General features: G+C 68.2%; 55 protein-coding genes and 1 tRNA gene (2 of these 56 only partly in view). 33 read left to right on the forward strand and 23 right to left on the reverse strand.

Annotated features, from left to right (window positions below):
• On the forward strand, nt 1-1,063 hold the 3' portion of the coding sequence (odhB, locus tag GGQ87_RS03705) for a 2-oxoglutarate dehydrogenase complex dihydrolipoyllysine-residue succinyltransferase (protein WP_168045349.1). Its footprint begins 488 nt before the window's first position; only the last 1,063 of its 1,551 coding nucleotides appear in the window; its start codon lies beyond the left edge, outside the window; its stop codon occupies nt 1,061-1,063.
• Between the two features lie 7 nt (nt 1,064-1,070).
• Nucleotides 1,071-1,472, forward strand: coding sequence for a putative signal transducing protein (locus tag GGQ87_RS03710; RefSeq protein ID WP_168045350.1), 402 nt, complete (start codon nt 1,071-1,073; stop codon nt 1,470-1,472).
• On the opposite strand, the gene GGQ87_RS03715 is transcribed toward GGQ87_RS03710, so the two are convergent.
• Together GGQ87_RS03715 and GGQ87_RS03720 are read right to left on the reverse strand one after the other, a co-directional pair.
• The gene (locus tag GGQ87_RS03715) at nt 1,469-2,698 is read right to left on the reverse strand and encodes a CaiB/BaiF CoA transferase family protein (protein WP_342448294.1); all 1,230 of its coding nucleotides are present in this window, start codon (nt 2,696-2,698) and stop codon (nt 1,469-1,471) included. The two genes, GGQ87_RS03710 and GGQ87_RS03715, sit on opposite strands and share 4 nt — an antisense overlap.
• Nucleotides 2,656-2,922: a DUF6356 family protein gene (locus GGQ87_RS03720; protein WP_168045351.1), complete on the reverse strand. Its 267-nt coding sequence runs from the start codon at nt 2,920-2,922 to the stop codon at nt 2,656-2,658. Before GGQ87_RS03720 ends, GGQ87_RS03715 begins: the two co-directional genes overlap by 43 nt.
• A gap of 141 nt (nt 2,923-3,063) precedes the next feature.
• On the opposite strand from GGQ87_RS03720, the gene GGQ87_RS03725 reads away from it, so the two are divergent.
• From GGQ87_RS03725 to GGQ87_RS03755, 7 genes are all read left to right on the forward strand, one after another.
• Nucleotides 3,064-4,254, forward strand: a complete 1,191-nt coding sequence (locus GGQ87_RS03725) for an acyl-CoA dehydrogenase (RefSeq protein ID WP_168045352.1) — start codon at nt 3,064-3,066, stop codon at nt 4,252-4,254.
• A gap of 13 nt (nt 4,255-4,267) precedes the next feature.
• Complete coding sequence (locus tag GGQ87_RS03730; RefSeq protein WP_168045353.1) at nt 4,268-4,669, forward strand: acyl-CoA thioesterase; 402 nt, start codon at nt 4,268-4,270, stop codon at nt 4,667-4,669.
• Between the two features lie 58 nt (nt 4,670-4,727).
• Entirely contained in the window at nt 4,728-5,315 is a 588-nt protein-coding gene (gene def, locus GGQ87_RS03735; protein WP_168045354.1) for a peptide deformylase, read from the forward strand.
• Nucleotides 5,315-5,542: a hypothetical protein gene (locus tag GGQ87_RS03740; RefSeq protein ID WP_168045355.1), complete on the forward strand. Its 228-nt coding sequence runs from the start codon at nt 5,315-5,317 to the stop codon at nt 5,540-5,542. Before def ends, GGQ87_RS03740 begins: the two co-directional genes overlap by 1 nt.
• A 26-nt stretch (nt 5,543-5,568) precedes the next feature.
• The gene (gene fmt / locus GGQ87_RS03745; RefSeq protein WP_168045356.1) at nt 5,569-6,495 is read left to right on the forward strand and encodes a methionyl-tRNA formyltransferase; all 927 of its coding nucleotides are present in this window, start codon (nt 5,569-5,571) and stop codon (nt 6,493-6,495) included.
• Nucleotides 6,495-7,247 (forward strand): tRNA pseudouridine(38-40) synthase TruA, encoded by a 753-nt coding sequence (truA, locus tag GGQ87_RS03750; protein WP_168045357.1) that lies wholly within the window; start codon nt 6,495-6,497, stop codon nt 7,245-7,247. The genes fmt and truA overlap by 1 nt, the downstream gene beginning before the upstream one ends.
• A 188-nt stretch (nt 7,248-7,435) precedes the next feature.
• On the forward strand, nt 7,436-8,821 hold the full coding sequence (locus GGQ87_RS03755) for an SPFH domain-containing protein (protein WP_168045358.1): 1,386 nt from the start codon (nt 7,436-7,438) through the stop codon (nt 8,819-8,821).
• Nucleotides 8,822-9,039: 218 nt separating this feature from the next.
• Here GGQ87_RS03755 and GGQ87_RS03760 read toward each other — a convergent pair whose 3' ends face one another.
• Nucleotides 9,040-9,177 (reverse strand): entericidin A/B family lipoprotein, encoded by a 138-nt coding sequence (locus GGQ87_RS03760; RefSeq protein WP_168045359.1) that lies wholly within the window; start codon nt 9,175-9,177, stop codon nt 9,040-9,042.
• Between the two features lie 97 nt (nt 9,178-9,274).
• Between GGQ87_RS03760 and GGQ87_RS03765 the strand changes: the two genes are divergently transcribed.
• On the forward strand, nt 9,275-10,936 hold the full coding sequence (locus GGQ87_RS03765; RefSeq protein WP_168045360.1) for a thiamine pyrophosphate-binding protein: 1,662 nt from the start codon (nt 9,275-9,277) through the stop codon (nt 10,934-10,936).
• 9 nt (nt 10,937-10,945) lie between these two features.
• Complete coding sequence (locus GGQ87_RS03770; RefSeq protein ID WP_168045361.1) at nt 10,946-11,392, forward strand: hypothetical protein; 447 nt, start codon at nt 10,946-10,948, stop codon at nt 11,390-11,392.
• 6 nt (nt 11,393-11,398) lie between these two features.
• On the opposite strand, the gene GGQ87_RS03775 is transcribed toward GGQ87_RS03770, so the two are convergent.
• Entirely contained in the window at nt 11,399-12,484 is a 1,086-nt protein-coding gene (locus GGQ87_RS03775) for an NAD(P)-dependent alcohol dehydrogenase (RefSeq protein WP_168045362.1), read from the reverse strand.
• 98 nt (nt 12,485-12,582) lie between these two features.
• Between GGQ87_RS03775 and polA the strand changes: the two genes are divergently transcribed.
• Both polA and GGQ87_RS03785 read left to right on the forward strand, forming a co-directional pair.
• A complete protein-coding gene (gene polA, locus GGQ87_RS03780; protein ID WP_168045363.1) occupies nt 12,583-15,504 on the forward strand; it encodes a DNA polymerase I in 2,922 nt (973 codons plus the stop codon).
• 150 nt (nt 15,505-15,654) lie between these two features.
• Complete coding sequence (locus tag GGQ87_RS03785) at nt 15,655-16,779, forward strand: phospholipase D family protein (protein WP_168045364.1); 1,125 nt, start codon at nt 15,655-15,657, stop codon at nt 16,777-16,779.
• Here the strand turns inward: GGQ87_RS03785 and GGQ87_RS03790 are convergent.
• On the reverse strand, nt 16,776-19,652 hold the full coding sequence (locus GGQ87_RS03790) for a DNA methyltransferase (protein WP_168045365.1): 2,877 nt from the start codon (nt 19,650-19,652) through the stop codon (nt 16,776-16,778). The genes GGQ87_RS03785 and GGQ87_RS03790 overlap by 4 nt on opposite strands.
• A 98-nt stretch (nt 19,653-19,750) precedes the next feature.
• Nucleotides 19,751-20,023, reverse strand: a complete 273-nt coding sequence (locus GGQ87_RS03795) for a hypothetical protein (RefSeq protein WP_168045366.1) — start codon at nt 20,021-20,023, stop codon at nt 19,751-19,753.
• A 728-nt stretch (nt 20,024-20,751) separates the two neighbouring features.
• Here GGQ87_RS03795 and GGQ87_RS03800 point away from each other — a divergent pair.
• Entirely contained in the window at nt 20,752-21,939 is a 1,188-nt protein-coding gene (locus GGQ87_RS03800; protein WP_168045367.1) for a BaiN/RdsA family NAD(P)/FAD-dependent oxidoreductase, read from the forward strand.
• Nucleotides 21,940-22,012: 73 nt separating this feature from the next.
• Nucleotides 22,013-22,339 (forward strand): TFIIB-type zinc ribbon-containing protein, encoded by a 327-nt coding sequence (locus GGQ87_RS03805; RefSeq protein WP_209282389.1) that lies wholly within the window; start codon nt 22,013-22,015, stop codon nt 22,337-22,339.
• Here the strand turns inward: GGQ87_RS03805 and GGQ87_RS03810 are convergent.
• On the reverse strand, nt 22,336-24,054 hold the full coding sequence (locus GGQ87_RS03810) for a hypothetical protein (RefSeq protein ID WP_168045368.1): 1,719 nt from the start codon (nt 24,052-24,054) through the stop codon (nt 22,336-22,338). The genes GGQ87_RS03805 and GGQ87_RS03810 overlap by 4 nt on opposite strands.
• Before the next feature lie 173 nt (nt 24,055-24,227).
• Here GGQ87_RS03810 and GGQ87_RS03815 point away from each other — a divergent pair, with 173 nt between their 5' ends.
• The 6 genes from GGQ87_RS03815 to GGQ87_RS03840 all read left to right on the forward strand — a co-directional run bounded on the left by GGQ87_RS03815 (nt 24,228) and on the right by GGQ87_RS03840 (nt 28,229).
• Nucleotides 24,228-24,932, forward strand: a complete 705-nt coding sequence (locus GGQ87_RS03815) for a two-component response regulator ChvI (protein WP_168045369.1) — start codon at nt 24,228-24,230, stop codon at nt 24,930-24,932.
• Entirely contained in the window at nt 24,901-26,547 is a 1,647-nt protein-coding gene (locus GGQ87_RS03820) for a sensor histidine kinase (protein ID WP_168045370.1), read from the forward strand. Before GGQ87_RS03815 ends, GGQ87_RS03820 begins: the two co-directional genes overlap by 32 nt.
• A complete protein-coding gene (locus GGQ87_RS15350) occupies nt 26,544-26,990 on the forward strand; it encodes an HPr kinase/phosphatase C-terminal domain-containing protein (RefSeq protein ID WP_168045371.1) in 447 nt (148 codons plus the stop codon). The genes GGQ87_RS03820 and GGQ87_RS15350 overlap by 4 nt, the downstream gene beginning before the upstream one ends.
• Before the next feature lie 89 nt (nt 26,991-27,079).
• Nucleotides 27,080-27,484, forward strand: a complete 405-nt coding sequence (locus GGQ87_RS03830; RefSeq protein ID WP_168045372.1) for a PTS sugar transporter subunit IIA — start codon at nt 27,080-27,082, stop codon at nt 27,482-27,484.
• Complete coding sequence (locus tag GGQ87_RS03835; RefSeq protein ID WP_168045373.1) at nt 27,481-27,768, forward strand: HPr family phosphocarrier protein; 288 nt, start codon at nt 27,481-27,483, stop codon at nt 27,766-27,768. Before GGQ87_RS03830 ends, GGQ87_RS03835 begins: the two co-directional genes overlap by 4 nt.
• Complete coding sequence (locus GGQ87_RS03840; protein WP_168045374.1) at nt 27,765-28,229, forward strand: hypothetical protein; 465 nt, start codon at nt 27,765-27,767, stop codon at nt 28,227-28,229. The genes GGQ87_RS03835 and GGQ87_RS03840 overlap by 4 nt, the downstream gene beginning before the upstream one ends.
• Here the strand turns inward: GGQ87_RS03840 and GGQ87_RS03845 are convergent.
• Nucleotides 28,213-28,680: a peptidase S1 gene (locus tag GGQ87_RS03845; protein ID WP_168045375.1), complete on the reverse strand. Its 468-nt coding sequence runs from the start codon at nt 28,678-28,680 to the stop codon at nt 28,213-28,215. The two genes, GGQ87_RS03840 and GGQ87_RS03845, sit on opposite strands and share 17 nt — an antisense overlap.
• A 165-nt stretch (nt 28,681-28,845) precedes the next feature.
• Nucleotides 28,846-28,921 (reverse strand) — tRNA-Ala (locus GGQ87_RS03850).
• A gap of 155 nt (nt 28,922-29,076) precedes the next feature.
• On the opposite strand from GGQ87_RS03850, the gene GGQ87_RS03855 reads away from it, so the two are divergent.
• The 5 genes from GGQ87_RS03855 (at nt 29,077) to hisS (ending at nt 33,919) form a co-directional block, all read left to right on the forward strand.
• The gene (locus GGQ87_RS03855) at nt 29,077-29,403 is read left to right on the forward strand and encodes a YggT family protein (RefSeq protein WP_168045376.1); all 327 of its coding nucleotides are present in this window, start codon (nt 29,077-29,079) and stop codon (nt 29,401-29,403) included.
• A gap of 125 nt (nt 29,404-29,528) precedes the next feature.
• The gene (locus GGQ87_RS03860; RefSeq protein ID WP_168045377.1) at nt 29,529-30,407 is read left to right on the forward strand and encodes a 3-hydroxybutyryl-CoA dehydrogenase; all 879 of its coding nucleotides are present in this window, start codon (nt 29,529-29,531) and stop codon (nt 30,405-30,407) included.
• A complete protein-coding gene (locus GGQ87_RS03865) occupies nt 30,404-30,985 on the forward strand; it encodes a phthalate transporter (RefSeq protein ID WP_168045378.1) in 582 nt (193 codons plus the stop codon). Before GGQ87_RS03860 ends, GGQ87_RS03865 begins: the two co-directional genes overlap by 4 nt.
• 90 nt (nt 30,986-31,075) lie before the next feature.
• Nucleotides 31,076-32,344, forward strand: coding sequence for a DUF418 domain-containing protein (locus GGQ87_RS03870; RefSeq protein WP_245161409.1), 1,269 nt, complete (start codon nt 31,076-31,078; stop codon nt 32,342-32,344).
• A 69-nt stretch (nt 32,345-32,413) separates the two neighbouring features.
• Entirely contained in the window at nt 32,414-33,919 is a 1,506-nt protein-coding gene (gene hisS / locus GGQ87_RS03875) for a histidine--tRNA ligase (RefSeq protein WP_168045379.1), read from the forward strand.
• A 225-nt stretch (nt 33,920-34,144) separates the two neighbouring features.
• Here hisS and GGQ87_RS03880 read toward each other — a convergent pair whose 3' ends face one another.
• Entirely contained in the window at nt 34,145-34,405 is a 261-nt protein-coding gene (locus tag GGQ87_RS03880; protein ID WP_168045380.1) for a DUF6894 family protein, read from the reverse strand.
• A gap of 134 nt (nt 34,406-34,539) precedes the next feature.
• Entirely contained in the window at nt 34,540-36,681 is a 2,142-nt protein-coding gene (locus GGQ87_RS03885; protein ID WP_168045381.1) for a M13 family metallopeptidase, read from the reverse strand.
• A gap of 153 nt (nt 36,682-36,834) precedes the next feature.
• Between GGQ87_RS03885 and GGQ87_RS03890 the strand changes: the two genes are divergently transcribed.
• On the forward strand, nt 36,835-38,661 hold the full coding sequence (locus GGQ87_RS03890) for a cation:proton antiporter domain-containing protein (RefSeq protein ID WP_168045382.1): 1,827 nt from the start codon (nt 36,835-36,837) through the stop codon (nt 38,659-38,661).
• Nucleotides 38,662-38,872: 211 nt separating this feature from the next.
• Entirely contained in the window at nt 38,873-39,538 is a 666-nt protein-coding gene (locus tag GGQ87_RS03895) for a TetR/AcrR family transcriptional regulator (protein WP_168045383.1), read from the forward strand.
• Nucleotides 39,539-39,588: 50 nt separating this feature from the next.
• Here the strand turns inward: GGQ87_RS03895 and GGQ87_RS03900 are convergent, their stop codons facing one another.
• Nucleotides 39,589-40,707 (reverse strand): aromatic ring-hydroxylating oxygenase subunit alpha, encoded by a 1,119-nt coding sequence (locus GGQ87_RS03900; RefSeq protein WP_168045384.1) that lies wholly within the window; start codon nt 40,705-40,707, stop codon nt 39,589-39,591.
• A gap of 122 nt (nt 40,708-40,829) precedes the next feature.
• On the opposite strand from GGQ87_RS03900, the gene GGQ87_RS03905 reads away from it, so the two are divergent.
• Complete coding sequence (locus GGQ87_RS03905; RefSeq protein ID WP_168045385.1) at nt 40,830-41,777, forward strand: alpha/beta fold hydrolase; 948 nt, start codon at nt 40,830-40,832, stop codon at nt 41,775-41,777.
• A gap of 118 nt (nt 41,778-41,895) precedes the next feature.
• Nucleotides 41,896-44,019 (forward strand): transglycosylase domain-containing protein, encoded by a 2,124-nt coding sequence (locus GGQ87_RS03910; RefSeq protein WP_168045386.1) that lies wholly within the window; start codon nt 41,896-41,898, stop codon nt 44,017-44,019.
• 3 nt (nt 44,020-44,022) lie between these two features.
• On the opposite strand, the gene GGQ87_RS03915 is transcribed toward GGQ87_RS03910, so the two are convergent.
• The 4 genes from GGQ87_RS03915 to GGQ87_RS03930 form a co-directional block, all read right to left on the reverse strand.
• On the reverse strand, nt 44,023-44,523 hold the full coding sequence (locus tag GGQ87_RS03915; protein WP_342448295.1) for a DUF4844 domain-containing protein: 501 nt from the start codon (nt 44,521-44,523) through the stop codon (nt 44,023-44,025).
• Nucleotides 44,478-45,194, reverse strand: a complete 717-nt coding sequence (locus tag GGQ87_RS03920) for a YgjP-like metallopeptidase domain-containing protein (RefSeq protein ID WP_168045388.1) — start codon at nt 45,192-45,194, stop codon at nt 44,478-44,480. The genes GGQ87_RS03915 and GGQ87_RS03920 overlap by 46 nt, the downstream gene beginning before the upstream one ends.
• Nucleotides 45,160-46,440: a polyhydroxyalkanoate depolymerase gene (locus tag GGQ87_RS03925; protein WP_168045389.1), complete on the reverse strand. Its 1,281-nt coding sequence runs from the start codon at nt 46,438-46,440 to the stop codon at nt 45,160-45,162. The genes GGQ87_RS03920 and GGQ87_RS03925 overlap by 35 nt, the downstream gene beginning before the upstream one ends.
• An 83-nt stretch (nt 46,441-46,523) precedes the next feature.
• Nucleotides 46,524-47,165: an SCO family protein gene (locus GGQ87_RS03930; protein WP_168045390.1), complete on the reverse strand. Its 642-nt coding sequence runs from the start codon at nt 47,163-47,165 to the stop codon at nt 46,524-46,526.
• Between the two features lie 53 nt (nt 47,166-47,218).
• On the opposite strand from GGQ87_RS03930, the gene GGQ87_RS03935 reads away from it, so the two are divergent.
• The 3 genes from GGQ87_RS03935 to GGQ87_RS03945 all read left to right on the forward strand — a co-directional run bounded on the left by GGQ87_RS03935 (nt 47,219) and on the right by GGQ87_RS03945 (nt 49,869).
• Nucleotides 47,219-48,712: an ActS/PrrB/RegB family redox-sensitive histidine kinase gene (locus GGQ87_RS03935; protein WP_342448296.1), complete on the forward strand. Its 1,494-nt coding sequence runs from the start codon at nt 47,219-47,221 to the stop codon at nt 48,710-48,712.
• A 70-nt stretch (nt 48,713-48,782) separates the two neighbouring features.
• Nucleotides 48,783-49,337 carry an ActR/PrrA/RegA family redox response regulator transcription factor gene (locus GGQ87_RS03940; RefSeq protein ID WP_168045392.1) on the forward strand — a complete coding sequence of 185 codons (555 nt, stop codon included), beginning with the start codon at nt 48,783-48,785 and terminating at the stop codon, nt 49,335-49,337.
• Between the two features lie 61 nt (nt 49,338-49,398).
• Nucleotides 49,399-49,869, forward strand: a complete 471-nt coding sequence (locus GGQ87_RS03945) for a hypothetical protein (RefSeq protein WP_168045393.1) — start codon at nt 49,399-49,401, stop codon at nt 49,867-49,869.
• A 56-nt stretch (nt 49,870-49,925) separates the two neighbouring features.
• Here GGQ87_RS03945 and pnp read toward each other — a convergent pair whose 3' ends face one another.
• From pnp to GGQ87_RS03980, 7 genes are all read right to left on the reverse strand, one after another.
• Nucleotides 49,926-52,169: a polyribonucleotide nucleotidyltransferase gene (pnp, locus tag GGQ87_RS03950; protein ID WP_168045394.1), complete on the reverse strand. Its 2,244-nt coding sequence runs from the start codon at nt 52,167-52,169 to the stop codon at nt 49,926-49,928.
• Nucleotides 52,170-52,416: 247 nt separating this feature from the next.
• Nucleotides 52,417-52,686, reverse strand: a complete 270-nt coding sequence (rpsO, locus tag GGQ87_RS03955) for a 30S ribosomal protein S15 (RefSeq protein ID WP_168045395.1) — start codon at nt 52,684-52,686, stop codon at nt 52,417-52,419.
• Nucleotides 52,687-52,696: 10 nt separating this feature from the next.
• Entirely contained in the window at nt 52,697-53,629 is a 933-nt protein-coding gene (gene truB, locus GGQ87_RS03960) for a tRNA pseudouridine(55) synthase TruB (protein ID WP_168045396.1), read from the reverse strand.
• Nucleotides 53,629-54,072 carry a 30S ribosome-binding factor RbfA gene (rbfA, locus tag GGQ87_RS03965; RefSeq protein WP_168045397.1) on the reverse strand — a complete coding sequence of 148 codons (444 nt, stop codon included), beginning with the start codon at nt 54,070-54,072 and terminating at the stop codon, nt 53,629-53,631. Before rbfA ends, truB begins: the two co-directional genes overlap by 1 nt.
• A gap of 60 nt (nt 54,073-54,132) precedes the next feature.
• A complete protein-coding gene (locus GGQ87_RS03970) occupies nt 54,133-54,852 on the reverse strand; it encodes a DUF2459 domain-containing protein (RefSeq protein ID WP_168045398.1) in 720 nt (239 codons plus the stop codon).
• Entirely contained in the window at nt 54,849-55,523 is a 675-nt protein-coding gene (locus tag GGQ87_RS03975) for a hypothetical protein (protein WP_168045399.1), read from the reverse strand. The genes GGQ87_RS03970 and GGQ87_RS03975 overlap by 4 nt, the downstream gene beginning before the upstream one ends.
• A gap of 39 nt (nt 55,524-55,562) precedes the next feature.
• On the reverse strand, nt 55,563-55,625 hold the 3' end of the coding sequence (locus GGQ87_RS03980) for a hypothetical protein (RefSeq protein WP_168045400.1). Its footprint extends 450 nt past the window's final position; only the last 63 of its 513 coding nucleotides appear in the window; its start codon lies beyond the right edge, outside the window — the gene reads right to left on this strand; its stop codon occupies nt 55,563-55,565.

Raw genomic sequence — 55,625 nt, forward strand, 5'->3', positions numbered from 1 at the left:
GGTGTCCGCCCCCGCCGCCGGCGTCCTGACCATCGCCGCCGAGGCCGGCTCGACCGTCACCCCGGGCCAGCAGATCGGCTCCATCTCCGCCTCGGGCGGCGCCGCCGCTCCGGCCCCCGCAGCCCCCGCAGCCCCCGCGCCGTCGGCCAACGCCGGCTCGGCCCAGATCAAATCGGATGCGCCGCACCTGTCGCCCGCCGTCCAGCGCGTGGTCAGCGAGAACAACCTCGATCCGAAGGCCATCGAGGCCACCGGGCCCAAGGGCAACATCACCAAGGGCGACGCCCTGAACGCCATCAACGCCGCGCCGAAGGCCGCCGCTCCGGCTGCTGCGGCCCCGGCCGCCACGCCGCGCGCGGATCAGCCGCGCGAGGAGCGGGTCAAGATGACCCGGCTGCGCCAGACCATCGCCCGCCGTCTGAAGGAATCGCAGAACACCGCGGCCCAGCTGACCACCTTCAACGAGGTGGACATGACCAACGTCATGGCCCTGCGGACCCAGTACAAGGACGTGTTCGAGAAGCGTCACGGCGTGAAGCTGGGCTTCATGAGCTTCTTCACCCGCGCCGTGGTCCAAGCGCTGCACGAGATCCCGGCCGTCAACGCCGAGATCGACGGCACCGACATCATCTACAAGAACCACTACGATATCGGCATCGCCGTCGGCACCGAGAAGGGTCTGGTCGTGCCGGTCCTGCGCGACGCCGACCAGCTGTCGCTGGCGGGGATCGAGAAGGGCATCGCCGCCTTGGGCAAGGCCGCCCGGGACGGCGCCCTGACGCTGGAAAACCTTCAGGGCGGCACCTTCACCATCACCAATGGCGGCACCTACGGCTCGCTCATGTCGACGCCGATCCTGAATGCGCCGCAGTCCGGCATCCTCGGCATGCACAACATCGTCCAGCGCCCGATGGCGGTGAACGGCGAGGTCGTGATCCGGCCGATGATGTACCTGGCCCTCAGCTACGACCACCGCATCGTCGACGGCAAGGAGGCGGTGACCTTCCTCGTCCGCGTCAAGGAACTGCTCGAAGACCCGGCGCGGGCGCTGCTGGACCTGTAGGGACGGGATGGCGCTCGAATACGAGGTCGCGCGCTTCTCCACCCTCCCCGAGGGCGAACTGGCTGTAGCCGTGCTCCGGACGCACGGCATCGCCGCCCGTTTGCCTGACCGCGACATGGCCACGATCAACCCGGACCTGCTGATTGCGATCGGCGGCGTCCGGGTCGTCGCGCCGCATGATCAGATCGATACCGCGCGGCGGCTCATCGAGCGGATACGCGCGGGCGAATTCACCGACACCAGCGAAGACTGGCGGATCGATGCGGTCGATGGAAAAGTCGGCGATCTGCACGAGCATGAGATCACCGGCGCCATGGGCTGGTCGAAAAAGGTCGGGACCGTCGTGGTGATTCTCGCCTTCGTGGTCTTTCCCGTGGCTGGCTGCCTTTTTGGCGGCTTGCGCTACTAGGCTTTCCCGAGCCTTTTCAGCACCTCGTCCGTATGCTCGCCCAGCGCCGGCGGCGGCAGGTCATAGACCACCGGCGTAGCGGACATGCGGATCGGAGAGGCGACGGTGCGGACGGGGGCGGAAAGGTCGGCTCGGCTCTGCGTCACCTCCAGCCCCCGGTGCCTCGCCTGCGGTTCGTCGAAGACCTGATCGATGGTGTTGACCGGGCCGCAGGGCACGCCCGCCCCCTCCAGCGCCGTCATCAGCGACTTCATGGTCAGGCCTGCGGTCAGGGCCGAGAGCTCGGCGGTCAGCACCGCGCGGTGCTCGATACGCAGGGCGTTGGTGGTGAAGCGCGGATCGGCGCCGAGGCCCGCCGCGCCCAGCGCCTGCGCCAGCGCGCGGAACTGGCCGTCATTCCCCACGGCGATGACCACCATTCCGTCCGTGCACGGAAAGGGCTGGTAGGGCGCGAGGTTGGGGTGGGCGTTGCCCATCCGCGTCGGAGCCTTGCCGCCGACGAAGAAGTTCGCCGCCTGATTGGCCAGCATCGCCGCCTGCACGTCGAACAGGGCGATGTCGATATGCTGGCCCTGCCCCGTCGCCCGGGCATGCAGCAGGGCGGCCATGATGGCGTTGGAGGCGTAGAGGCCGGTGAACAGGTCGACCACCGCCACCCCCACCTTCATCGGCTCGGCGCCCGGCGATCCGTCAGGCTGGCCGGTGACCGACATCAGCCCGCCCATGGCCTGGATCATATAGTCGTAGCCGGCGCGGTGGGCGTCCGGCCCGTTCTGGCCGAAGCCGGTGATCGAGCAATAGACCAGCCGGCGATTGACGGCCGACAGGGCCGCGTGATCGAGGCCGTACTTCTTCAGCCCGCCCGTCTTGAAATTCTCCACCACCACGTCGCAGGATTTGCTCAGTTCCCGGACGATCTCCGCCCCCTCCGGCGTGGCGATGTCCAGTTCGACCGACTTCTTGCCCCGGTTGGCGCAGAGGAAATAGGCGGCATCGCCCTTCGATCCGTCGGCCTTGGTCGTGAACGGGGGGCCCCACATGCGGGTGTCGTCGCCCGCGCCGGGTCGTTCGATCTTGATCACCTCGGCGCCGAGATCGGCCAGCGTCTGCGTCGCCCATGGCCCGGCCAGCACCCGGCTGAGGTCGAGGACGCGAACGCCGGAGAGAGGGCCTTTGGTCGGGGTCAGAGGCCCGGATCCCAGACGCCGGCGTCGCGCATGCGGCACTCGCGGGCCTCTTTCGCGCGGCCGTCCAGCTCTTCGGCCATGCAACAGACCGCCTTCGAGACGGTCGCCTTGTGAAGGCCGGGGACTAGGGCGTGGAGGAAGGCGCAACCCGCCAGCTTGAGCAGGCGGAAGCCGAACCGCGACGACGCCGCCATATGGTGGAGGTAGCTCTCCTCCACCTCGCGCGGGTGATCGACGAACAGGCGATTCAGCGTGCGGATCATGGCGCCAGTCTAGCTTGGAACGGGCGCGGCCTCTACCCGTCGGCGCCATTCTGGCCTAAACCGCCCGCCAGAACAGGGGGCGCCCGTCACCATGCCGTGACGATCCGCAGGCCGCCCCGGCACGCTCAGGAAAGACGACCCATGGCCGAAGGCTCCGCTTCTCCCGCCAAGACCTTCCGCTGGGACGACCCGCTGGACCTGTCGGGCCGTCTCACTGACGACGAGCGGATGATCCAGGACGCGGCGCGGTCCTACGCCCGCGAGAAGCTGCTGCCCCGCGTGGTCGAGGCCTTCCGCGACGAGACCTTCGACCGCGCCATCATGACCGAGCTGGGCGAGATGGGCTTCCTCGGCGCCATGCTGCCGGAGCAGTACGGCGGCTCCAGCGTCAGCCACGTCGCCTATGGCCTGATCGCGCGCGAGATCGAGGCGGTCGACAGCGGCTACCGCTCGGCCATGTCGGTCCAGTCCTCGCTGGCCATGTACCCGATCTACGCCTTCGGCTCGGAGGAGCAGAAGATGCGCTTCCTGCCGCGCATGGCGGCGGGCGAGCTGGTCGGCTGCTTCGGCCTGACCGAGGCAGACGGCGGATCCGATCCGGCGTCGATGAAGACCAAGGCGGTGGCGGTCGACGGCGGCTACAAGCTCAACGGCGCCAAATACTGGATCACCAACTCTCCGATCAGCGACCTCGCTGTGGTCTGGGCCAAGCTGGACGACACGATCCGCGGCTTCATCGTCGAGCGCGGCATGGACGGCTTCACCACCGACAAGATCGGCGACAAGCTGAGCCTGCGCGCCTCCATCACCGGCGACATCGGCCTGAACGACGTCTTCGTGCCGGAAGAGAACCTGCTGCCGGCCGTGAAGGGCCTGCGCGGGCCATTCTCCTGCCTGAACAAGGCCCGCTACGGCATCGCCTGGGGCGCTATGGGCGCGGCCGAGGCCTGTTTCCACCTGACCCGCGACTATGTCGGCGAGCGCATGCTGTTCGGCCGCCCGCTGTCGTCGCGCCAACTGGTGCAGAAGAAACTGGCCGATATGCAGACCGAGATCTTCCTCGGCTTCGAGGGCGCGCTGGCGCTGGGCCGGCTGCTGGATCAGGGGGCCTGGGTCCCCGAAGCCATCTCGATGATGAAGCGCAACAACTGCGGCAAGGCGCTGGAGATCGCCCGGGTCGCCCGCGACATGCACGGCGGCGCCGGCATCACCGGCGAGATGCACGTCATGCGCCACGCCATGAACCTCGAGACGGTCAACACCTATGAGGGCGCGCACGACGTCCACGCCCTGATCTTGGGCCGCGCCATCACAGGCCAGAGTGCGTTCTGATGGGCGCCTTCTGATGAGCGAACCCGCGGGCCGGCTGGTCGGCCGGGTCATCGCCATGCCGGCCGACACCAACCCCGAGGGCGACATCTTCGGCGGCTGGCTGCTGGCCCATATGGACCTCGCGGGGGCGACGCCAGCGTTCGAGCTGGCGCAGGGCCGCTGCGTGACCGTGGCGCTGGACGCCATGGTCTTCCACCAGCCCGTCTCGGTCGGCGACGAGGTCTCGCTGCACGCCACGGTGTTGAAGTCCGGCCGCACCTCGATCCGGGTCCACGTCGAGGCGTGGAAGCGTTCCCGCAACGAGGCCCACGCCGAGGCGGTGCGCGTCACCGAGGGCGTCTTCACCTATGTCGCCATCGGTGACGACCGGAAACCGCGGGCGCTGCCGGGCGCGCTGCCGGGCGCTGCGGCATAACCCAGCGCGCCGGTCGGATATCTTGACGTTCGGGCCCGCTCCGCCTACGTCCCCGCCCATGACTGTCCGTCGCATCCTCACCATCGACAACGCCGCCGATCTGGCGGTGCTGAAGCAAGTCTCCCGCCCGGTCGAAGGGCCGGTGACCGACGAGCTGCGCGCCCTGATGGATGACATGCTGGAGACCATGTACGCCGCGCCGGGCATCGGCCTGGCCGCCGTGCAGATCGGCGACACGCGCCGGGTCATCGTCATGGATCTGGGCGACCGCGAAGGGGCCGGTGAAGATCTGGCTGAAGACGCCTCCGACGAAGCCCGCGCCGCCGACGACGAAGCCCGCCGCAACCCTCGCTACTACGTCAATCCCGAGATCGTCTGGGCCTCCGACGAACTGTTCCAGTACGAGGAAGGCTGCCTGTCGGTGCCCGACGTCTTCGACGCCGTCGAGCGCCCGGCCCGCGTCCGCATCCGCTACATGGACTACGAGGGCAAGGCGGTCGAAGAGGAGGCCGAGGGCCTCTACGCCGTCTGTATCCAGCACGAGATGGATCACCTCGAAGGGGTTCTGTTCATCGACCACCTGTCGCGCCTGAAGCGCGACCGGGCCGTGGCCAGGGTCAAGAAGGCCGCGAGGCTGGCCGCCTGATGGCCCGGCTCAAGCGAAACCGGGACCGCATCATCGACGCCTCCGGCCGCCGTCGCCTGACCCGCAACGAGAAGGTCGGCGTCGCCAGCCTGATCACCCTCGTCGGCGTCGCCGCCGTGGGCGTGGTGGCCGGCATCCTGCTCGACCGGCTGCTCGATTTCGACGACGCGCTCGACGCGGGCGGCGAATGGGACGAGGGCGGCGGCGTCCACACCCGCTGGCAGTAGGCCCGTCAGCCGTCTAAAGGCCTCCCATGCGCCTCGCCTTCATGGGAACCCCCGACTTCGCCGTGCCCTCGCTGGCCGAGCTGATCGCCAGCGGCCATGAGGTCGTGGCCGTCTATTCCCAGCCGCCCAAGCCGCGCGGCCGCGGCCAGAAGCTGACGCCCTCGCCGGTGCACGCCTTCGCCGAGACCATGGGCCTGCCGGTCTTCACCCCCGCCTCGATGAAGTCGGCCGAGGCCATCGAGACCTTCCGCAGCCTCGACGTCGATGCGGCCTGCGTCGTCGCCTACGGCCAGATCCTCAAGATCGAGGTGCTGGAGGCTCCGCGGCTGGGCTGTTTCAACCTGCACGGCTCCCTGTTGCCCCGCTGGCGCGGCGCGGCGCCGATCCAGCGGGCCATCATGGCCGGCGACACACAGACCGGCGTGCAGATCATGCGCATGTCGGAGGGCCTCGACGAGGGGCCGATCCTGCTGTCCGAAGTGCTGGACATCCGTCCCGACGACACCGCCGCGACCCTGTCAGAGCGTATGTCGCACACGGGCGCGACCCTGTGGTCCCGCGCTCTGGCCGCCATCGAACGGGGCGGTGTCGAGGGCACGCCCCAGACCGGCGAACCGACCTATGCCCGCAAGATCACGCCCGCCGAGGCGCGGATCGACTGGACCCGTCCGGCGGCGGAGATCGACGCCCACATTCGCGGCCTGTCACCCTTCCCCGGCGCCTGGTTCGAGGCCCCCGGCGTGGAGGGCCCGGTTCGCATCAAGGTGCTGATGTCCCGCGTATCCGGTCCCGGCGAGGGCGCGCCCGGCGAAGTGCTGGATGGAGGCCTGCGCGTGGCCTGCGGCGACGGCGTGGTTCGGCTGCTGACGGTTCAGCGGCCGGGCAAGGCCGCCCAGCCCGCTGATGAGATGCTGCGCGGCTTCGCTATCCCGGCCGGGACCGTTCTGGCCTGATGCCCCGCTATCGTCTGACGCTGGAGTACGACGGCTCGGGCTACAACGGCTTTCAGGCCCAGACCGACCAGCCGACGGTGCAGGGCGCGGTCGAGCGGGCGATCACGGCCTTCTGCGGCGAGACGGTGCGCATCGCCGCCGCCGGGCGCACCGACACGGGCGTCCACGCCACCGGTCAGGTGATCGGCGTCGATCTGGAGAAGGCCTGGCCCGCCCGCACCGTGATGAACGCCCTGAACGCCCATATGGTCGAGGAGGCCGTGTCGGTGCTGGACTGCGTCGAGGCGGAGCCGGACTGGCACGCGCGCTTCTCGGCCACCGGCCGCCGCTACCTCTATCGCATCCTCAACCGGCCAGGCCGTCCCGCATTGGATCGCGGCCGCGTCTGGCACGTCAGGAAGCCGATGGACGCCGACGCCATGCAGGCGGCGGCGCAGGCTCTTGTGGGCCTGCACGACTTCACCACCTTCCGCGACATCGCCTGCCAGTCGAAGTCGCCGCTCAAGACGCTCGACGTCGCCCGCGTCTCACGCGTCGGCGACGAGGTGCATCTCGTGTTCGAGGCCCGCAGCTTCCTGCACCGGCAGGTCCGGTCGATGACCGGCACCCTGGCCGAGGTTGGGCAGGGTCGTTGGGCGGTCGAGGATGTGGCGAAAGCGCTGGAGGCGAAGGACCGCGCCGCCTGCGGACCTGTCGCGCCGTCAGACGGCCTCTATCTGACGGGCGTCAGCTACGAGGGCCTGACCCAATAGATCACCGACCCCTCGGGTCCGCGTGCAGGCAGCAGGTCGATGGGGCTGATCTTCCGTCGCGGCCTTCGCGATGAGCCTTGGACGCCTGCCGCGGAGATGGCCAGCCGCCGGGCCGGGACCGGACAGCCTCCCGCAATGGTTGCTCTGCCCCGGGTATGCAGACATAGTCCCGCGATATCGGGGGTCCCATGAACATCTATATCATTGCCGGCGCAGTCGCGCTCGGCGTCTTCGCCATTGGATTCCTGCTCGCGGTCGTTCTGCGCCGGGTGGTCCCGACCAACGAAGTTCACATCGTCCAGCGCGGGCGGTCTCGCGTCAGCTACGGCGCCAGCCAGTCGGCCGGAAACGTCTACTACGAGTGGCCGGCCTTCCTGCCCCAGATCGGCGTTCTGGTGACCAAATTCCCGGTCTCGATCTTTGACGTGAACCTGAAAGACTACGAGGCCTACGACACCGGGCGCCTCCCGTTCCGCGTAGACGTGCAGGCGTTCATGCGCATCGCGGAGTCCGACACCGCCGCGGAAAAGGTCGCCAATTTCGACGAGCTGCAACATCAGCTGTCCGGCATCCTCCAGGGGGCCGTCCGGAGCGTGCTGGCCACCCACAAGCTCGAAGACATCCTCGAAGCCCGATCGACCCTGGCCGAGGCCTTTACCGCCCAGGTGGACAATCAGCTTCAGGCGTGGGGCGTCGAGACGGTCAAGAACATCGAGTTCATGGACATTCGCGACAGCGCCAATTCGCAGGTCATCGCCAACATCATGGCGAAGGAAAAGTCCCGCATCGATCGCGAGAGCCGGGAGGCCGTGGCGATGAACAGCCAGCTGGCCCGGACCAAGGAAATCGAGGCCGAACGCATCGTCGAGGTGAACCAGCAGGACGCCCTGCAGCAGGTCGGCATGCGGACGGCCGAGCAGGAAAAGCAGGTCGGCATCGCCAAACAGGTCGCCGAACAGCAGGTTCTGGTGGCCCAGAAGGACACCACCGAACGCGAGATGGATGTGAAGCTGGTCGCCGATACGCGCTCCGCCGACATCGCCAAGGGGGTGGCGGAAGTCCAGGCCGCGCAGGAGCGCGAGGTCACCATCATCCGGGCCGAGGGACAGCGCCGGCAGCAGGTCATCGGCGCGGAGGCTGAACGTCAACGACTGGAGCTGGTCGCGCAGGGAACACTGGCGCAGCAGAAACTCGACGCCGAAGGACTTCTGGCGCAGGGCCAGAGCCGCGCCGAAGCCGAGCGGCTGCTGCTCCTTGCGCCGGTCTCGACCCAGATCGAACTCGCCCGGGAGATCGGCGGCAACGACGGCTACCAGACCTATCTGGTGCGCGTGGAACAGATCAAGGCCGGGCAGACCGTGGGCGTCGCCCAGGCGCAGGCCCTGAGCGCCGCCGACATCAAGGTGATCGTGACCGGCGGCGACGTGCCCGCTGGCATGAACAGCATCACCGACGTGTTCAGCGCGAAAGGCGGCCAGGCCTTGGGAGCGATGCTGGAGGGGCTGGCTCAGACCGACGCCGGAAAGGCCGTGGTGGAGCGGGCCACGAAGGGCGCCGCAAAGCCGAAAGAGTAGCGCTGACCCGGGACGTCGGCCGTTCAGCAGATGGCCGCGCGCCATCGATGCGCACACGACCTGACCCCGGCCAGCTTTCCGCTGGAGCCTTGTCATCACGGCCGCTGGTCGGGAAACGCTCTCCTCCCGGACAATCGCGCTGCGATTTCCCGGAGCGTTGATCAGGTGGCGCAAGCCGTCCCGGATCGCCGCTTCGCGGCGTCCGGGATGACAAACGCTCAGTTCTTGGCGGTTTCCGCGCCGGTGGTGACGGCGCTGCCGGCGGCCGAGACATCGCGGCCGACGCCCGAGATGGTGTTGCAGGCCGAGACGGCCAGAGCCGCGGCGACCAGGGTCAGGGTGACGATCTTCTTCATTGGGCAATCCCCGTTTGCATTGAACCTTCACCGTGAACGCAAGCGTGGCCGTGGGGTTGCATGGCCAAGGTCGTGTTCGATCTGCTAGGTCGCGGGAATGACACAGCCCGCCAACACCGCCGCCCGCCGTCTGGTCGAGACCCTCGTCATCAACGGGATCGACCGCGTCTTCTGCGTGCCGGGCGAGAGCTATCTGGCGGTGCTGGACGCGCTGGCCGACGTGAAGGACCGCATCGAGGTCATCGCCTGCCGCCACGAGGCGGGCGCCGCCAACATGGCCGAGGCCTACGGCAAGCTGACCGGCAAGCCCGGCGTCTGCATGGTCACCCGCGGGCCGGGCGCGACCCACGCCTCCATCGGCGTGCACACGGCGCATCAGGACTCTACGCCGATGATCCTGTTCGTCGGCCAGATCGCCATGTCGGACCGCGGGCGCGGCGCCTTCCAGGAAGTCGACTACCGCGAGGTCTTCGGCGGCCTGGCCAAATGGGCGACCGAGATCGAGACCCCCGCCCGCACCGTCGAGGTGGTCGAACGCGCCTTCGCCACCGCCCTGCAGGGGCGGATGGGGCCCGTCGTCATCGCCCTGCCCGAAGACATCCTGCACGAGGACGGCGGCCCCGCGCCGATCCGCCCGGTGACACCGGCGAAGGCGGCCTTGGACGCGGCGTTTGTCGAACAGGTTCGCGACCGGTTGGCCAAGGCCGAGCGGCCGCTGCTGGTGCTCGGCGGTTCGGGCTGGACCGAGGAAGCCGCCGCCGCGATCGGCGACTGGGCCGAGCGGCTGGGCCTGCCGGTCAGCCTGTCGTTCCGTCGCAAGGACATCCTGTCGAACGACCGCACCAACTACGCCGGCGACCTCGGCCTCGGCTGCAATCCCAAGCTGACGGGACGGGCGAAGGCCGCCGACCTGATCATCGCCATCGGCGCCCGGCTCGGCGAGAACCCGACCCAAGGCTACACCCTGCTGGACCGTGCCCGCACGGCCGAGACTCTGATCCACATCCATCCCGGCGCCGAGGAGCTCGGCCGCGTCTGGACGCCTCTGCTCAGCGCCACCGCCGACAATTCGCTGGCAGCCCTCGCGCTGGCGACGATCGAACCGGGCCGCACCTGGGCCGACGAGGCCGCCGCCGCCCACGCGGACTATCAGGCCTTCTCGACCCCCGTGCCGGTCACCGGCGTGGTCAACATGAGCGAGTGCATGGCCCACCTCGGCGAGATCCTTCCGCCGACCGCCATCGTCACCAACGGCGCGGGCAATTTCGCCGCCTGGCTGCATCGCTTCTACCGCCACCGCGCCTGCCGTACGCAGCTGGCGCCGACCTCCGGCGCCATGGGCTACGGCTATCCCGCCGCCCTCGCCGCCAAGAGCGTCCACCCCGACCGCGACGTCATCTGCATCGCCGGCGACGGGGACTATCTGATGACCGGGCAGGAGATCGCCACGGCGGTCCAGTACGGCATCAACGCGGTCGTGGTGGTCGTCGATAACGGGACCTACGGCACCATCCGCATGCATCAGGAAACCCACTATCCGGGCGCCCAGCGGACCATCGCCACCGACCTGAAGAACCCCGACTTCGTCGCCTACGCCGAGGCCTTCGGCGCATTCGGCATCCGCTGCGAGCGGACGGAGGACTTCCCCGCCGCCCTTGAGGCCGCCCGGAACGCCGGTCGTCCGGCGCTCGTTCACCTGATAACCTCGGCCGAGGACATCGCGCCCAACCGCACGATCACAGGCCTTCGTTCACAGTAGGAGCTGACCATGCGTGCTGTTTCGATCCTGACCGCGACCGCCGCCCTGCTCGGGGCCTGCGCCACGCCGCCCATGGACCCGGACTCGCCGCCGATGGCCGACAACGGCAACGACTGCGCCGTCATCGCCGCCGTCGCCAAGGAGCACTACCGGTTCAACACCACCGACAACCGGCCGCCGCCGATCCGGTTCGAGGACGACTACGCGCCGCGCTGCGACTGGAGCCGGTACGGGCTCGCCTTCGAGGCCTATGATCCGGACCGCCCGGGCGATCCGCGCGAACGCGTCCGCTGGGTCAGCTTCGCCCGCCCCACCTATGACGGCCGCGGCGCCATGATCGCCACCGGCATCATGCACGGCCCCCTCGCCGGCATGGGCTACGAATGCCGCGTCATCTCCGGTTTTGCCGGTTGGACCGCTCCGGAAGGATCGTGCCGGAACACCTGGGTGTCCTGACCTGCTTCAGGTGAGCGTCGCCATGTCGATGACATAGCGGTAGCGCGCCTCGCCGTTTTCGACGCGGGTGAAGGCGTCGTTGATGTCCTTGATGTCGATGACCTCGACGTCTGGCGCGATGCCGTTGGAGGCGCAGAAGTCGAGCACGTCCTGCGTCTCGGCGATGCTGCCGATCAGGGAGCCGGCGACGCTCTGGCGATGGAACGCGAGCTTGGAGTTGTCGACGCCGTCGATCACGTCGAGATTGCCGACCACCACCAGGCTGGCGTCACGCTTCAGCAGGTCCAGCAGCGTCCCGACCTCATGCTTGTCCGGCACGGTCGATAGGATCAGATCGAACGAGCCCGCCAGCGGCGTCAGGCTGGTCTTGTCGGTCTCAACGAAGGCGGCGTGGGCGCCCATCCGCTTCGCCTCCTCGATCTTCTCGGGCGTCGAGGTCAGCACCGTCACCTCCGCGCCGATGGCGGCCGCCAGCTTCAGCGCCATATGGCCGAGGCCGCCGAAGCCGACGATGGCGACGCTGTCGCCCTTGCCGACGCCCCAGTGGTTCAGCGGCGACCAGGTCGTCACCCCGGCGCACAGGATCGGCGCGGCCGCCTTCGGGTCCAGTCCGTCGGGGATGGCGAGCACGAAATCCTCAGGCACGACGACGATGTTGGAATAGCCGCCGAAGGTGTTGTCGCGGCCGTACATGTTCTCGCCGTTGTCGGCCTCGGTCGCGGGGACCATGGGCCCGTTGTAGGTCGCCAGCCAGCCGTTCGGCCCCTCGCAATAGTTCTCCTCGCCGGACTCGCAGGGCTCGCACTGGCGGCAGCTGTCGATCATGCAGCCGACGCCGACGAGGTCGCCTTCCTTGAAGCGGGTGACCTCCCCGCCGGTCCGGCTCACGCGGCCGACGATCTCGTGACCCGGCACACAGGGATAGACGGTGTTCTTCCACTCGTTCTTCACCTGGTGGATGTCCGAGTGGCAGACGCCGGTGAACAGCACGTCGATGACGACCTCGTTCGGCTTCGGATCGTCGCGCTCGAACTCCATCCGCTCCAGTTTCGAGGTGGCGGCTTGGGCGCCGTAGCCGACGGTCTTGATCATGGATGTCTCCGGAATGTCGGGACCGAACCCGCGCGACCGGCGTCTTGTTCCGGCGACGGGGTCGTGACGCCGCCGCGCCCCCGCCCTATGTTCCGCCCATGACCGACACCGCTGCGCCCGAGACCCCCGACCGCCCCCAAGAACGCGAGTTGACCCAGGACGGCCCTGCGCTGCGGCTGTGGATGATCGACGCCTCGGCCTACATCTTCCGCGCCTACCACGCCCTGCCGCCCCTGACCCGCAAGTCGGACGGCCTGCCGGTCGGCGCGGTGCAGGGTTACTGCAACATGCTGTGGAAGCTGATCCGCGACATGAAGGGCGCCGACGGCCCGACCCATCTGGTGGCCATCTTCGACCATTCGGAGAAGACCTTCCGCAACGAGATGTACGACCAGTACAAGGCCAACCGCTCGGCCCCGCCCGAGGACCTGATCCCGCAGTTCCCGCTGGTCCGGCAGGCCACCGCCGCCTTCGGCGTCCACTGCCTCGAACTGCCCGGCTACGAGGCCGACGACCTGATCGCCACCTACGCCTGCCGCGCCCGCGACGCCGGCGGCGAGGCCGTCATCGTCTCCTCCGACAAGGACCTGATGCAGCTGATCGGCGGCGGCGTCGTCATGTGGGATCCGATGAAGGACCGCGTGCTCGCCGAGGACGCGGTGATGGAGAAGTTCGGCGTCACCCCCGACAAGATGATCGACCTGCAGGCCCTGATCGGCGACAGCGTCGACAACGTCCCCGGCGCCCCCGGCATCGGTCCCAAGACCGCGGCCCAGCTGCTCGACGAATACGGCGACCTCGACACCCTGCTGGAGCGGGCCGGGGAGATCAAACAGCCCAAGCGCCGCGAGACCCTGATCAATTTCCGCGAGCAGATCCTGCTCAGCCGCGAGCTGGTCAAGCTGACCTGCGACGCCCCCGCCAGCGATCCCATCGACGACTTCGCCGTTCGCGATCCGGACCCGGAGACCCTCGCGGCCTTCCTCGACGAGATGGAGTTCCGCGGCCTGCGGGCCCGGGTCGGCGACGGCAAGGCCCCCGCCCGCGACGGCACCGCCTTCGTCGCCCGGCCGAAACCCCTGACCGCCCCCGTCGTCACCCCCCGCTACGCCCCGGCCCAGCCGACGGCCGCGGTCGAGGGCCAGACCTTCGACCTCGAGGCCTACCGCTGCATCCAGACGCTGGAGGAACTCAACGCCTTCCTCGCCCGGGCGACCGAGGCGGGCGTCGTCGGCTTCGACACCGAGACGGACGCCCTCAGCGCCACCCACGCCGGCCTGTGCGGCGTCTCCCTCGCGATCGGGCCTAACGACGCTGCCTACATCCCCCTCACGCACGAGCACCCGCCGGTCGCCGGCGCCGGCGGCCTCGACTTCGGCGGCGAGACCGACCAGCGGGAGGCCCTGACGCAGATCGACAAGCCCACGGCCCTCGCGCGGCTCAAGTCGCTGCTGGAGAACCCCGCCGTCCTCAAGGTCACCCAGAACGGCAAATACGACCTCGCCGTCATGGCCCAGCGCGGCATCCGCGTCGCCCCGATCGATGACACCATGCTGATCTCCTACGTGCTGGAGGGCGGCCTCCACGGCCACGGCATGGACGAGCTGGCCCGGCTGCACCTCGGCCACGACCCCATTCCGTTCAAACAGGTGGCGGGCACGGGCAAGGCCCAGAAGAGCTTCAAACACGTCGAGCTGAAACCGGCCACCTGCTACGCCGCCGAGGACGCCGACGTCACCCTGCGGCTCTGGCGCATCCTGAAGCCCCGCCTCGCCGCCGCCCGCCTGACCACCGTCTACGAGACGCTGGAGCGCCCCCTGCCCGCCGTCCTGGCCGACATGGAGCGGGCCGGCATCCGCGTCGACCCGGCCCGGCTGAAATCCCTGTCCAGCGAGTTCGGCATGCGCATGGCCGAGCTGGAGACCCGCGCCCACGAACTGGCCGGCCGCCCGTTCAACGTCGGCTCGCCCCGCCAGATCGGCGACATCCTGTTCGGGGAGCTGAACATGACCGGCGGCAAGAAGACCGCCTCGGGCCAGTGGGAGACCGGCGCCGCCACCCTCGAAACCCTCGCCCTCACCCACGAACTGCCGCGCGTCCTGCTGGACTGGCGCCAGCTCAGCAAGCTCAAGGGCACCTATACCGACGCCCTGATCGAGGCCGCCGACCCTAACACCGACCGCGTCCACACCTCCTACCAGCTGGCCGCCGCCACCACCGGCCGCCTCGCCTCCTCCGACCCCAACCTTCAGAACATCCCGATCCGCACCGAGACCGGCCGCCAGATCCGCCAGGCCTTCATTGCCTCGCCCGGCCATGTCCTGATCAGCGCCGACTACAGCCAGATCGAGCTGCGCCTGCTGGCCCACATCGGCGACATCCCCGAGCTCAAGCGCGCCTTCGCCGCCGGCATCGACATCCACACCGCCACGGCCAGCGAGATGTTCGGCGTCCCTGTCGACCAGATGGACCCCGAGACCCGCCGCCGCGCCAAGGCGATCAATTTCGGCATCGTCTATGGCATCAGCGCCTTCGGCCTGGCCGCCCAGCTGAACATCGACCAGGGCGAGGCCGGCGCCTACATCAAGACCTATTTCGAGCGCTTCCCGGGAATTCGCAGCTACATGGACAAGACGAAGACGGAGGTGCGCGAGCAGGGCTTCGTCGAGACCTGTTTCGGCCGCCGCATCCACATCCCGGCCATCCATTCCAAGTCGGGCGCCGAGCGTCAGTTCGGCGAACGCGCCGCCATCAACGCCCCCATCCAGGGCGCCGCCGCCGACATCATCCGCCGCGCCATGGTGCGCATGCCCGGCGCGCTGGAGGCGGCGGGGCTGTCCACGACCATGCTGCTGCAGGTCCACGACGAACTGGTCTTCGAGGCCCCGGAAGCCGAGGCCGACCGCGCCATCGCCGTGATCAAGCGGGTGATGGAGGGAGCGGCGGAACCGGCGGTGGCGCTGTCAGTGCCGCTGGTGGTCGAGGCGCGGGCGGCGGGGAACTGGGACGAGGCGCACTAGACCTCTATCGCTCAGCGATGGGGACTCTTTGCAGTCTAAAGTTGTTGTTGACCGCAGACCTCGCTCCAACGAGCATTGGAATGTCGGGGAAACGCTATGCCAAGAGTCCAACTACTCACGCCGTTCGATCACGCCGTAGGCGCTCGTCGCTTGCTGGATGACCTGAGGGCAGACCTACAAGGGCAGCAGTTCGATGAGCTCAAGCTGGTGGTTGCCTACGCGAAAGCTGGACCGCTTATCAGACTGAAGCGCGACCTCACTGCATTCCGGGCTGCCGGAAAGAGCTTGTCTGTCATAGTCGGTGTGGACCAAAACGGAACCAGTCGCGAGGCGATGGAGCTAATTCTTGAGCTATTTCCAGAGGCCTATACGACCCGAGAAGCAGGAATTACTTTTCATCCCAAGTTCTACGTCTTCCGTGGACCCGCCTTGGCACGTGTCTACATCGGATCGAACAATCTGACGGTCGGCGGTACAGAAACCAACTTCGAAGCCTCCGTCGCGATCGACTACGAACTTCCCGGTGAACATGTAGACGCAGCTGAGTTCTCCACTGCGTGGAACCAGCTGCTTCCGGCGAATTGTCCAGCTACTGAGACCCTCACCCGCGCTTCCCTTGATGCGTTGGTGGCGCAGAACGTCGTGCTGGCAGAGGCGGCTATGCGGAAGCGGGGCGGTTTCTCGGGAGGAGCTGTCGGCTCGCCGAGCGCCAAATCGGGCTTACTACTAAGGCCTCCATCCCCGCTTCCAACCGGAGTCATGGTCAACCTCCCTGCGGGTCTCGCAGCAGGCGCGGCAGCACCCGCACGTCCCAATCCCCTTCCTACCGGCGGTCATGTTCTCCACATTCGCCCGCACAAGAACGGCGAGATTCACCTCAGCACGACAGCAGCGAGGCAACGTCCAGCATTCTTTGGTTTGCCTTTCACGGGCTTGGCTCAACCCAAAAAGGCGGGAAATCCTGCGTATCCGTTCCGTTACCCACGCCCACTAGTAGACTTCAGGGTGGTCGGTGCCGGAGGCGCAGAGCTTTACCGAGAACTGAACCATCCACTTTATATGATCAACTATGGGGAGAACGCTGAGCTCCGGATCACCAGTAGCGGCGTGGCCCGGGCTTCTCCGGCGATGTCTATCATGGTGATGAAGCCGAGCACCCGAGCACGTGTGGAGTACGACATTACGGTCCACACGCCAGCGAGTCCGGAGTATGCAGCTTGGGAGGCGCTCGCCGTCCAACGAATGCCAGGTGGACGACGGTTCGGCTGGATCTAGGGTCGCTCGAATATGAGAACTTGGTTTTTCGTGATCGAGTTCTTCATGTGCATCATACGTTCGGTGGTGACGTCGATGTCGATCGGATCATGAATGACGAATCCGAGGCTGTCAGCGATCTCAGAAATGTGGCGACAAGTCTCAATCGCGAACCAATCGTCGCCCAACTTCGTCTTGCTGTCTCCGACGACGTAGTAAGCCTTACCTCCCGCCTTCAAGAGGCGAGAAATTTGCCGAAGCGTTAGCTTGATGTCGACGAAGTAGCGCCAAAGCAGAGCGGGCATGTTGTCGCGTCTGAACCCTACACCTGCTGCTTTGTTTTCCTTCATTATGTGCCGGAGGGTATCCACGACCGGTGCAGGTAGAGAATCGCTGGCGCTTGTAGAGCCGAGTTCAATCTCTAGCGCATTTTTTACGCTTCGCCGGATCTCTCGCGACCCCGTAAGTGCTTCCTCGAGCACAGAGCGCTCGCTGGAGGGGACGCCGAGGATGGCGAGAATAGAGAGGCGGTCGGTATCGATGTAAGGCAGGGCGGTGGCATACGGGGGGCTCGTCACTACGCAATCGACCTCTCCATCGACGAGCCCCATATCATCGAGGAATGCCCGTCCACGGGAGTCGCCTTCCTGAATGACGGGAGCGAACTGCTGACCGGGGCATCTCGCAGCCGCTCGCCAGTATTTCTGCAGTCTGCGGCTTTGTTTGCTCAGGCGGGCTGCGAACAACTCCACCACTGGCGCGTCCTCCAACGGCTCCTTCCGCCGTCGAATACGGAGATCGCTAGGCTCTTGTTGAGAGACGTCGCGGATCACGCTGCTCGCGATGACCTCGAAAAAATCCACGAGGCGCGGCTCTCCAAACAGTCTGATCTGGCCCAGCAGCCAGTTGAGCTTGTCGAGAACTTTCGGCGGGAACCAACTCTCCAGTTCCGCGAGACTGCCCGCGGGGAACTCATCCCGACTGTGCTGATATTGAGTTTGGCGATCCACAGCGGCCAGCACCGAGGCAATGGCGCCTTCGACGAGGGAACGGTCCACTTGCAGGATGCCGGTCTTGGCTCTGGCGATCTTGGCCGCCAGCGGGTTCATATCCACGCCGTAGGCGCGATGACCGTTCAGGAAGCCTTCAAGGGGAACGGTGCCGCTTCCACAATATGGATCGAGCACGACGGACCCCAGGTCGACGCCTGACGCATTCAGTAGGCTCTTCGCAAGCTGAGGATAGAATTTGCCCTTGTACGGATGGATTCCATGGGTCGCATACTTGGGGTCTTTACGCTTGGTGGGGTCGCTGTCGCCGTTCTCTAGGATGTTCTGCCAAGTGCCCTGGAAATCCTCGTCTAAGATCGAATAACTTTTGGAGAAGGAGGCTCGACGTGCATTCCACAGGGCTGGTTGGCGCGCACTTGCGGCGATCGGTTTACCAACATCCAACGCTTTGACATCGAAACCAAGTCCACGGAGTTCTTCAGCGCGCAAACGCTCCTCGTACTCCCACATCCGGTAGGCCGGCGGCGCGAAAGTCACGCTCACGTGATCGTTTGGCTTCTGCAGAACCAGAAGCTGTTCGAGCCGAGCACGGCGTGCCGCCTGCGTGAATGACCGTTTCGTGTTGTGGATCGGTCGGTCAATGATGTCGGTGACTTCAAAGCCGACCTTTATCGCCGCGACGGCCAACGCTTCGGACGTTGAGAACTCTTCCCCCTTGAACACAGCGTCACCTACAACAAAGACCGCATACCGACCTGGTTGTAGAGCCCGGTAAGCTCCTTCGAGGACCCGGGTCATGTCCTCGCGATACTCGTCGAAGTCGGTTCCGTTCCTCTGGTGTTTAAGATGGGAACCGATTTCCAGGCCGCCGAACAATCGCGGGTCGTGGCCCAGCCAGAACAGGCGAAACCGATGATAGAGGTGGTAGTCGGTTGCATTCGGGTACGGCGGAGACGTCACGATCAAGTCCACCGAGGAAGGAGGGACAGCCTTCCCGATATCGGTTCTCGCGTCACCTTCGACAAAATTCGCCACAGGACCAGCAAGGGTTGGCGCCGCCGCCTCCAAGCGCTTGAGAACGGTGCGAAGCGATTCCAGATAAGCTCGGAGAACAAAGGTGGTCGGGAGCTCCTTTTCTTTAGACACATAGCGAGTCTCCGAGTCTTGGTTGGAAACCCGGGTAACAATTCGGGAGAAGGCCAGAAGAGCAACATCCTCCGAGCTCTCGCTTGTGGTCTGCCCGATAAGATGGCGAAGCAGCGCCAACTCCCCGATTGCGGCGCTGCAGAACCATTTTTCGATATTTGGAATGGCAGGCACATGGCACGAATGCTTGGCGATCAAGCCTTCGGACCAGTTGGACCCCCTGCCTTCGCCATTGGCGCGATAGCTATCAACTGCATTCCGAAGTTCCTCCAAAGGAGCGAGATCGTGCTCGCCGATCGCGAGGGTTTTCACCCTGCCGACGAGCGCGGACAGCGGGTTTGCATCAAACGAGATCGCTCGTCGCCTAAGTCGCACGGCTTCGACCGCTGTAGTTCCGCTCCCGCCGAACGGATCCATCACGACGTCGCCAGGCAACGAAAGTGCGCTGATCAACTTGGCGGGAATCTGTGGCGGAAACTTCGCGGGATAGGGATGCAGATCGTGGGTGAGGTAGCGAGTGTCCTCATCTGTAAATGCCCAATCGATACTCCTCAGAGTTTTGATGACATCGCTGGTTGCCAGAAGGTCGCTGACACAGGTCGGGCTCCGGGGGCCGCCAGTACCGGAAGCCGCAGGCACGAACTCGTCGATTTGGTGCTCAAGCCAAGAGGTGAAGCTCTCGCCCTGCAGGTCCAATTGTTCCGCCAGCGCGGCCTTCCTGACGTTGCTGGTCTCCAAGACAATCCGCTCTCGAGCCATGAATCTGCACTTTCATACATTTTCGCAGATCGTATCTTGAGCCGTTCCAGCCTCCAAGGCCAAACAACCAGACATTGTCAAGATATTTTGACTCTACCCTGCCCGCACAGCCAGCCCACCCGCCTCAGCTCGATCGAGGCGGCTTGCTGAAGGATGGCGCCGGGGGAGAGGCGTTCGATCTCGGCCAGGAGGGTGCGGATGCCGGCGCGGCCGTCGGCGCTGGCCAGGTCGAGGCCGCCGAGGGTCTCGAGCAGGCGGTCGGCCAGGAGACGGCTTTCGGGGAGGCGGTTGGCCCGGACGGGGACAGGGGGGACGGGGGCGGCGGGGTCTGGCTGCGGGGCCGGCTGCATGGCGTGAACTCCTGAACTGACGACCGACCCGGGGTTGAGTTAGACCCGCCGCGGGCGCGGGGGCAAGGGGGATGTTCGTGGTTTGTTCGGGGTGTCCACAACTCCGGTTCCTTCTCCCCTTGAGGGAGAAGGTGGCCCGCGCAGCGGGTCGGATGAGGGGTGAGACACCCATGCATGGCGGCGAGCCGCTGATCGTCGAGCAGCGAGACTGGAGGCTGCAGCCCCCTCATCCGGGCCTCCGGCCCACCTTCTCCCTCGAGGGGAGAAGGACGCAATTGCTGCGCTGCAAATCCGGGCTCTGTCTCCATACTTTGAACAGCCAACCCGCTGTTTCCGCTCGACAACCCTCTTTTCCCAGCGTCACGAACGCGCCGCAGGAGAGACCCGTCCCATAATGCGCCCGTCCCGTCGCAAGGGAGGCTCGCTCGGCCGGCGATCCGAAGCGGCGGCGGGAGCGGAGGGAGCGGGGACAGGGGCGAGGGGGATACTCGTCCGGTCCGGGGAGGGCTGCGCATGAGCCCCCCGCCCGCCGGAGGCGCTGCGGTAAGGCGTGAACAGCGCCACCCGACGCAAGCTTCCGGAAAACCCTGCGCGCGGAGCGTTCGTCTTTCGCCGAAACACAAACCCTTACGGTCTCCGGGCGGAAGCCCGGACGCTCCGCCCAGCCTCCCCTCTCACCGACGGAATCCCCGGCGGCGCCGAAGGCTGCCGCATGCTAGAGGCCGCCCATGAAGTCTGAACCCGTGGATGTCCTGATCGTCGGCGCCGGCGCGGCGGGGATGATGTGCGCCATCGAGGCGGGGCGGCGCGGCCGCTCCGTGCGGGTGGTCGACCATGCGCGGGCGCCGGGCGAGAAGATCCGCATCTCGGGCGGGGGGCGGTGCAACTTCACCAACCTCGGGACCGGTCCGGGGAATTTCCTCGGGGAGAATCCGCGGTTCGCGACCTCGGCCCTGAAGCGCTACACCCAGCATGACTTCGTCAAGCGCGTGGATCGGGCGGGGATCGCCTGGCACGAAAAGACGCTGGGTCAGCTGTTCTGCGACGACTCGGCCAAGCAGATCATCCGTATGCTGACGGACGACATGCGCGAGGCGGGGGCCAGGCTGTCGCTGGGCCTCTCCGTCGACCGCATCGCCCGCGCCGGCGACGGCTTCGAGGCGGCGCTGTCGGACGGCTCGGTGGTCCGGGCCTCATCGCTGGTGCTGGCGACGGGCGGCAAGTCGATCCCCAAGATGGGCGCGACGGGCTGGGCCTATGACGCCGCCCGGTCGTTCGGCCTGCGCGTCACCGACACCCGCCCGGCGCTGGTCCCGCTGACCTTCGAGGCCGGGCTGCTCGAGCGGCTGAAGCCTCTGGCCGGAGTCGCCGTCGACGCCGTGGTCAAGGGCGGCGGGGCCTCGTTCGAAGAGGCGATCCTGTTCACCCACCGCGGGCTGAGCGGGCCCGCCATCCTGCAGATCAGCTCCTACTGGCGCGAGGGCGAGGCGATCACCGTGGCCATGGCGCCGGGCGAGGACCTCTACGCCCGGCTCAAGGCGGCCAAGGAGGAGAACGGCAAGCAGATGGTGCACACGGCCCTCGGCCACGTGGTGCCCCGCCGGCTGGCCGAGAGCGTCTGCGAGCGCGAGGGCGTGCGGGGCAAGCTGGCCGAGGTCGGGGACAAGACGCTGCGCCGGCTGGAGGCGGCGGTGAACGGCTGGAGCGTCAAGCCGGTCGGCTCCGAGGGCTACCGCACCGCCGAGGTGACGCTGGGCGGGGTGGCGACGGACCAGCTGGACCAGCAGACCATGGCGGCCAAATCCGTGCCCGGACTGTATGTGATCGGCGAGGCGGTGGACGTCACCGGCTGGCTGGGCGGCTATAACTTCCAGTGGGCCTGGTCGTCGGGATGGGCGGCTGGCCAGAGCTGCTGAAACGCTGCCTTTGGTCGCATGGCCGGAACCGGCGGCGGCGCCCAGGTTTGTCGGTGGACCGAGGAGAGACGCCATGCCCCTGCTGATGTGCCCCAACGACAACGCCGCGATGCAGACGCTGGAGCGCGGCGGCGTCCAGTTCGACATGTGCCCGACCTGCCGCGGCGTCTGGCTGGACCGCGGCGAGCTGGAGAAGCTGATGGCCGGCGCCACCGAGGAGGGCCGCGCCTCCACCCCGCCCCCGCCTCCGCAACAGGCCGCGCCGCAGCCGTGGGCCGGGCAGCCCCAGCCGCAGCAGGCCTACCGCGAGCCGCCGCGCTACAAGGACGACCGCTACCGCGACGACGACTACAAATACCGCAAGAAGAAGCGCGACAGCATCTTCGATATCTTCGACTAGGCGGCGAGACCCGCCGCCCGCATCAGCGGTTTGAGCGGCGCCAGCGTCTCCGGCGCGGCGGCGAGGGCGGCGCGGTTGTCGGGGGCGCGGAACAGCTTGACGGCTTCGACCTTGGCCCGGTCGGCGGCGGGGCCCGGCGGGGCCGTTTCGCCGGCGGCCATGCGCAGCAGAACCGCCAGCTTCTGCTGCACCGGCGCGGGCGAGCGAGCCAGCATGGCGGTGATCTTCGCCTCGCCCTCGACCGTCCCCCCGACGGCGCCGATGGCGGTGATGATGTCGGTCTCGTCCCGCTCGGACAGGCCGCAGCCGCGCACGGCCCGCACCAGCCCGGCCAGCACGCCCAGCTTCTGTGCCGCGGTCTGGTCGGGGGCGGCGGCGCGCATCTCGCCCTCGAACCGCAGCGAGCCGACGCAGGCGGACAGCCAGCGGGCGGCGGCGCGCTTGTTGGCCGTCCCGGTGACGTTCTCGCACAGCCGCGTCAGAGCCTCGGCCTCGCACAGGACCGTCTTGCACTCCTTGACGTAGGCGGCGACGAAATCGGCGGTGACCAGGGCCTTGGAGCGCTCGTTGAAGGCCGACTGGACCTCCTCGAGCGTCAGCAGCCGGCCGGCGGTGGCGGTCAGGGCCGTGGCCAGGGTGCGCAGGATGTCGATCTCGCCCGCGGCGTCGTTGGGGCGCAGGCGGCGCGGGCTCATCAGTTCGCGGACGACCATCCGGGCCAGCGAAGCGGAGAGCAGCGGAAACTGCCCGTCAGCGACGCGTTCCCCGAGCCGGGCGGCGGGCCCGTCGACGATCGGCACCTGCAGCGCCAGCCTCGGGTCCTGGGCGATCAGGGCGGCGATCTCGCGCGGCGCCACCATCCGCACCACGGCGGCGAGCGAGGCGCCCTGATCAAGCGCGGGGCCGAGCACGTCGGCCAGATTGGTGCGGGCGGCGAACAGCTCGCACATCACCTGTTCGATCGGCACCATGACCATGGCGTGCGGCGGGCCGTCCATCGGCGCGCGCTCGGCGAGGTCCATCAGCCGGTCGAGCCGGGCCCGGCCGCCGCGCACGCCCTTGAGCGCGCCCGAGACGATGCCGCCCATGATGAAGGCGCGATCGGGCTGGCCGGCCAGACGGTGAGCCAGATCGGCCAGCGAATGGTTCTCCAGATCCGGGAACTGGTTCTTGCGGCCCGCCATCAGCACGCGTTCGATCGTCCGTTCGCTGAGCTTCTGATAGTGGCGCACCAGATCGTGTACCGGCTGGCCGACGGCCTGGCTCTCGGGCACCGCGACCTTCTGGATGGCGTGCTGCAGCTCGACGCCCGAGGCCTCCAGCTTCTCGGCCAGATCGGGGCGGTGCAGCAGTTCGAAGGCGGTGACGCCCTGGCGGTTCAGCCAGTCCTCAAGCACCCGGCCGATCAGGTCGCGTGCCATCGGGGCGTAGAGGTCCTGGGGCGAACCGCAGCGGGGGCCGGCCTCGTCCTCGGGCACGACACGCTTGCGCTGCACCTCGGGCGCGCCGCGGGTCAGGACCGTGACGCTGTTGAACTCCATGGTGTCGGGATCGAGCGTTTCCTTAGTCACCCGTACGGCGGCGGCGCGGTCGTCGCGCAGCAGTTCCTCGGCCGTCTCGATCGCATTGGCGCGGTCTTCCGTCGCCATCTGAAGGGTCCAGGGCGCGGGCGCTGTCTTGCGGATATAGACTTCGTAATGAACGGGGCCGGCCATGGAACGCTCGCACAAATGAGCGACCAGCATGGACCCAAGGCTTTAAGGTCGGGTTTCATTGCGCATTCAGGCGGCGCGGCCCATTTTGTCGCCGTATTCTGACCCAGTTGATTTAGAACGGTAACGCTTGCCGTGCGTTCAGTGCGGATCGGAAAGCCTGCAAGGAGAGCGCCTTGGCGAACATCACCCTGGTCGACGACGACGAAAACATCGTGGCGTCCGTCTCGCTGGCGCTGGAAAGCCATGGCCACAAGATCACCGCCTATCACGACGGCGCGTCCGGTCTGGAGGCGCTGGAATCCAATCCACCGGATCTGGCCATCCTCGACGTGAAGATGCCCCGCATGGACGGGATGGAAGTGCTGCGCCGCCTGCGTCAGACCAGCCAGATTCCGGTGATCATGCTGACCTCCAAGGACGAGGAGATCGACGAGATCCTCGGCTTCAACCTCGGCGCGGACGACTACATCCACAAGCCGTTCAGCCAGCGGCTGCTGATCGAGCGGGTCAAGGCGCTGTTGCGGCGCACCGGCGCCGACGGCGGCGAGCCGGAGCCGTCGGGCGAGACCTCCACCAAGGCGATCAAGCGCGGCAAGCTGTCGATGGACCCGGCCCGGCACGAATGCACCTGGGACGGCCGCCCGGTGAAGCTGACCGTCACGGAATTCCTGCTGCTGCAGGCGCTGGCCCAGCGGCCCGGCTTCGTGAAGAGCCGGGACAACCTGATGGACGCCGCCTACGACGACCAAGTCTATGTCGACGACCGCACCATCGACAGCCACGTCAAGCGGATGCGGAAGAAGTTCCGGGTTGTCGACCCCGAGTTCGACGCCATCGAGACCCTGTATGGCGTCGGATACCGTTATCGCGAGAGCTGAGCCGGAGGATCCGGCCGACGACGACCGCCCGCGCCGCCCCAAGCGGTTCGGCGGCTCGCGGCTGGGCGGCTTCATCCTCGCGCTCAACCTGCTCAGCCTGCTGATCCTGTTCGTCGGCGCACTGGCGCTGAACGAATGGCGGCGGGGCCTGATCGAGGCCCGGCAGGAGACGCTGGCGGCTCAGGCCGAACTGCTGGTGCAGGTGCTGGGCGAGCCGCAGATCGGGGTCACCCGGGGCGAGCCGACCCCCTATCTCGATCCCATCGAGGCCAGCCGCTGGCTGCGCGACAACTTCATTCCCGAAGGCCAGCGCGCACGCCTGTTCGACGTCGACGGCATCGTGGTGGCCGACAGCTATCTGGTGACGGAGGCAATCCCGGGCGAACCCCTGCCCCCGGCCCTGCCCGCCGGCAGCGCCCCCGCCGCGGCCAACGCCAGGGAGAAGGCCCGCGACGAGCGCAAGCTGGAACAGGCGCGCCGCGCCCTGGCCGAAGAGGTTGAGAACGCGCTGGAGGGCCGGTCGTCGGCGACCCTGCGGACCTCCGAGAGCGGCGACCGCGTGGTCTCGGTGTCGATCCCGGTGCGCCACGTGGAGCAGGTGCTGGGCGTCCTGACGCTGGAGGCCGGCGACGTCGACGAAACCTTGGGCGCGCAGCGGCGGGCGCTGATGCCGTTCGCTTTGGTGGCCCTGTTCGTGTCACTGCTGTCCTCCCTGCTGCTGCATCTGTTCGTGGCGCGGCCGGTAATGCGGCTGTCGGCGGCGGCGGACGCCGTCCGGTTGCAGCGGGCCCGGGCCATCTCCCTGCCCGACCTCGAGCATCGCAAGGACGAGATCGGCGATCTGGCCCGTTCGCTGGAGACGATGACCGAGACCCTCTCCGACAGGATGGACGCCATCGAGCGGTTCGCGGCCGATGTTTCGCACGAGATCAAGAACCCACTGACCTCGATCCGCTCGGCGCTGGAGACCCTGCCGCTGGTGAAGACCGAGGCGCAGCGCGAGAAGTTGACCGCCCTGCTGCAGCAGGACGTGCGGCGGCTGGACCGGCTGATCACCGACATTTCCAACGCCTCGCGTCTGGACGCCGAACTGAACCGCGACCGGCCGCGGCCCATCGACCTGACCGTTCTGCTGAGGGAGATCGTCGAGGTCTATGAGGCGGGGATCAAGCCGGGCGGCGGCGTCCATGTGACCTTCAGCGCCTCCGGGGCGGAGCACGCCATGATCCGCGGCCGCGACGGTCCGCTGGGGCAGGTGTTCCGCAACCTGATCGACAACGCCCGCTCGTTCAGCCCGCCGAACGGTCATGTGCGGATCAGCCTGTCGCGCGACGAGATCGATCCGGAACGGCCGGTGCGCGTCTGCATCGACGACGACGGCCCCGGCATTCCGCCCGAGAACCTCGAGACGGTGTTCGAGCGCTTCTACACCGCACGGCCGCGCGGCACGGCGTTCGGGACCAATTCGGGGCTCGGCCTGTCGATCGTCCGGCAGATCGTCGAGGCTCATGGCGGCCGGGTCTGGGCCGAGAACCGCAAGGGCGCCGACGGCGCCATCAGGGGGGCGCGCTTCGAGGTCGCCCTGCCCGCCGCGACGACGGGGCGGCGCCCGTGAGCCCCGAGGCCGGGGCTGCCCGGCAGCCGGTGCACGGCACGGTGGCGGCGCGCTGGACGCCCGCGGTGGGCTGGCGCGCCGTGCTGATCACCGGCCCGTCCGGCGCGGGCAAGAGCGATCTGGCGCTGCGGCTGATCGGCGCCGGCTGGCGGCTGGTGGCCGACGACTATGCGCATGTGACGGCCTCGGGCGGCCATCTGTACGCCATCGCGCCGGCGGTCATCGCCGGCTGTATCGAGGTGCGCGGCGTCGGCGTGGCCCCGGCCTGCGCGCGCGGTCTGACGCGGCTGGTGTTGGCCGTCGATCTGGTCGGGGGGCCCGTCGAACGCCTGCCAGAACCGGAACAGCGGAGCGTCGAGGGCGTGTCCCTGCCGGTGCTGCGGCTGAACGGATTCGAGGCCTCGGCGGTCGAAAAGGTCGCGGCGGCGATCGCCCGGCTTTAACCCGGCGCGGAGTTGGGCTATTCCGCGCGGCTTGCGGCCAGTCCACGGGACGGCCGGGACGCGGGGGCGCGAGTCTTGGTGAAGCCTTCATGATCGGCCTGGTGATCGTCACCCACGGAGGGCTGGCCTCCGAATTCCTGTCGGCCATGGAGCACGTCGTCGGCCCCCAGCGGGGCGTCGCGGCGATCTGCATCGGCCCGGAGGACGACATGGAGCGCCGCCGGCGCGACATCGTCGACGCCGCCCGGGCGGTGGACGACGGCGACGGTGTCATCCTGCTGACGGACATGTTCGGTGGCACGCCCTCCAACCTCGCCATCTCGGTGATGGAGGAGACCCACGCCGAGGTCATCGCGGGGCTGAACCTGCCGATGCTGATCAAGCTGGCCAGCGTGCGCGGCCGCGAGCCGCTGCAGGCCTGCGTGGCCCACGCCCAGGACGCGGGGCGCAAATACATCTCGGTGGCCAGCTGGGTGCTGCAGGGCGAGAAATGAGCGGCGAACCGGGCAAGGCGGCGGCGACCGCCAACATCTGCAACAGCCGGGGCCTGCATGCCCGGGCCAGCGCCAAATTCGTCAAGCTGGCCTCGAATTTCGACGCCGAGGTCCACGTCACGCGCGACGGCGTGACCGTCAACGCCCTGTCGATCATGGGGCTGCTGATGCTGGGCGCCGGCAACGGCTGCGGCATCGAGATCGTCGCCGAAGGCCCCGAGGCCGAGGCCGCGGTCGCCGCGCTGGCCGATCTGGTCGCCCGCCGGTTCGACGAGGACCAGTGACGACTGAGCCCTTCCTCAAGGTGCGCATCGTCCGTGCACCGAAGGGAGAGGCGCCCTTGTGGGTGCGGGAGGCATGGATTGGACTGGAGCTTCCGCTCGCCCTACCTGACGAGGTCACAGAAGAAACAAGCGGCGTCCTGAGCGGGCCGAACTCCTGGCTTGGCTACTGGTGGGCGCGGCTGCGCGGCAGAATTCATCAGACCAGCGGCTACGTGGTGAATTCGGCCCGGGCCATTGATATTCTCGCGCGCAGCCAGCCGAAGGCCGCCGACTGGTGGAGAGTCAACGCGCCGCGCTTCTGCGAACTGGACGCGGAGTTCATGTTCGACACGCCGGCCTGCGACCCCTCGCCCCGAACCCGTCGTCAACAACCCTTGGGGCTGAACGGAAAACGCCCCGACGGCGAACCGTCAGGGCGTCTGCAGGTCGAACCAGACGGTCCGCTTACGGCGTTTCAGTGATCAGCAGGGTGGCCGAGGCGGTGCCGCCGTTGAAGGTGCCGATCCAGATGTCGTAGGTGCCGCTGGACGGTTTGTTGAAGCGGACCTCGGCGTCGCCGTCGCCGTAGCTGTCGTCGTCGCAGTACCACTGGCCGTCCGGGCCGTTGATGATCAGGGTCGTGTCGGTCGACGAGCGGGTACGGAACACCAGCGGCAGGGAGCCGGCGTTGTAGGTGACCTCATAGTCCGGCGCATTGGAGATGTCGCCGACGCAGGCGCCCGGCAGGTTGGTGTCGGTATAGGCGTCGATCGAGCCGCCGGCGGTGATGTTGACCCGGTAGGGATCGGGCGTGAAGCCGGCGGTGAGGCGGATTTCGCCGTAGTTGGCGGTCAGGCCGGCGTTCTGGGCGACGGCGAGGCCGGGCGCGGCAAGCGCGGCTGCGAGCGCCAGCGCGCTGATGAGATGTTTCATGGTGGTTCCCCCGAAAGAAGTTTCGCTGTGGTCTCAGCCCGGTAACCAATCCACGCCAATCCCGCGGACTCGTCAAGCTGGGCGAACAGCGTTGTCAGGTTTCGTGGGAGGGTGTGGCGAACGGGAAACCACCCATCCTGCGAAGCGCGTCAGCGCGAAGCAGGATGGTGGAGCCGAGGGGAGTCGAACCCCTGACCTCGTCATTGCGAACGACGCGCTCTACCAACTGAGCTACGGCCCCGTTTCCCGGGTGCAGGCGAGCGGGCGAGATACGGGGGGGCGAGGGCAGTGTCAACGGGTCCCGCGTCCGTTCGCCCCGCTGGACCGGAAAACTTGGCGCGGCGCGCTGTGGCCCGCTATGTAGCGAATATCTGACAGGCAGGAGCGTCGCGGGGCATGGCCGCAATCATCGGGTTCATCTTCTTCGTCATCGACGCGGTGCTGGGATTGTTCGTCCTGGCGCTGGTCGTCTACGCCATCCTGAGCTGGCTGGTGGCGTTCGACGTCATCAACTACCGCAACCGCTTCGTCGCCTCGCTGTCGCACGCGCTGGACACCATCATCAGCCCGGTGCTGGCGCCGCTTCGGGCCGTCATTCCGCCGCTGGGCGGGATGGATGTGACGCCGATCATCGCCTGGATCCTGATCGCCGGTGTCCGCATCTATCTGCTGCCCGCGTCCAAGGCCGCCCTGCTGACCCTGACCGCCGGAACCTACTACTGAGGTGCGGGCGGGCCACGGCGCTGTGCGATTGCGAATAGAGCGGGCGCTTGATGCTTGCGCCACGCGGCGACCGTCCTAAGGTGCCGCTCCGATCGGGCCCAGCGCCCGCCAGTTCACCGGACTTCATGACCACGATCCGATCAGTCGCCATCGTCGGCGCAGGCCAGATGGGGGCCGGCATCGCCCAGGCCGTCGCCGCCGGCGGCTATGACGTGCTGCTGCACGACGCCGCGCCGGAACGGGTCCCGCAGGCCCAGGGCGCCATCGCCGCCAGCCTGTCGCGTCAGGTGACGCGCGGACTGACCACTCAGGCCGAGGCCGACGCCGCCCTCGCCCGGATCACCGCCGCGAAATCACTGGCCGAGGCCGCGAAGGCCGATCTGGTCATCGAGGCTGCGGTCGAGGACGAGGCGGTCAAGAAGGCCATCCTCGCCGATCTGGTCCCGCATCTGGGGCCGCAAACCCTACTGGCGTCGAACACCTCCTCGATTTCCATCACCCGGCTGGCCTCGGCGACGGACCGGCCCGACCGGTTCATCGGCCTGCATTTCATGAAGCCGGCGCCGGTGATGAAGCTGGTCGAGATCATCCGCGGCATCGCCACCTCGGCCGAGACCTATGACACGGCCGTGGCCTTCGCCGAGTCGCTGGGCAAGACCACGACCAACGCCGAGGACTTCCCCGCCTTCATCGTCAACCGCATCCTGGTGCCGATGATCAACGAGGCGATCTACACCCTGTACGAAGGGGTCGGGAACGTCGCCTCGATCGACAAGGCGCTGAAGCTGGGCGCCAACCATCCGATGGGGCCGCTGGAGCTGGCGGACTTCATGGGGCTGGACGTGGTGCTGGCCATTATGAACGTGCTCTACGAGGGGCTGGCCGACAGCAAATACCGGCCCTGCCCGCTGCTGGTGAAATACGTCGAGGCCGGGTGGCTGGGACGCAAGTCCGGGCGCGGCTTCTACGACTATTCCGGCGACACGCCGGCGCCGACCCGATGATCGGCGGCAAGCTTCCCCCGCTGGAGCGGCCCGAGGACTTCCCGGGCCAGACGCGCGTGGCATGGCGGCGCGAGCCGTACCGGATCGTGCTGGCCTCGGTGCTCGGGGCCCTGTGGCCGCCGCTGATCGCGACCCTGCCGATCTGGCCGCCCAGCAACTGGATGCCGGGACTGGAGATGGACTGGCGGCTCGGCGTGCTGCTGCTGGGCCTGCTGGCGGTCCCCGGCGGCCTGTGGCTGCTGGACAAGGAGCGCAAGCGGACGGGGCGGCCGGCGACGCGGCTGGGCGTAATCTGGCGCTTCATGTTCTACGGCGGCCTGCTGGCGGCGGCGCTGGGCGCACTGTTCGCCATCATCCAGTCGGTGCTGCAGTGGCTGCACGCCGCCAACGTCGGCGAGGCGATCGGCGGCAGCGAGACCTCGCTGCTGATCTACGGCGTCGGCGGCCTGTCAATCGCGGTGCTGGTGGGTGTCAGCTATGCGCTGTGGGCGGGGCTGTGCGCCGCCTTCATCGCCTTCCGTCCGCAGCCGGAGGTGCGCGACCGTCTCGGCCTGATGGGCCAGCGCGAGGCCGACTGAACCAGCCGGCGCCATTACGCCGAATTTAGTATCTGCGGCGACCGCAGCGTGTAAAGCTTCCTTGTCCATAGCCACGCGGGGGGAAACGCCATGGCCGCAGCCGAGATGACTCAGACGCAGCCGGCGCTTGCCCCGGTCGCGCCCAAGGACCGCATCTTCAATCTGGACATGCTGAGGGGCTGGGCGATCCTCGGGATCCTCGCGGTCAACGCCATGGCCTTCGCCTGGCCGATCTCGGCCGAGATGGGCGGAGCCAAACCCTTTGCGATGGAGGGGGCGAACCTGGTCGGCCACTGGGTCACCGACGTCTTCTTCGCCGACAAGTTCCGCACCCTGTTCACGATGCTGTTCGGCGTCTCGGTCTTCCTCGTCGGCGGCGAGCGCAGCGACGCGGCGCGCGGCAAGCTGTTGCGGCGTCGCCTGTTGTGGCTGGGCGTCTTCGGCCTGATCCACGGGCTGGCCTTCTGGTACGGCGACATCCTGCTGCACTACGCCTACTGCGGATTCCTGGTGATGCTGGTGCGGTCATGGCCGGCGAAGCGGCTGCTGTGGGTCGGCGGACTGATCACCGCCATGTGGGCCATCATCGCCGTCGCCGTGCCGGTCCTGGGACCGATGGTGATGGCGTCGATGGGTCCGGAGTTCCAGGCGCAGTTCAAGGCCAATCAGCCCAAGGTCTCGACAGACGAAATTATGGCGACGGTCGAGCTGTTCCGCTCCGGCTATGTCCCGGCGATGATGGAGAACGCCAAGGGCTGGGCCATGGTGCAGTTCTTCAGCCTGTTCCTGATCCCGATCTCGGTCCCGCTGATGATGCTGGGTCTGGGGCTGTTCAAGTCGGGCTATCTGTTCGGCCGTTCGCCGGCGTGGATCTACGTGCTGGTCGCGGCGTTCGGCGCGGCCAATCTGGCCCTGTTCGGCTACTACGCCTGGACCGAACTCAATGGCGGCGCCCTGCCGCTGGAGGGGCTGGACAGCGCGCTCGGCGGCGCCGCGCCGCTGATCACCCTCGGCTACGTCAGCGCGCTGATCCTGCTGACGCGGTTCGGGCTGAAGATGATCACCTCCGTGCTGGTCCCGGTCGGTCGGATGGCCTTCACCAACTACCTGACCCAGACCCTGATCATGACCTCCCTGTTCTACATGCCCTGGGGGCCGCTGTGGTTCGGGACCATGGGCCCTGGCGCCCTGTGGGGCGTGGTCGGCGCCATCTGGATCGTGCAGCTGATCTGGTCGCCGCTGTGGCTGTCCGTCTTCCAGATGGGCCCGCTGGAGTGGGTTTGGCGCTGCCTGACCTACGGACGGATGGTTCCGATCCGCAAGACGGCGGCGGTCCGCGCCGATCCGGTGTCGGTCTGACGTCTGGCGGGGTCGGGGCGCGATCGCCGCCCCTCGACCCTCGCCTCCCGCTCATCTAGGAAGCGCGGCATGACCGACGCGCCCATCCGCCCTGAAGCCCGCAGCCCCCGGGGGTTCGCCGACCGCCGCGGCCGCGACCTGATCGCCGAGCGCCGGCTGGTGACGCGGGTGTCCGCCGTCTACGAGCGCTGGGGCTTCGAGCCGCTGGACACGGGCGCCTTCGAATATGCCGACGCCCTCGGCAAATTCCTGCCGGACGCCGACCGCCCGAACGAGGGCGTCTTCGCCCTGCAGGACGATCCCGACGAAGAGGGCAATGGCGAGTGGATGGCGCTGCGCTACGACCTGACCGCGCCTCTCGCGCGGTTCGCGGCGCAGAACTGGGAGACCCTGCCCAAGCCGTTCCGGCGCTACGCCTTCGGCCCGGTGTGGCGCAACGAGAAGCCCGGCCCCGGCCGCTTCCGCGAGTTCGTGCAGTGCGACGCTGATACGGTCGGTTCAGATCGCCCGGAGGCCGACGCCGAGATCATCGCCATGGCCTGCGAGGGTCTGCAGTCGGCGGGTCTGGCGAGTGATCAGGCCGTGATCCGGGTGTCAAACCGCAAGCTGTTCGACGGCCTGTTCGAGGCCGGCGGGGTCGAGGATGCGGGCCAGAAGCTGACCGCGCTCCGGGCCATCGACAAATATGACCGGTTGGGCTGGGAGGGCGTGGTCGCCCTGCTGGGCGAAGGGCGGCTGGACGAGTCCGGCGACTATACCAAGGGGGCCCAGCTGCCGCCGAAGGTGATCGCCGCCATCGAGGGCTTCCTCGCCTCGGCCAACAGTTCCGATCTGTCGCGCGCCGACACCCTGAAGGCCGTGTCCCTGTCCGGCAGCATCGGCGTGATCGGCGAGAGCGCCCTGAATGAGCTGGCCGCGATCGACGCGGCGCTCAACGCCATGAAGGTCGATCAGGCCTCGGTCCGGTTTGATCCGACCATCGTGCGCGGGCTGGAATACTATACGGGCGCGGTGTTCGAGGCCGAGCTGCTGCTGGAGACGACCGACGACAAGGGCCGGGCCGTGCGCTTCGGCTCCATCGGTGGCGGCGGGCGCTACGACGATCTCGTGGCCCGGTTCACAGGCGAGCGGCTACCGGCGACCGGCTTCTCGTTCGGCGTGTCGCGGCTGGCCTCGGCCCTGCGCGCGGCCGGACGGGGCGGCGAGGACGCGGTGCGCGGGCCGGTGGTCGTGATCGTCTTCTCCGAAGCCGACATGCAGCACTACCTCGACGCCGTGTCCGAACTGCGCAGCGCCGGCATCGCGGCCGAGCTCTACCTCGGCCGGGCCGGGATGAAGGCGCAGATGAAATACGCCGACCGGCGCGGCGCCCCGGCCGTGGTGATCCTCGGCGGGGACGAAATCGCCGCGGGTCAGGTGACGGTGAAGGACCTCGACGCCGGCCGCGCGCTGGCCGCCGGCATTTCCGACAACGAGGCCTGGAAGGCCGAGCGTCCCGGGCAGGTCGTCGCCGCGCGGGCGGACCTGGTCGCCACCATCCGGCGGATCGTGGATGCTCCGCACACGGACGCGTGACTTATCATTGATAAGGCATGAAATTCAGACGTTTCGGCTGCGACTTCATTGACTTGGCCGCTGGAATGTCGTCATTCTGAGGTCACTCGAGAGCCGCCGCGTTTCGACGCAGCAGCCTTTCGGAGGCGTTTCGGGGAGGAAACGTCCGCTCCGTAGAGAGCGAAAGAAGCCCGCCGCGATGTATCCCCCGCGGCGGGCTTTTTCGTGCCCGCCGCCCGGGCGGGCTCAGCTCTCCGGCGGCACGTCGGCGAGCGGCTCCGGATCCACGACCGCCATCGTCATCAGCACCGCCACCAGCCGCCCGGTCTCGTCCTTGACGCTGACCGAAAACGATTTCTGATCCCAGAACTCGACCGCCCGGCTGGGCAGCATCTCCGTCAGTATGTCGAGGGCGACGGTCCTGGCGGCGTCGAGGTCGGGAAGCTCCTCGCCGTGCCGGTCGCGAAAGGGCGTGCCGTCCGCCGCATGGAAGTGGAAGCGGGTCATGTCGCCCCAACCCTTCGGTCCGGCGCCGTGTTCCTGAGCCGCAAAGCCGACACAAGGTCAGCCGCGAGCCTTCGCCAACGAAAAAGGGCCGGAGCGTCGCCGCCCCGGCCCTTCCCGTTTGCTGGACCCGCCGCTTACCAGATGCGGACGCGGTCGGCCGGCGCGAGGTAGTATTTCGAGCCGGGCTGGACGTCGAAGGCTTCGTACCAGGCGTCCACGTTCCGCAACGGGCCGATGACGCGGAACTCGGCAGGGCTGTGCGGGTCAGTGGCGATCTGGTTGATCAGGGCGTCCTCGCGGTATTTCGACTGCCAGACCTGGGCCCAGCCGTAGAAGAAGCGCTGGTCGCCGGTCGTGCCGTCGATCACCGGAGCCGGCTGGCCGTTCAGCGACAGGTGATAGGCCTCGAGGCCCACCGCCGTGCCGCCGGCGTCGCCGATGTTCTCGCCCATGGTCAGACCGCCCTGGACCGGGTGGCCCGGGATCGGCTCGAACTCGTCGTACTGGGCGCCGAGGCGGGTGGTCAGGGCCTGGAAATTGGCCTTGTCCGCGTCGGTCCACCAGTTGCGCAGGACGCCGTCGCCGTCCGACTTGGAGCCCTGGTCGTCGAAGCCGTGGCCGATCTCGTGGCCGATGACGCCGCCGATGCCGCCGTAGTTGACGGCCGGGTCCGCGTCCGGATCGAAGAACGGCGGCTGCAGGATCGCGGCCGGGAAGACGATCTCGTTATTGGTCGAGTTGTAGTAGGCGTTCACCGTCTGCGGGGTCATGCCCCACTCGTCCTTGTCGACCGGCTGGTTCAGGCGGTTGAGCTGGTAGTTCCACTGGAACAGGCCCGCACGCTCGGCATTGCCGAACAGGTCGTCGGGGCGGACCTCAAGGGCGGAGTAGTCGCGCCACTTGTTCGGGTAGCCGATCTTGACCGTGAACTTGCGCAGCTTCTCCTGGGCGGCCGCCTTGGTGTCGGCGCCCATCCAGGTGAGGTTGTCGATCCGGTGCGAAAGGGCGGTGCGCAGGTTGGCGACCAGCTCTTCCATCTTGGCCTTGGACTCGGCGGGGAAGTATTCGTCCACATACTGGCGGCCGACGGCCTCGCCCAGCATGCCCTCGGCGAAGCTGATGCCGCGCTTGTCGCGGGGACGCTGCATCGGCTGGCCGTTCAGGTCCCGCGAGCGGAACTCCCACTGGGCGTCGGCGAAGCGGCGCGACAGGCGCGGAGCTGCGTCGTCCGCGGTGTGGAAGGCCTGCCAGGCCTGAATGACCTCGATCGGGGTCTCGGCGTAGATCGCCGCGATCTTCGGCATGGCCGTGTCCTGACGGACGATCAGGCGCGGGACTTCGCCGACGCCGACGGCGTTGTAATAGTCCTGCCACGGGAAGCCGGGCGCCTCCGCGGCCAGCTGGGCGATGGTGTATTCGTTGTAGGTCTCGTCGCGGTTGCGGTTCTGGATCGGGGTCCAGTGCGCCTCGGCGATGCGGTTTTCGAAGGCCACAATGGCGTCCGCGCTGGCGGCCGGGCTTTCCCAGCCGATCATCTCCAGCATACGCTCAACATAGGCGCGGTAGAGCGTCTTCTTCTGGGCGAAACGCTCGTCCAGATAGTAGTCGCGGTTGGGCAGGCCGAGGCCGCCCTGGCCGGTCGAGACGACGTAGCGGGTCGGCGCCTTCTGGTCGGTCGAGATACCGGTGCCGAAGATCGAGGCGCCGAGGCGGCCCTGGGTCTCGCCCATGTAGACCGCGGCCTTGTCATGGGTGTCGGCGGCGCGGATGGCGGCGAGGTAGGGCTGCAGCGGCTGGGCGTCGAGCGCCTCGATGCGGGCCTCGTCCATATAGGAGCGGTAGGCGTCGGCGATCTTCTGCTCGTCCGAGCCGGCAGCCAGGTCGGTGCGGGCCGCGAGGGCGTCGATCATCACCTTGACGCGGTTGTCGGACAGTTCGCGCAGCAGGTTGAACGAGCCGTAGCTGGTGCGGTCCGACGGGATCTGAAGATTGTCCAGGGCCGTGCCGTTGGCGTAACGGAAGAAGCTGTCGCCCGGCGCCACCGAGGTGTCGCGGCCGGCCAGATCGAAGCCCCAGGTTCCGTACTTCGGCGCGTCGACGCCCTGGTAACCCATGACGGTCGCGCCGTCGGCGGGGGTCTGGAACAGTTCGAAGACGGTGCAGCTCTCGTCGACGCAGGCGTGGTCATGCCCGTCGTCCGAGAAATGCTGGGCCAGCGCGGGCGCGGCGGGCAGGAGCAGGGCGCCGACGGCGGCGCCGATGAGCAGCTTCTTCATGTGGGTTTCCCTCGACTTGACTTCGCTTTCCGGAAGGTCGGCGGCGACCCTACGCGCGCGAGGAAACCTGTCGCCTGAATTTTTTGTCATCAAGCGACGGAATCGCGGACAGCAGGGCGTTTCAGCCTGTAGGCTGAACAATATGGAGGGCGGATGACGGGTCACGGCGGCGCGGGCGGCGAATACAAGGATCTGGTGGTTTTCCTGGCCGCGGCGGGCGTCATGGTGCCCCTGTTCAACCGTCTCAGGATCAGCCCGATTCTCGGCTTTCTCGCCGCGGGCGTGCTGCTCGGACCCGATGGGCTGGCGCGGCTGGCCGACACCGCCCCCTGGCTGTCCTGGCTGACCATTTCCGACGCCGGCCAGATCCGCTCCCTGTCGGAACTGGGCGTCGCCTTCCTGCTGTTCATGATCGGCCTCGAGCTGTCGTGGGAACGGCTCAAGTCGATGCGGAAGCTCGTGTTCGGCCTCGGCCTGACCCAGGTCGCGGTCTGCACCGTGGTGCTGGCGGCGCTCTTCATGCTCATGGGCCAGACGCTGGTGTCCGCGGCGGTGCTGGGCATGGGACTGGCCTTGTCCTCGACCGCGGTCGTCATGCCCGTGCTGGCCGAGCGGGGCCGGGTCCAGACCACCTCCGGCCGGGCGACCTTCGCGGTCCTACTGGCGCAGGATCTCGCCGTCGCGCCCATCCTGATCACCGTCACCGTGCTGGCGGCGCTGGCCGAGAGCGGCGGCGACATCGACGCGGGTACGCTGAGGGCCGCCCTACTGACGCTGGTGCCGGCCGCGATCGGCCTGGCGCTGCTGGTAGGCCTCGGCCGGCTGGTATTGCGGCCGATGTTCCGCTCCGTGGCCAAGGCCAAGGCCCGCGGTCAGGGGCAGGAGATGTTCGTCGCGGCCAGCCTGCTGGTCGTCGTCGGCGCGGGTCTGGCGGCGCAGGCGGCGGGCCTGTCGATGAGCCTGGGCGCCCTGATCGCCGGCCTGCTGCTGGCGGAGACCGAGTTCCGGCGCGAGGTCGAGCTGTCGATCGAGCCGTTCAAGGGGCTGCTGCTGGGCGTCTTCTTCGTCGGCGTCGGCATCGGGCTGGACCTCGATGTGGTGGTCGCCGATCCGCTGGGCGTGTTCGGCCTCGCCGCCGCCCTGACGGCGGTGAAGGTGGCCATGATCTACGGCGCCGCGCGGCTGTGGGGCGTCAAGAACAAGGCGGCGATCGAGACGGCGCTGGTGCTGGGCCCGGCCGGCGAGTTCGCCTTCGTCATCCTCGGCGCGGGGCTGGTCGAGGGCATCGCCTCGCCCGCCTTTACCGGAACCGTCCTGGTCGCGGCGACCATCAGCATCTTCACCGTTCCGGCCATGGCTGTGCTGGCCGCGCGGCTGACGCGGGCGAAGTCCGCCGCGCCGGATCTGCCCGCCGATGCGATGGAGCCGACACCGGGCGACAAACAGGTGCTGATCGTCGGCTTCGGCCGGGTCGGCCGGCTGGTCGGCGAGATGCTGGCCGAGCACAATCAGGATTATCTGGCGCTCGACGCCAACGCCGCGACCGTGGCCAAGGGCCGGGCTGAGGGCGCCAACGTCTTCTACGGCGACGCCGGGCGCGCGGAGATGCTGCAGCTATGCGGGATCGACACGGCGCGGGCGGTGATCGTGACCATGGACGCGCCGGCCAAGGTCGACGAGGTGGTGCGCGCCGCGCGGGGGCTGAGGCCCGATCTGATCCTGATCGCCCGCGCCCGCGACGAACGCCACGCCGAGCGCCTCTATCAGCTTGGCGTCACCGACGCGGTGCCCGAGACGACGGAGGCGGCGCTGCAGCTGGCCGAGAACACCCTGGTCGATCTGGGCGTGCCAATGGGGCTGGTGCTGGCCTCGATCCACGAGCGTCGCGACCGCTTCCGCAGTCTGTTCCAGCAGGCCATGCCTGAGAGCCCCGGTCGGCCCAGACGCGTGCGCGCCCTGCGGTCCACAAGGCGGAGTTGATACGGTCAAGATGTCGCGGCGTTAACTGTCGGGGGCATCGCCGCGTTAATCTCCGCACCCCATTTTGGTCATCGTTGCGTGATGACTGCCCCCGTTGTCGAAAGATGACATTTCGGCGGAATCAGCATCGCCTGCCGCCTCCTCCCCATCGCTTCGGCGGTCAGTTATCGATCGGCGGGCGTAAGCCGCCGTCTAGTCGAGTACCTGTTTCATGCGAGATATCGCCCTGCCTACCACCCAAACCGAATCCCAGTCCGAGTCCGAAGCGCCCCGCCTGAACCGCCGTCAGGCCGCCAAGGTCCGCACGCGCCAGAAGGTGCTGGACGCCGCCCGCCAGCTGTTCGCCGAGCGCGGCTACGAGCCCGCCACCATCCGCGACATCGCCAAGGGCGCGGGCATGTCGACCGGCGCGGTCTTCGCCAATTTCCAGGACAAGGCCGAACTGTTCGAAGCCGTGCTCTCGACCGACATGGTCAAGCTGTCCGAGACCATGAAGGCCGCCGCCGCGGCCGAGGGCTCGACCCGCACGCGCCTGCTGGCCGCGCTCGGCGCCGGCTACCATGACTCGCTCGAGCAGCTGCCGCTGGTGCAGGCCGTGATCGCCCGCTCGTGGTTCCAGCCGGTCGCCGCCGAGATGCGCACCCGCGACGCCATCAAGCCGATCCTGTCGGTCGTCACCGACACCCTGCAGGCCGGGGTGCGCGAGGGCGAGCTGCGCCAGGACGCCGACGTGCGGCTGCTGTCGGAGCTGATCTACGACGCCTTCCTGTCCAACTACCGCCGCGCCGCCTACGACGGCTGGGCCATGGCCCAGCTGACCGAACGCATGGGCAAGCAGGTCGACGTGATCCTCGCCGGCGCCGTCTCGCGGCAGTAGTCGCGGCTACAACCCCAATGCCTTGAAGGCCGCGGCGCCCGCCGCGGCCTTCAGCTTTTCCAGCGCAGCGTCGCCGGCTTGACCGGGTTGGCGAAGGCGCGGCCCTCGGCGCGGCTCTTGGCCCATTCGCGCTTGAGCTGCTGGTACCATTTGGCCTGTTTGTCGGCGTCGTCGATCCAGAGCAGGGCGGGGTCGTAGCGCAGGCCCTCGTTCTGCAGGTTCACCATGCCGCCGTCCTGTTTGAGGAAGGCGACCACGCCCATGCGCAGGAAGGGCTTGGCGATGTTGAACACCCAGTGATCGGACCAGAAGATCTGGGTGATCGTGGTCCGGTTGTCCGAGCGCGGCGTCAGACAGGTCAGGGCCAGCACCTGTTTTTCGCCGACCTGGATGTGCTCCCAGCGATAGCCCGGCAGGCGGAAGGTGATTTCGGTCGCCGGGGCGCCGCCGAGGATCTTGTAGGCGCGGCTGTTCGACGATGGGGCGTGGCGGACCATGGCGAAGCCCAGTTCGCGCGGCTCGAAGGCCTTGGCCTTTTCGTGCATCGAATGCTCGGAGCGCCACCACCACTGCTGATGCACATAGGGGCCGTGGGCGGGATCCATCAGGCCGACGACCGCGTGGTCGATGTGGGCCTCGAAATCCATCCACTCGACCAGCTTGGCGCCGCCGCCGACCACGCCGGGGAAGACCGGCGGCTCGTGATCCGGCTCGGCCGGGAGGCGCGGGTCGGACGGGACCCAGACGAACACCATGCCCTGACTCTCGCGCACCGGATAGGAACGGACGCGGATGCGCTCCGGCTCATAGGCCTGATCCTCGACCAGCGAGGGGATGGCGGCGCAGACGCCGTCCGGGCGGAAGCGCCAGCCGTGGTAGCAGCACTCGATCGTCTCCCCCTCGCCCGGCTTCTCGACCAGCCGGCCGGCCGACAGCGGCGCGGCGCGGTGGGGGCAGATGTCGCGCATGGCATAGACCTGTCCCGCACGGGTCCGGCCGATCAGAACCGGCTCGCCCAGCAGCTCGTGCCGCTTGAGCGAAGCCGCCTCGACGTCGCGCGACAGGGCGACGAAATACCAGGTGTCGAGCACGAACCCCTTGCCGAAGGCGGCCAGCTGGGCTCGTGTATCGGCGGACGGGGTGGCGGCGAGGCTCTCGGGAGGCGTCATGGCCGCTATTCTAGGCCGTCCGGCGCGGTTCCCGCCAGACGCCGGAAGCGTGTTCACGAAAAGTGCTTTACATTGTAAAGTTGATGACCTATTCGGCTGCAACGCCTCTGGAGAGTGATCCGATGAAATCCGCCCTGACCGCCGTGATGGCCGCCGCCGTGCTGATCAGCCCCGCGCTCGCCGCCCCCGCCTGCGCCCAGGACAGCCACGCCGCCCACGCGCAGGCCGGCGGTCACGGACATCAGCATGCGGACTTCGAGTCCGGCCGCTTCCATGTCCGCATCGACGGGCCGGAGCATCCGGTCGGCGACGTCATCCTGATCCCCGGGCTGTCGTCCTCGCCCGAGGTCTGGGACGCGCTGACGGATCAGCTCAAAGGCCGCTATCGCGTCCATCGCATCCACGTTCAGGGCTTCGCCGGGGCTCCGGCCGAGGCCAACGCCGAGGGGCCCGTCGCGGCGCCCGTGGCCGAAGACATCGCCCGCTACATCCGCGAGCAGCATCTGGAGAAGCCTGCGGTGATCGGCCACTCGATGGGCGGGACCATCGGCATGATGCTGGCTGCCCGGCATCCCGACAACGTCGGCAAGCTGATGGTCGTCGACATGATGCCGTTCATGGGCGCGATGTTCGGCGCCCCCGGCGCGACGGCGGAAAGCGTCGCTCCGGTCGCCGACCAGATCTACGCCGGCATGAGCACGGGACCGGAAGACGCCTACCGCGCCCAGTCCGCCGCCGCCGTCACCGGAATGATCGCGACGGAAGCCGCCCGCGCAGGTCCGCTGGAGGACGCCGCCAACAGCGACCGCCGGGTCTCCGCCTCGGCCTTCCGCGAGCTGATCGTCACCGACCTGCGGCCCGAGCTGGCCCACATCACCGCCCCGACGACGGTGCTCTACGTCAAGTTCAACGACCCGCGCATGACGCCCGAGATCACCGACGGCATCTACCGTGCGTCGTTCTCGACGATGCCCGGCGCAACGCTGAAGCGGATCGACGACAGCGCCCACTTCATCATGCTGGACCAGCCGGCGATCTTCGCCGCCGAGGTGAACGCGTTTTTAGAATAGCCCCGCCAAGGGCCATGCTTTCGGCGGAAACGTCCTTCACGGTCTCGTGACGACGTGAGGGGCGTTTGCGCATGTCCGGCGAACGGCTAAGACCGCAGCTGGACAGGATGAGGTTTCGATGGCGGGTTCCGGCTTCAGCTTCGGACGCGGCGGCAACGGCCAGCCGAAACCGGCGCGCACGCCCGTGCAGCGGCTGATCTACTGGGGTTCGGTGCTGGCGATCTGGGGGGTTATCTTCCTGGTCGTCTTCTTCGCCGTTTTCGCGCGCGACCTGCCCGACACCTCGACCCTGTACAATGTCGATCGTCAGCCCTCGATCACCTACCTCGACCGCAATGGGGCCCTGATCGCGGTGCGCGGCACCCAGCAGGCCCCGCCGGCGGACCTGGACGCCCTGCCCGACTACGTTCCGGCGGCCTTCATCGCCATCGAGGACCGGCGCTTCTACCACCACCCCGGCTTCGACCCCGTCGGCATGAGCCGCGCCATCGCGGCCAACATGCGCGCCGGGCGCGTGGTTCAGGGCGGCTCGACCCTGACCCAGCAGCTGGCCAAGAACCTGTTCCTGTCTCCGGACCAGAACATGAAGCGCAAGGTTCAGGAGCTGATGCTGGCGGTCTGGCTGGAGATGAAATTCTCCAAGAAAGAGATCCTCGCCCTCTATCTGAACCGCGTCTATTTCGGCGCCGGCGCCTACGGCATCGAGGCGGCGTCGCAGCGCTATTTCGACAAGAGCGCCAAACAGCTGACCGTTGGCGAGGCGGCCCTGCTGGCCGGCCTGCTGAAGGCCCCCTCGCGCTACTCGCCGGTGTCCGAGAGCGAGCGCGCCGCCACCCGCGCCACCGTGGTCCTGAACGAGATGGTCGAGGCCGGCGTGATCACTCCGGCCCAGCGCGCCCAAGCCGTGACCGAGCCGGTGCGGGTGTCGCGCACCCTCGCCAGCCAGCACGCCCAGTATTTCATCGACTGGCTGGACAAGCAGATCCGCGAACTGGTCGGCGAACCGACCGAGGACATGATCGTCGAGACCACCCTCGACCTGACCCTGCAGACCTCGGCCGAGCGGGCGGTGCGCCGCATCCTCGACCGCGACCGCTCCAAGGGCGTGCAGCAGGCCGCACTCGTGGCGTTGGACGGTGAAGGCCGGGTGCGCGCCATGATCGGCGGTGCCTCCTATGCCGACAGCCAGTTCAACCGCGCCACCGATGCCCGCCGCCAAGCTGGGTCGGCGTGGAAGCCCTTCGTCTATCTGACCGCGCTGGAGAGCGGCTACACGCCCCAGAGCCGGGTCAACGACGCCCCGATCCGCATCGGCAACTGGTCTCCCCGCAACTATTCCGGCGGATATGCCGGCGAGATGACCATGGCCAACGCCGTGGCCCAATCGACCAATACGATCGCGGCGGGCATGGCCGATCAGGTCGGCCGCGACAACGTCGCCCGCACCGCCCGGCGGCTGGGCATCAGCTCGCGCATCGGTCTGGAGCCCGCCATGGCGCTGGGTGCGGTGGAGGTCTCGCCGCTCGAGATGGCCCAGGCCTATGACGCCTTCGCCAACGGCGGCAAACGCGTCCGTGCCTACGGCATCAGCCGCATCCGCACGCCGCAGGGCCGGGTGATCTACCAGCGGGCCAGCCGCGAGGCCGGGCCGGTTCAGGCGATCTCGAACCCGTTCCTCTACTATATGAACCAGATGCTGCGCGGGGTGATGACCTCCGGCACCGGGCGGTCTGCGGCGATCTCCGGACGGGACACGGCGGGCAAGACCGGCACGACCTCGGACTACAAGGACGCCTGGTTCGTCGGCTACACCGGCGGCTTCGTCACGGCCGTCTGGGTCGGCAAGGACGACAACTCCGCCATGCGCGGCGTCACCGGCGGCTCGTCGCCGGCGGCCATCTGGCGCGGCTTCATGGAGGCGGCCCTGCCGCGCCTGAACGCCCCGGCCATCCCCAACGGCCCGGCCATGCCCGAGGGCTGGCAGCCGCCCAGCCCGGTCGAGAGCCTGATCGGCCAGATCGGCGATCTGTTCGGCGACAACCCGCCCGGCGACGACGCCGTCGATCCGCTGGACGAGTCCCTGCTGGACGGTGCGCCGCCCCAGCGCGAGCCCGCCGCGCCCCGCCGCGAGCAGCCGGCCGTCCTGCGTCCGACCCAGCCCCAGCCCCAGCGCGAACAACCGGCGCCCCAGCCGCAGCCCGCGCCGCCGCCGGAAAAGAAGGCGGACCCGCTGTTCTTCTAGGGTCTAGAGGCCGTCGATCTTGCGCAGGGGGTCGCCCCGAAACCCGACCATCGTCCAGACCTCGCGGAAATAGCGGTGGGCGCGCTCGCGATCCTCGGTGGCGAACTCATCCACCTGTTGAACGGCGGACTGGATCAGGGGCAGCAGTTCGGCTTCGGACAGTGAGCCCGCCGGTTGCGCCAGCACCTGATCGATCAGCTCGTTCACGTCGGCGTTGAGCGGCGCGACGTCTTCCGGAGTGTCGGCTCCCATGTATCCAGACAGGAGTTGAGGCCGGAACTTCGCCTCTGACCGCAACTCGACGAGTGCGGAACGCCCGTCCCCATTTGAGACGGGCTCGCCTTGAGGGCCCGAACTGCACGCCGCAACCGCAGCGGCGAGAAGCAGGGTCGCGGTGAACATCAGGCGTCGCATCAGCCAAGCGTATCCTTGCTGATCAACGGTTGTCCAACGGGTGGTCAGCGCCCCACCGCGTGCAGCGCGGGGCCGTTGTCCCTGAGCCATTTCCGGTGCGGACGATGGTCGCCGATCAGCCGCTCGACCACCGACCAGTAGGCCGGGCTGTGGTCCGCGTGGACCAGATGCGCCACCTCGTGGGCGGCCAGATAGTCGATCACCGGCGGCGGGGCCATGATCACCCGCCAGCTGTAGCGGATGGTCCGGTTGTGCGGGCTGCAAGAGCCCCAGCGCGACCTCGGGTCGGCGATGGACATCTTCACGGGCCGGAGCCCGAGCGTGCGCAGATGCACATCGGTCCGCGCCTGAAGCGTGTCCCGCGCCACCCGTTTGAACAGGTTCTCGACCCGCCGCGCGAAGGCCTCGCCCTCGCCGCCCGAGACGATCAGCGGGCCCTCCTCGTCCTCCGTCAGCCGGGCCGCGCCGGCGCCGCCGGTCGAGGCCAGACGTGTCGGTCGGCCGAACAGGGAGACGGTGGCGCCGGGCTCAAGCGGCGCGCCTTGTGGCCGTTCCGCCAGCCGCTCGCGCATCCACGAGGCCTTGGTGCGGGCGAAGGCGACGACCTCGCCCAGCTTGCGCTCGGACGGGGCGATCAGCACCGCCTCGCCGGCGCGCCCGTCGATGCGGATCGACAGGCGGCGGGCGCGCGGATTGACCGACAGCCGGGCCGGAACGCCGACGGCGTCAGGCGGCAGCCGCTGGCCGTTCCGGTACTGCACAGACAGCCTCGTTATGGGCGATGAAGTCCCGGACCCGCGGATAGATGTCGTCGCGGAAGCGGCGGCCGTTGAAGACGCCGTAGTGGCCGACTTCCGGGTGGACGTACAGGGTGCGACGATCCTCGGGCACGCCCGTGCACAGCGTATGCGCCGCCTGGGTCTGACCCACGCCCGAGATGTCGTCCTTCGCGCCCTCGACCGTCATCAGGCCAATGTCCGTGATCCTTGTCAGATCGACCTTGCGTCCACGGTGTTCCAGCAGGCCGCGCGGCAGCAGGTGCTGCTGGAAGACGATGTCGATGGTCTGGAGGTAGAACTCTTCCGACAGGTCCAGCACCGACAGGTATTCGTCGTAGAATTCCTCGTGCTTGTGGGCCCCGTCGCCGTCGCCCGAGACCAGGTCGCGGAAATACTCCCAGTGGGCGTCGACGTGCTTGTCCTCGTTCATCGACATGAAGCTGTAGAGCTGGACGAAGCCCGGATAGACCCGCCGTCCAAAGCCCGGATAGGGCCAGGGCACGGTGTGGATCATGTTCGACCTGAACCAGGTGAAGGGCTTTTCCTCGGCCAGCTGGTTGGTCACCGTCGGCGACAGGCGCGCGTCGATCGGCGAGCCCATGAAGGTCATCGACGCCGGGCGGTTCGGATCCTCGTCCTCGGCCATCAGGGCGCAGGCGGCCAGCACCGGCGGCCCCGGCTGGCAGACGCCGACGACGTGCGCCCGCGGCCCGATCACCCCCAGCATCGTCCGGACGTGATCGATGTAATCGAAGAAGTCGAACCGCCCCTCCAGCATCGGCACCTGCCGCGCATTGGTCCAGTCGGTGACGTAGACGTCGTGGTCCTGCAGGAAGGCCTCGACCGTGCCGCGCAGCAGGGTGGCGTAGTGGCCGGACAGGGGGGCGACGATCAGCACGGCGGGCGCCGCCGTCGGCTTGCCGGCGCGTTTCAGGTCGCCGACGTGCCGGGCGAACCGGACCAGCCGGCACCAGGGCGAGGACCAGACCACCTGTTCGGTCGTGCGGACCGGGCGGTTGGCGACGGTGACGACCTCGAGGCCCCAGCCGGGCTTGCCGTAGCGGCGCGTAACGCTCTCGAACAGCTCGGCCGAGGCATAGGCCGTCCGCCCCAGGGCGGTGTCGGCGGCCGGATTGAGCGGAGAACTCCAGAACTGGCGGGCCATCTGGGCCCCGAACCGGAACGGCGTCGCCGAGGCGTAGGCGAGCTCGTGAAGCGAATACAGCATGCGTGTCCTGAGACGGCCCCCGCCGTTATATGGCAGGGCACCATAGAACGCGCCGCACTGCAAAAAGATTATCGCTGATCACTTTATGTTGGCGAGGCCTGCGCGGGCGCGGCCATGGCGCGTTCGATCACCTGAGCCGACTTCTCGGGTCCCAGCTCTTCGGCCACCGCCGTGCGGAAACGGCCGTCGGGGCCCATCAGATAGACCGTCAGCGAGTGGTTCATGGTGTAGTCCTCGCCCTCTCCGACCTTCTGGAAATAGGCCTTGTAGGCGTTGGCGGCGGCGCGGACCTGCTCAGGCGTGCCGGTCAGGCCGATGACGCCCTCCGGGAAACCATCGGTGGACAGGTAGTCCTTCAGGGCCTGCGGCGTGTCGCGCCCGGGATCGACGCTGACGAAGACGATCTGCAGATCCTTCGCCTTGTCGCCGAGCCGCTTCTTCGTGGCGTCCAGCGCCTGCAGTGTGGTCGGGCAATAGTCGGGGCACCAGGTGAAGCCGAAGAAGACCAGCGACCACTTGCCCTGAAGCATGGACTGATCCACCGGCTGGCCGTCCTGATTGACCAGCTGGAACGGGCCGCCGATGTCCGCCTGCCCGCTGGAGATCACTTCTCCGGGCTGCAGCCCCCCGGCCGGTCGGTTGACGAGCACCAGCGTCACCACCAGCAGGGCGGCGGCGATGGCGGCGCAGGCGCCGGCGAACAGCAGGATGGAACGGCGCGGCATCACGACCCCCGGCAGGACGCGCCATGCGGGCGCGGCTGGTCTATAGAAGAGGCGTGAGCCCGACCCAAGACCCTCTGTCGTCGCAGCCTCCCGTGGATGGGGGCGGACGTTTCGCCGCCGGCTGGCGCAACCTGCCGCGCCGCAGCCGGGGCCTGTCGTTGCGGACCCTCGTCATCCTCCGCTGGATGGCGATCGCCGGCCAGAGCGCGACGGTGACGGTGGCGACCGGCTGGTTCCATTTCGACCTGCCCCTGTGGGGTTGCCTGGCCGTGATCGCGGCCAGCGTGGCCATGAACCTGAACGCGACGGCCCGGCTTAAGCGCAGCGACGGTTCGGCGCCTGACGGAGCGCTGACAGCCGCCCATCTTGGCTTCGACATCCTGCAGCTGTCGGCCCTGCTGGCCCTGACCGGCGGGCTACAGAACCCCTTCTGTCTGCTGCTGGTGGCGCCAGTCACCGTCGCCGCGGCCTCCCTGCCGGGGCGGCAGGCGGCGCTGATGGGACTGCTGGTGCTGGCCGCAACCGTGGCCCTGTTCTTCTTCTCCATGCCCCTGCCGTGGCAGGCGGGAACGGAGCTGAACCTGCCGCCGCTCTACCGCTTCGGCATCGGTCTGGCCCTGATCACCGGCGTGGTCTTCACCTCTGCCTACGCGTGGCGGGTGGCGGCGGACGCGGAGAAGCTGGAGCTGGCGCTGGCGACGACGCAGGACGTGCTGCAGCGCGAGCAGCGGCTGGCGGCGCTCGGCGGGCTGGCGGCGGCGGCGGCCCATGAGCTGGGCACGCCGCTGGCCACCATCCAGGTCGTCGCCCGCGAACTGCTCCGCGCCTCCGCCAAGGACGGCCCCGCCGCCGAGGACGCCGCCCTGATCCTGCAGCAGGCCGAGCGCTGCCGGGACATCCTGAAACAGCTGTCGCAGCAGCCCGAGGAGGGCGATTCCGCCTTCGCCGAAGTCGGACTGAAGGCGCTGCTGGAAGAGGTGGTCGAACCCCACCGGGGCTTCGATCTGGCCTTCGATGTAAACGTGCGGACCGCATCCGGCGAGGCCGCGCCGCGCGTGCGCCGACTGCCGGAGGTGGTGCACGGTCTCTCGACCTTGGTCGAAAACGCCGCCGATTTCGCTAACAGCCGGGTGCGGGTGCAGGCGCTGGTCGACGCCGGCTTCATCGAGATCGAGGTCGTCGACGACGGCCCCGGCATTCCGCCCGACATCCTGCCGCGGCTGGGCGAGCCCTATGTGACCAGCCGGCCGCAGGGCAAGGCGCGGCGCGCCCTCTCGGCCCAGATCGCCGCCTCCGTCGCCGCCGCCGCGCCGGGCCGCAAGGGCAAGAAGGCCGGCAAGGCCGCGCCGGCGCCCGAGACCATCGCTCCGAGCCAGGGTGGGATGGGCCTCGGCTTCTTCATCGCCCGCACCCTGCTGGAACGCACGGGCGGCCGGGTGGCCGTGGGCGCCGGAGATGGCGGGCCGACGCCGCAGAAGGGGCAGCCCAAGGGCGCGCGCGTCGCCGTGCGCTGGCCCCGTCCGGCGCTCGAGGTCGCCCCGTCGTGATGTCGCACCCCCGCCCTGAACCTTGACCGCAGGCCCGCCGTTACCGACTTCAGGCGCAAGGAGAACGATGATGCCCGAGACCGAAGCCCGGATCGCCGCCCTTGCGGACAAGACCCTCCTCTTGCTTGACGACGATAACGCCCTGCGCACGCGGCTGGGCCGCGCCCTTGAGAGCCGCGGCTTCGAGGTGACCACTGCCGGATCGGTGGCCGAGGCCCGCGAGGCCCTGCGCACCTCCGTCCCCGCCTTCGCCGTTCTGGACATGCGGCTCGAGGACGGCAACGGGCTCAGGGTCGTCGAGGCCATCCGCGACCAGCGCGAGGACAGCCGCATCGTCATGCTGACCGGCTACGGCGCGATCGCCACCGCTGTCGCGGCGGTGAAGGCCGGGGCTGTCGACTATCTGCAGAAGCCCGCCGACGCCGACGACGTGGTCAAGGCCCTGCTGATGACCGGCGAGGCGCCCGAGCCGCCCGAGAACCCCATGAGCGCCGACCGCGTTCGCTGGGAGCACATCCAGCGGGTCTATGAGCTCTGCGACCACAACGTCTCCGAAACCGCCCGCCGTCTCGGCATGCACCGGCGGACCCTGCAGCGCATCCTGGCCAAGCGCGCGCCGCGCTGACCGCTCCTTGCGGCCAGCCGGCCCGCCGGGCAGTGTTCCCCGCCTGAACCGGGGGACAGACATGAAGTTCGATATGATCGCGCTGGCCGTAACGGGCGCGGCGTGCGTGGCGGCCGTGACAGGTTGCACCTGGCTGCTGTCGGGCTTTGCGCCCGGCTTCTCGGCGGCGGCGGTGTTTCTGGAAGCCGACATCATCGTCAAGCTGGTGATGATCCTGCTCATGCTTCTGACACTGCCGATCCTCGTCCTCGGGGGCATCGGACTGGCGACGCGAAGCGCGGCCCGACCCATGGGCATGAGCCTGCGCATAATCGCCCTCGTGTGCGTCCTGCTCGGCGGACTCGCCGCCGGCTACAGCTGGATGAACATCCAGTCGGCCATCGCCGTGGTGGGGCCGGTCAGTTTCGAGGTCGTCGCCCCCTCCTATGCCGAGGCCCTGATGGCCTTCGCCTGCGGCCTGTTCGTGGCCACACTGGCTCTCGCGTTCGCCGTCGGCGCGGGCCTGCGCGCCGGAGCTCGACCCAAGGCGTGAAAAAGGCCCCGGCGTTTCCGCCGGGGCCCTCTTCATTTCAGCGATGACGCCGGAGATTAGTCCCGACGACGGCCGCGGCCGCGGTCGCCGCCGCGATCACGATCGCCACCTTCGCGCTTGGGACGGCCGCCGGTGTCTTCCGACATCGGCGCTTCGCCACGCTCGGCGCGCTCGGCGTTGATCTTGTCGGTCAGGTCCTCGCCGGTTTCCTGATCGACGACCTTCATCGACAGCTTGGTCTTGCCGCGATCGTCCATGCCCAGGAATTTCACCTTCACTTCCTGACCTTCGGTCAGGACGTCGGCGGGGTTGGCGACGCGTTCCATCGAGATCTGCGACACGTGGACGAGGCCGTCCTTGGCGCCGAAGAAGTTCACGAAGGCGCCGAAGTCGACGACCTTCACGACCTTGCCGGAGTAGATCATGCCGGGCTCGGGCTCAGACACGATCGACGAGATCCAGTTCTTGGCGGCGTCGATCTTCTCTTGCTCGGAGGCGGCGATCTTCACCGTGCCGTCGTCCTCGATGTTGATCTTGGCGCCGGTCTTTTCGACGATCTCGCGGATGATCTTGCCGCCCGTGCCGATGATGTCGCGGATCTTGTCGGTCGGAACCTTGATCTGCTCGATCTTCGGAGCGAACTCGCCCAGCTCGGTGCGGGCGCCGTCGATGGCCTTGTCCATCTCGTCGAGGATGTGCAGGCGGCCGGCCGAAGCCTGGGCGATCGCCTTGCGCATGATCTCTTCGGTGATGCCCGCGACCTTGATGTCCATCTGCAGCGAGGTGATGCCTTCGCGCGTGCCGGCCACCTTGAAGTCCATGTCGCCGAGGTGATCTTCGTCACCCAGGATGTCGGACAGGATGGCGAACTCGCCCGAGGGCTCGAGGATCAGGCCCATGGCGATGCCGGAGACCGGACGCTTCAGCGGCACGCCGGCGTCCATCAGGGCCAGCGACGAACCGCAGACCGTGGCCATCGACGAGGAGCCGTTGGACTCGGTGATCTCCGACACCAGACGGATGGTGTAGGGGAATTCTTCCGACGACGGCAGCATCGGACGGATCGCCCGCCAGGCCAGCTTGCCGTGACCGATTTCCCGACGGCCCGCGCCGCCCATACGTCCGGTCTCGCCGACCGAATAGGGAGGGAAGTTGTAGTGGAGCAGGAACTTCTCCTTGTACGTCCCGCTCAGGGCGTCGACGTACTGCTCGTCCTCGCCGGTGCCGAGCGTGGCGACGACGATGGCCTGGGTCTCACCGCGGGTGAACAGGGCCGAGCCGTGGGTGCGCGGGAAGACGCCGACTTCCGAGACGATGGCCCGGACCTTGTCGAGGGCGCGGCCGTCGACGCGGTGACCGTTGTCAATGATGTCGCGACGCAGGACGTGGGCTTCGCATTCCTTGAACGCCGTGGCGAATTTGGAAGCGTCGACGCCGTCCGGGTTCTCGTCGGTCTTCACCAGCTTGGCGGCGGCGGCCTTCTTGGCCGTGTCGACGCCCGAGCGGCGGTCGTATTTGCCGACGTGGGTGTAGGCGGCCTTGATGTCCTCGCCGACCAGCGACTGGATCGAGGCGACGATGTCGGAGACGTCGTCGGCCTGGAAGTCGAAGGGCTCCTTGGCGGCGTGCTCGGCCAGGTCGATGATCGCGTCGATCACCGGCTGCATGCCGCGATGCGCGAACATCAGGGCATTCAGCATGATTTCTTCCGAAAGCTCCTTGGCTTCGGATTCGACCATCATCAGGGCGTCCTGGGTGCCGGCGACGACGAGGTCGAGCTGGCTGTCAGGCATCTGGTCGAGGGTCGGGTTCAGCACGAACTCGCCGTCGATGTAGCCGACGCGGGCCGAGCCGATCGGGCCCATGAAGGGGACGCCCGAGATGGTCAGGGCGGCCGAGGCGGCGATCATGCCCAGCACGTCCGGGTCGTTCTCCATGTCGTGCTGGAGGACCGTGACGACGACCTGGGTCTCGTTCTTGAAGCCCTTGACGAACAGCGGGCGGATCGGACGGTCGATCAGGCGGGAGACCAGCGTCTCCTTCTCGGTCGGACGGCCTTCACGCTTGAAATAGCCACCCGGGATCTTGCCGGCGGCGAAGGTCTTTTCCTGGTAGTTGACGGTCAGCGGGAAGAAATCCAGGCCCGGCTTGGGCGCGCGGCCGTAGACGACGGTGGCCAGAACCACGGTCTCGCCGTAGGTCGCCAGCACGGCGCCGTCGGCCTGACGGGCGATGCGGCCCGTTTCCAGCGTCAGCGGGCGCCCGGCCCACTCGATCGTCTTGCGTTTGATATCGAACATGTTTCGTCTTTCGTATCCCGCGGGCGGATTCCGCGCGGGGTCCCATCAGTGGGTGGAGCGTCGGGCGTTCAGTCCTTCGGTCCATGGACGTCCGCGCCATCGCGGCCCGCCCGGGAAGCAAAGAGGACCGGTGTGGCCCTCGCGTACTGCGCCGGATAATCCCGCGGCGCACAGGTCGTTCTGGATGCGGAACGAGGCGCGGACATGGCCCGCGCCTCGAAATCTCTATCCGCTCGTCCCCTTCGCCTTAGCGGCGCAGGTTCAGCTTGGTGATCAGCGCGGTGTAGCGCTCGCGATCGACCTTCGACAGGTGGTCAAGAAGGCGACGACGCTGCGAGACCATCTTGAGCAGGCCGCGGCGCGAGTGGTTGTCCTTCTTGTGCGTCTTGAAGTGCTCGGTGAGGTTGGCGATGCGTTCCGAGAGGATCGCGACCTGGACCTCGGCCGAACCGGTGTCCGCTTCGCTGCGGGCGTTGTCGGCGATGACTTCGTGCTTGCGTTCAGCAGTAATCGACATCGGGTAGCTCCTACTGGAGGTTAAATACGCGGTCGGGTTCTAGCCGGCCGGCCCGCAACTGACCGAGAGCGACGAGGGTCTGGCCCTGAAAGGCTGAAACGGTTCTGGAGCCCTCCCGAAGGCGGCTCTTGAGCGTTTCGACCTGTCTGGGGAGCAGAACGATCGGCCGTCCCTGCCGAAGCGAGAAGGCGTCTTGATCCGTCACGGCCAGCTCCGGGATGTCGTCCAGGGCGGTCGCGACGGGAAGCAAGCCTTCCGAGGCGGCGTCCCTATGCACCAGATCGGTCAGGAAATCCAGCGATACGGCGTTTTCCGTCGAGAACGGCCCGACCCGCTCGCGCCGCAGGGCCGAAACATGCCCGTCGGCCCCCAGCGCCGCCGCCAGATCGCGGGCCAGCGACCGGACATAGACGCCCTTGCCGGTGCGAATGGTGATCTCGACGTGGTCCGCATCCGGCGCACTGGTCACCCCCGCCTCGTGGATCGTCACCCGGCGGGAGGCCAGCTCGAACTCGGCGCCGTCGCGGGCCAGGTCATAGGCCCGCTGGCCGTCGACCTTGATGGCGGAGAACTGCGGCGGGACCTGATCGATCTCGCCCACGAAGACCGGAAGCGCCGCGCGCACCGCCTCGACGGAGGGGCGCACGTCCGACCGGCCGACGATCTCGCCTTCGCGATCGAGGCTGTCCGTCGAAATCCCCCAGTTGACGGTGAAGCGATAGACCTTCTGCGCCTCCATCATGAAGGGCACCGTCTTGGTCGCCTCGCCGAGCGCGATGGGCAGGATGCCCGAGGCTAGCGGATCCAGCGTCCCGGCGTGACCGGCCTTCTGGGCGTTGAACAGGCGGCGAATCTTCGAGACCGCGTCCGTCGAACCCATCTCCAGCGGCTTGTCGAGGCAAACCCAGCCGTTGACCACGTCGCCCTTCTTGCGGCGGCCCATCAGTCGTCTTCGTCGGTGTCGGGCCGGACGATGTCCGCCTGCACCCGCGGATCGTCGAGCAGGCGGTTGAGCCGTTCGGCGGCCGCGAAGCTCTCGTCGTGACGGAAGCGCAGGTCGGGGGTGAAACGCATGTCGATGTGGCGACCCAGCGCCCCGCGCAGGAATTTGGCGTGAGCGTTCAGCGCCTTGACGATGCCGTCGACCTGGCCGGCGACCGGCGCGGTGTCGACACCCGCCCCCAGGGGCTCGACGAAACAGGTGGCGTGTTTCAGGTCCGGCGAGAGCCGCACCTCGGTGACCGTGATCGAAACGCCGACCAGGGCCTCGTCGCGGATCTCGTTCTCGCGCATGACCTCGACAAGGGCATGGCGGATCATCTCGGACGCCCGCAGCTGGCGCTGGCTGACGGTCCCGGCCTTGGGATTGGGTTTGCGGCTGCTCATCTCGTGTCCTCGTCGCCCGCCGGGGCTCGGACCCGGCTCGAAAAAGCGAAGAGGCGGGGTCTAGGCTTCGGGGCCTGCGGTGTCCAGTTCCGCCCGGTCGATCGCCGCCAGCAGCTCCGCCGAGACGATGGACCGGAACGGGCGCACGGGAAGGCCGGCGGCGTTCAGCCCGCCCGCCGTCCAGTGATTGCACAGGTGGGCGACCGAGAAGGTTTCGCGGCTGGCGAAGAACCGGGCGTCGTCGCCCTCCCGCGCGGCGGCGATGCGCGGAGCTCCGGAGGAGACATCCAGCGACGCCTCGATGTGGGCGGCGAGCGCCTCGAACCCGGCGGGCGTCAGGCGGAAGGTGCGGCGGCCCTCCTCGGCGAAGGCGGCGCGGGGATCGCGCTGGGCCGGGTCGAGCATGATCACCGAGGGGTTGCCGGGCCGGAAGAAGGCGCGCGCCCCGTCCGGCAGCCGGCTCTCGATCGGGCTCTGGTCGACATAGAATCTGGCGTCGCCCCAGCCGATCAGTATCCAGTCGCCGGGCGCAAGCTGACGAACCGCGTCGGCCAGCGGCCCGGGGCGGGCCTCGATCGCGGCGCGGGGCACGGCCAGGTCGGTGTGGAAGCCGTTGTCGAGCAGGTGCAGTTCGACCGCCTGCGCCCCGTCGGCGGCCTGCCAGCGGACGGCGTCGCCGGGCAGGGTCCACGTCCATACGGCGGCGACGGCCCCCACCAAGGCGGCGGCGATGAACAGGCGCAGCCCGGTGCGCTCCCTGCGGCGGCGGATCGGCTTCATCGGGCCTCGAAGGTCCAGGCCCCGCACAGGGCCGCGGGCGGCGTCTCGCCGCCGATGACGAAGCCGGGCCGGAACAGCATCACATCCACGCGCGACCCCCGATGCAGCAGGGCAACAACCCCGGCAGGCTCGCCGCCGCAGAGTTTCAGCGGCGGGGCGGCCTGTCCCCGGGCGGGCGGGACCACGGCCCGCAGCTCGACCTGGGCGTCGGCGGGGGCGTTCAACCGGGCAGCGAAAGTCTGGCCGGGCGCAAAGGACTCGCGGCCGAAGGCGATGCGCAGGGGCCGGGTGCGCAGCGTGTCGCCCGTCTCGAACCGCAGCTCGGCGCGGACCATGGTCAGGGAACCGGCGGCCTCACGCGTGTCGGCGTCCGCCGGGCCATATTCGCCACTCAATATGGCGGTCGAGCCGGGGGTGGCGGCGAGCGGACCGCCGGCGCCCTTCACGGCCGCCTTGAGGCCCTGGAAACCATCCGCCGCGCCGGACGGGAGGCGGCCGGCCCAGTCGGCGACGCGTCTGGCGGCGGGCACGGCCTCGTAGCGGACGGCCTCCCAGGCGGCGACGGTCTGCTTTTGCTCGATGGCCAGCAGGAACAGCACCAGGCAGACGAAGGCGAGCACGCCGGCGAGGCGTTTCAGCGCGGTCTGGGGTCTGGCCGTGGCGGCGGTCATGTCCGCAACCCTAGCGAGGGTCGGCGGCGAGGTGAACGCCTATCGCCCCACAGGGGCGCCGCTGTCGTCGAGGGTCGGCGCCGGCGGCATCGACCACTCGCC

This window comes from Brevundimonas alba, from assembly GCF_011927945.1.
GTDB classification, from domain to species: domain Bacteria; phylum Pseudomonadota; class Alphaproteobacteria; order Caulobacterales; family Caulobacteraceae; genus Brevundimonas; species Brevundimonas alba.

Coding starts and splice junctions, on each gene's coding strand:
- GGQ87_RS03830 (WP_168045372.1), top strand. CDS start 27,080: ATGATCGGCCTGGTGATCGTCACCCACGGAGGGCTGGCCTCCGAATTC.
- GGQ87_RS03885 (WP_168045381.1), bottom strand. CDS start 36,681: ATGAAGAAGCTGCTCATCGGCGCCGCCGTCGGCGCCCTGCTCCTGCCC.
- pnp (WP_168045394.1), bottom strand. CDS start 52,169: ATGTTCGATATCAAACGCAAGACGATCGAGTGGGCCGGGCGCCCGCTG.
- GGQ87_RS03740 (WP_168045355.1), top strand. CDS start 5,315: ATGGCCCGGCTCAAGCGAAACCGGGACCGCATCATCGACGCCTCCGGC.
- GGQ87_RS03865 (WP_168045378.1), top strand. CDS start 30,404: ATGATCGGCGGCAAGCTTCCCCCGCTGGAGCGGCCCGAGGACTTCCCG.
- truA (WP_168045357.1), top strand. CDS start 6,495: ATGCCCCGCTATCGTCTGACGCTGGAGTACGACGGCTCGGGCTACAAC.
- GGQ87_RS03760 (WP_168045359.1), bottom strand. CDS start 9,177: ATGAAGAAGATCGTCACCCTGACCCTGGTCGCCGCGGCTCTGGCCGTC.
- GGQ87_RS03880 (WP_168045380.1), bottom strand. CDS start 34,405: ATGACCCGCTTCCACTTCCATGCGGCGGACGGCACGCCCTTTCGCGAC.
- GGQ87_RS03755 (WP_168045358.1), top strand. CDS start 7,436: ATGAACATCTATATCATTGCCGGCGCAGTCGCGCTCGGCGTCTTCGCC.
- GGQ87_RS03855 (WP_168045376.1), top strand. CDS start 29,077: ATGGCCGCAATCATCGGGTTCATCTTCTTCGTCATCGACGCGGTGCTG.
- rpsO (WP_168045395.1), bottom strand. CDS start 52,686: ATGTCGATTACTGCTGAACGCAAGCACGAAGTCATCGCCGACAACGCC.
- GGQ87_RS03770 (WP_168045361.1), top strand. CDS start 10,946: ATGCGTGCTGTTTCGATCCTGACCGCGACCGCCGCCCTGCTCGGGGCC.
- GGQ87_RS03775 (WP_168045362.1), bottom strand. CDS start 12,484: ATGATCAAGACCGTCGGCTACGGCGCCCAAGCCGCCACCTCGAAACTG.
- polA (WP_168045363.1), top strand. CDS start 12,583: ATGACCGACACCGCTGCGCCCGAGACCCCCGACCGCCCCCAAGAACGC.
- GGQ87_RS03945 (WP_168045393.1), top strand. CDS start 49,399: ATGAAGTTCGATATGATCGCGCTGGCCGTAACGGGCGCGGCGTGCGTG.
- GGQ87_RS03860 (WP_168045377.1), top strand. CDS start 29,529: ATGACCACGATCCGATCAGTCGCCATCGTCGGCGCAGGCCAGATGGGG.
- GGQ87_RS03820 (WP_168045370.1), top strand. CDS start 24,901: ATGGCGTCGGATACCGTTATCGCGAGAGCTGAGCCGGAGGATCCGGCC.
- GGQ87_RS03930 (WP_168045390.1), bottom strand. CDS start 47,165: ATGCCGCGCCGTTCCATCCTGCTGTTCGCCGGCGCCTGCGCCGCCATC.
- GGQ87_RS03800 (WP_168045367.1), top strand. CDS start 20,752: ATGAAGTCTGAACCCGTGGATGTCCTGATCGTCGGCGCCGGCGCGGCG.
- GGQ87_RS03870 (WP_245161409.1), top strand. CDS start 31,076: ATGGCCGCAGCCGAGATGACTCAGACGCAGCCGGCGCTTGCCCCGGTC.
- hisS (WP_168045379.1), top strand. CDS start 32,414: ATGACCGACGCGCCCATCCGCCCTGAAGCCCGCAGCCCCCGGGGGTTC.
- fmt (WP_168045356.1), top strand. CDS start 5,569: ATGCGCCTCGCCTTCATGGGAACCCCCGACTTCGCCGTGCCCTCGCTG.
- GGQ87_RS03730 (WP_168045353.1), top strand. CDS start 4,268: ATGAGCGAACCCGCGGGCCGGCTGGTCGGCCGGGTCATCGCCATGCCG.
- GGQ87_RS03845 (WP_168045375.1), bottom strand. CDS start 28,680: ATGAAACATCTCATCAGCGCGCTGGCGCTCGCAGCCGCGCTTGCCGCG.
- GGQ87_RS03710 (WP_168045350.1), top strand. CDS start 1,071: ATGGCGCTCGAATACGAGGTCGCGCGCTTCTCCACCCTCCCCGAGGGC.
- GGQ87_RS03970 (WP_168045398.1), bottom strand. CDS start 54,852: ATGAAGCCGATCCGCCGCCGCAGGGAGCGCACCGGGCTGCGCCTGTTC.
- GGQ87_RS03925 (WP_168045389.1), bottom strand. CDS start 46,440: ATGCTGTATTCGCTTCACGAGCTCGCCTACGCCTCGGCGACGCCGTTC.
- truB (WP_168045396.1), bottom strand. CDS start 53,629: ATGGGCCGCCGCAAGAAGGGCGACGTGGTCAACGGCTGGGTTTGCCTC.
- GGQ87_RS03795 (WP_168045366.1), bottom strand. CDS start 20,023: ATGCAGCCGGCCCCGCAGCCAGACCCCGCCGCCCCCGTCCCCCCTGTC.
- rbfA (WP_168045397.1), bottom strand. CDS start 54,072: ATGAGCAGCCGCAAACCCAATCCCAAGGCCGGGACCGTCAGCCAGCGC.
- GGQ87_RS03810 (WP_168045368.1), bottom strand. CDS start 24,054: ATGGCCGGCCCCGTTCATTACGAAGTCTATATCCGCAAGACAGCGCCC.
- GGQ87_RS03890 (WP_168045382.1), top strand. CDS start 36,835: ATGACGGGTCACGGCGGCGCGGGCGGCGAATACAAGGATCTGGTGGTT.
- GGQ87_RS03940 (WP_168045392.1), top strand. CDS start 48,783: ATGCCCGAGACCGAAGCCCGGATCGCCGCCCTTGCGGACAAGACCCTC.
- GGQ87_RS03975 (WP_168045399.1), bottom strand. CDS start 55,523: ATGACCGCCGCCACGGCCAGACCCCAGACCGCGCTGAAACGCCTCGCC.
- GGQ87_RS03835 (WP_168045373.1), top strand. CDS start 27,481: ATGAGCGGCGAACCGGGCAAGGCGGCGGCGACCGCCAACATCTGCAAC.
- GGQ87_RS03725 (WP_168045352.1), top strand. CDS start 3,064: ATGGCCGAAGGCTCCGCTTCTCCCGCCAAGACCTTCCGCTGGGACGAC.
- GGQ87_RS03900 (WP_168045384.1), bottom strand. CDS start 40,707: ATGACGCCTCCCGAGAGCCTCGCCGCCACCCCGTCCGCCGATACACGA.
- GGQ87_RS03915 (WP_342448295.1), bottom strand. CDS start 44,523: ATGGCTCAGGGACAACGGCCCCGCGCTGCACGCGGTGGGGCGCTGACC.
- GGQ87_RS03805 (WP_209282389.1), top strand. CDS start 22,013: ATGCCCCTGCTGATGTGCCCCAACGACAACGCCGCGATGCAGACGCTG.
- GGQ87_RS03905 (WP_168045385.1), top strand. CDS start 40,830: ATGAAATCCGCCCTGACCGCCGTGATGGCCGCCGCCGTGCTGATCAGC.
- GGQ87_RS03895 (WP_168045383.1), top strand. CDS start 38,873: ATGCGAGATATCGCCCTGCCTACCACCCAAACCGAATCCCAGTCCGAG.
- GGQ87_RS03910 (WP_168045386.1), top strand. CDS start 41,896: ATGGCGGGTTCCGGCTTCAGCTTCGGACGCGGCGGCAACGGCCAGCCG.
- GGQ87_RS03765 (WP_168045360.1), top strand. CDS start 9,275: ATGACACAGCCCGCCAACACCGCCGCCCGCCGTCTGGTCGAGACCCTC.
- GGQ87_RS03720 (WP_168045351.1), bottom strand. CDS start 2,922: ATGATCCGCACGCTGAATCGCCTGTTCGTCGATCACCCGCGCGAGGTG.
- def (WP_168045354.1), top strand. CDS start 4,728: ATGACTGTCCGTCGCATCCTCACCATCGACAACGCCGCCGATCTGGCG.